The organism is Metabacillus sp. YM-086 (assembly GCF_048059995.1).
In the GTDB taxonomy this organism is placed as follows: Bacteria; Bacillota; Bacilli; order Bacillales; family Bacillaceae; genus Metabacillus; species Metabacillus litoralis_B.
Genome location: NZ_JBLUOI010000021.1, coordinates 28,410 through 68,902 on the forward strand (window position 1 = coordinate 28,410; position 40,493 = coordinate 68,902).

Consider the following 40,493-nt stretch of genomic DNA (forward strand, 5'->3'; position numbering starts at 1 on the left):
TTTGAGCGGTGAACCTCGTTTGTGTCCCGATACTGGGGTTATCGAGACTGATTTTGAGCGGTGAACCTCGTTTGTGTCTCGATACCGGGGTTATCGAGACATATCTTGAGCGATGGACCGGGTTTCTGTCCCGATTCTGGGATTATCGAGACACATCTTGAGCGATGGACCGGGTTTCTGTCCCGATACTGGGATTATCGAGACTGATTTTGAGCGGTGAACCTCGTTTGTGTCTCGATACTGGGGTTATCGAGACATATCTTGAGCGATGGACCGGGTTTCTGTCCCGATTCTGGGATTATCGAGACAATTCTTGAGCAATGGACCAAGTTTCTGTCCCGATTCTGGGGTTATCGAGACACATCTTGAGCGGTGAACCTCGTTTGTGTCTCGATACTGGGATTATCGAGACACATCTTGAGCGATGGACTGAGTTTTTGTCCCGATTCTGGGGTTATCGAGACATATCTTGAGCGATGGACTGAGTTTCTGTCCCGATTCTGGGATTATCGAGACACATCTTAAGCGATGGACCGAGTCTCTGTCCCGATACTGGGGTTATCGAGACACATCTTGAGCGCTACACCGAGTTTTTGTCCCGATACTGGGGTTATCGAGACACATCTTGAGCGCTGGACCGGGTTTCTGTCCCGATTCTGGTATTATCGAAACATATCTTGAGCGCTGGACCGAGTTTTTGTCCCGATACTGGGGTTATCGAGACACATCTTGAGCGCTGGACCAAGTTTCTGTCTCGATACCGGTATTATCGAGACATGACTTGAACATTGGATCACTTTTCTGTCACGATTCGGCTCCTATCGAGACTGATCTTAAGCACTGAACCTCTTTCCTGTCCGAATTCTGCTCTTATCGAGACAGGATTTAGACCATTCATCTCAATCCTGTCTCGATTTCTAAAAGACAATGCATATAATTTTGTTTCATTCCATATTCTTTAAGGATATAGTATGTAAGGAGGGATTTTTAATGGAATTTTCATTTGGATTTATACTTTCTATAGCAATCGCGATTTACTTAGCAATTGATGCACCAAAGCATAACCGCAATCCTTGGCTTTGGGGGATTTTAGGATTTATCTTCGGTCCGATCGTGCTTGGTATTTATTTAATTAAAACCGGACGTAAAGTGGCAGGTTGGATCATTTTAATTATCTCAATTATCTTGATCATTCTCGTGATTCTGTTGTTTGCAGTCGGTATTTTCTTTGTCATGAATGGTTTTAGCGGTTATTAAAAAAGTCCTTCACCCGAAGGACTTTTTTTATTTATACTCCCACACCACTTTCCACTCTTCCTCATGCAAAACGGCATACACATCCTGCTCCACCGTAAACGTCCCGAATTTACTTTTAAACGTTTGACTCACCGTCATCTTGAAAGCAGTCGGAAACGTCTCAGCATCCTTAGCCATTTTAAAATTCTCGACCTCCTCCTCTCCATCTAAATCATATGAAAATGTCGTTACTCCATAATGACTCATATAAATATGCGAACGCTCCGTCACATAGCTGTTTTTCGTAAACCGCGCCTGCATGCTCGGATGAAAAAGCTCCCACGCACTACCAAAGTCACCTTCTTGCTCATACTCATAAAAAGCCTTCACGACATCTTCAGGATCATTCGCTCCAAAGCCTGAGATCAAGCGAACTAGAAAAAATCCACCTACCACTATCACAAGACCGATCAAAATAATCGGCAGCTTACTTGATGAACGTCTTCGCATTTTGGACACCTCTCTGCCTGTCTAATACAGAGTATGATGAGGGGTGGTGAGATATTCTTTATGTCTTTGGGCGGAAAGATAAATATGGATAAATATGGTACCATAGAGAAGTACTGATTTACTTAAGGGGGATTTTCAATGGAGATAATATTAGGTGATTATATAGTCATATTATGTGCCCTGTTTATGTTATATGTTATATACAGTCTTTCAAAAATGAACTACCAATTGAAACTAATTGTAAAACACCTTGGCGCTGATAAAAAAGAAGTCGTTCCCAATGATGAGATTGAAAAAGAATTAGAACGGGAATTAAAAAAATAAGGTACGAGGCTTATTGCAATTTTCATCCGGATCTAACATAGTATAAGACGGATTTGAATTTTTTAAGGAAGTAGTGTGACGGAATGAAGGATGCTATTTTATTTCTCGTTAACATCGTTAATTCCATTCATGACATTTTAATTGTTTTGATTAACGATATGCTCGGACTTCAGATGACCGATAAAGATATGCATTTTTGGATTATGGGCTTTATTGGGATTGGCACGTTTGCCGTTGTTTATCTTTTTACAAAATGGCTGGCAAAGCTTCCATTCGGCCTGCATCTTGTTGCGTTTATTTATACATTAACCTTTATGTTCGTGCTTGTCTTTGCTATTGAAATTCAGCAAGCTATCACAAGCCGTGGGAACATGGAATTTATTGATGCAGTTGTTGGTTTGTGGGGATATATTGCGCTGTTCCTCGTGTACGCTGCCATTGCTGCGGTGTTTTTGATTGTGAAGAGGTTTTTTAGTAAAGATAAAAAGAAACGTGATTTGAAGCTGTGATAATATTATCCATTTCAACAAACAAAAGAGCCTCACTAAGGCTCTTTTGTTTGTGTCTTCATTCTATTCATTAGTGAAGTTCAACTTCCACAATATGCTCTTTAACATTACCAACTCTTTTTACAAAATAATGATCACGATATATCTGATCAATAAGAGTTTTGTTATTTAAGTGCCACCACCAACGATTAGTAGGGATTGACTTGCTACAGTTAAAGTCATATACCTTTGCAATATGAGCACACGTATTTTTTGCATTTCTTAATAGCTTAATATCGTAAAAGTATAAATCTCTTTTTTCACCCTGAGATAACTTCTGGTAGTTTTCAGCCAAAATATCTCGTAAATCTAACATGTTGAGACTTTCATAAGGACTAACTAATAAATTTGTAACAGACAAACCAAAATTATTCACGTCTTGTCTCAGATTTCTCTCTACTTCATACTCGGTCAATTCATTTAAAAAGTCATCAAAATTATTTTTCGATTTCTTCAACATCTGGCAACACCTCCCTAAGTTTCCCAAGATCTACATAACCCCTAGATGGAGATAAGTATTTAACATAATTATCAGGTGGAAAACACGTTTCAACTATACCTGATTCATTTATAATTACAATCCATTTTCCATTACCAACTATATATTTCATTCCATCGTAATGAAGTGTTAAAGTATGTTTAGGTTGATTTAGTAAAAATAAAATAAAATGATTATACTGTTCTATAGTTGCGTGTTCCTTTAAATGACCACGTGCAATTCGTTCATTCAAATGTTTTTGAGCTTCACCCTGAAACCATTCAGGTCCACTTTCCAATATTTTACCCAAAATATTACTGAATAAACTCTTATGCCTTTGGTAATCATTCCACGTAAGAGAACTCACTACAATAACCGCCTCTATATTCTATTCATACTTACATTTGATATGTGAACATATTTTTAGTATAAATAATCCCACTTAGACAAGAAAGCATAATTTTCTATTAATTATAATTTTGTTAAAAATCGCTTTTTCTCCACAAAATAAGCCCACTCTTTAAAGCCAATTTCCTTCAGTCTTTTTTGAACAAGCTCAAATTCATCGCAAATTCGCTCAGGCTTGTGTGCATCAGAGCCGAATGTTACTTTCACATTATAATGTAGTGCTCTTTCTAAAATATCATCAGACGGATACCAGCCACCACAATACTTCGTTTTGCCCGAAGTATTGATTTCGATTGCGACATCTTCTTGACCAATGACTTCTAAAGTTGAATCAATCATATTTGTTTCAATCGCAGAAAACTCAGGATAATAGCCTTTCATCGCGTCAATATGACCTAATACCTGAAAGAAGCCGCTTTTGGCTGAAAGTTGAATGAGTCGGTAATACTCGTCCTTTACCTCAACCTGCTCCTGTGATGTTAACCCTTCCCAGCGACCTTTTTTGAAAATATTCACATCGTGTACATAGTGAACGGAACCGATTATGTAATCAAACGGATATTTGAGAAGCTGCTCACGATAAACATGAAAATGATCCGGGAAAAAATCACTTTCCATGCCTAGTAGCACATGAATTTTATCTTGATATTTTTCTTTTAAAGAAAGAACTTCCTCTACATATTTAGCAAGATCACTTTTTGCCATTGCAATACCTGGATACAGCTGATCCTCTTCACTGTGAAAATACGGAGTATGATCAGAAATCCCAATATACTTTAAGCCATAATCAATCGCCTGCTTCACATAATCCTCAATTGTTCCAAGTGCGTGTCCGCAGCGCTCGTGATGTGTATGTAAATCAAATTTCATGTTTCCAGCCTCCTCTATTTAACGCCTCTTCCGTTATCTTAGCGTATCCTGTTAATTTTATCCATGATGTGTTTATAAGTTTTGAAAAGTGACCAAGATGGAGAAATGGAAGGAGGCTTGATGATGATTGATATGAGAAGGATTACGATTTTTGCATTTATTCTTTTGGTTATTATCTATCTTGGTAGCAAATATGTATTAATTGATGAAAAGGAGTCACCAACGAGTCACACACCTCAAAGGCAAATTGTGAAAGAATTAGACGTTCCTGGCCAGACTGTTTTTAATTCTACAAAAATTGGTCATGTTGAGGTTAGCTCTGTTGAAGAAATTAAGGCACGTTATCAGCAGAAGTTCGAGGATTTGGAAGCGAAAACGAATGAGAAAATTGATGCTTTATTCAATGAAGCAAAAAATGATTACCAAGAGTTTTCAGAAGCTGAGGATGTCTCCCTTAAAGACCTTTATAAAAAATACGCCGATGAAGGTCAAAAGATTGAGGATGAAACAGAAGCTGCGTTTAAGGCTCTTTATGAAGAGATGTCTAAAGAGCTCGTCTCAAATGGATATAACGGAGCCGAAGCTGAAGAGTTCAAAGATAAATACTTGGAGCAGAAAGAGCTGCGGAAGTCAGAGATCTTGGAGAAGGCATTGTCGATTGTGCGGAATTAGGAAAAGCCCTGTGTCTGGTGTTGACACAGGGCTTTTTGTTCGACAAATTTCGGGGAGTGACAGGCACCACAAACCTATCTAAACTTCCTCCACAACCACCTACAGAACATAAATAGGTAACTGCCCGCCAAAAAGAAGATGGTGACCATTAAGTTGTAACTTAAAACAGCTTCACTGAATTCTTCTGTTTGATTTGTTGAAAGTAATGTTCCAATGTTTATAGCCAGAACCACTAAAAATCCATCCAATAACGGTTTATACCATTTACTATTCCCTGCGTTTACAATGAATAATGCTATTAGTGTTAATAACCATGGAAGCATGTCAATTGAACTAAAAAATCCATCTTCAATTGGAAAGTGTGGAAACCACAGACTAACCATTGGTATTTGAACGAGAGCTATAAAAACACTGTAGGAATGTCTCCTTTTCCTGTTATTCTCCAATCTCATTTTAATTTCTTCTGTTAAATACTCATCATCTTTAGCAAAATCACTAATAATATCGCCTATGTTAAACGATAATGTGCCTTCATATTCTTGCTTAGGAATTCCCGCAATGGCCTCTGATGTATTTGGAGTCTTATTTAATGATAATTCAGTATGATAAAGAGGCACCTGATTTTCTCTAAAAACACGAACCCATTCATCAAACATTTCGTTATGACCAATTTTAAACGTTAATACTTCTTCCTTTTCTAAGGTACTGCTTCCTTTAATATATAATTTTGCTTGCGCGACCTTTTTCAATCTTGGTTTAATTCCATCTAAAGTTTGTTCATTCTTCGGCAATAAAATGTAGCTTTTTCCAATAAGAACATAATCGATTTTTTGATAAGGTAATAGGATTTCCTCTGTTTTCGTTGTTTTTTTATTATGAAAACTATAATAATAGCCATCATCACGGAGTTCTACTTTTATTGCATAATCTAGGTATTTTCTTAAATTTTTATATCCAAATAGAGCTAAAAATAAAATAATTAGAGCGGCAAACAATAATAATAGAAAAGAGCCAAGACTGCTTCCCAACGCTACTGTAAACGCAAGGTAGGTAATTCCTAGACCTAAAAGCAGTAAAAATAAAATAAGCGTTACATGAGCACCGACCGCCCAATTTGGGAGTTTATTCGAAAAGAATCGGTGATCCTTAGAAAACATTTCCATTCTTTATTCACCTCACTTGTTCATTTGAGGATACACTCCCCGGAGAGTGTTCACATGTGAAATTACGAGATTTCTATACGATTCTATTCCTGCTTATCTGCTTGTTATGCACCTAAAAAAATAGGGCTTGGTTAGGCCAGCCCTATCTGTTTATAAACAACCTTACATTCCCGCCAGCTTCTTCTTCAAATCCGTCTCCATCATCGCAAGATCCTGCTCTGCCTGCAGTCGCTTCGCACGCCCTTCCGCTTGGATACGGAGTGTTTCTTCTAGAGTAGAGACTAAGTGGTCTTGAACCTTCTTCAATGTATCCACATCTACTAGTCCTCGTTCGTTTTCTTTCGCTGTTTCAATTGTGTTCACTTTCAGCATTTCCGCATTTTTCAGAAGCAAGTCATTCGTTGTTTTAGACACAAGCTTCTGTGCTTCTACCGCATCTTTTTGACGCAGCAGGGTTAAGGCAATGGCCACTTGGTTTTTCCACAACGGAATCGCCGTTGTAATGGATGATTGAATTTTTTCAACCAACGCTTGGTTTGCACTTTGAATTAAGCGAATTTGCGGGGCGCTTTGCATGGTGATTTGTCTGCTTAACACAAGGTCATGTGTGCGTTTTTCTAATCTGTCGGCAAATTGCATGAGGTCGTTTACCTCTTGAAACGCCATTTGGTCTTGTGTGGCTTCTGCTTTTTTCTTCAGTTCTGGGATTAGTTTTGTTTCGAGCTCTTCTATTTTTAATTCGCCCGCTGCGATGTAGACGTTCAGCGCATGAAAGTATTCTTTGTTTTGTTCATAAAGCTGCTCAAGAACCGTGATGTCCTTTAACAAACCCGTTTTTGCATGATCCAGCTTCACACTAATGCGATCGATTTGCACACCTGTTTTTTGGTATTTTGTTAATACTTCCTGGACGGAGTTTGATAGTTTTCCAAACACCTTAGAAATCAGTCCACGTTTTTCAGGCTTTAGAGCATCAGGGCTTACTTGCTCTAATTTTTTCATTAAGTCACCGATAATTTCGCCAATTTCACCGGTGTCTTTTTTCTGAACATGATCCAACATCGAGTGTGAAAAGTTTAATAGCTTTGATTGTGCCTGTGATCCATATAATGAAATCGCTTGTTGGTTTTTTGGATCAATTTGCTCAGCAAGCTGAATTGCCTTTTGGCGGTTTTCTTCAGGTAAAACGTCAATAAGCTTCACCTGCTTTGGTTCTCCTTGCTCTGTTTTTACTTCATTTATTTGTAGCTCTTCTTCGCCAAATGGATTGGCAAGCAGCTGATCTAATTCGCTTTTCATTGGGATGGCCTCCTACTATTTTTTAATTGAAAGTTTTGCAACATCCAGTTCGAAGTTCAATTGAGATATATCTTTAGACAAAACATCGTGTAAATCCTTCTCCAGTTTTTCTGAAAGCTTGGAAATCGTGTCACGCGTTTCATCTAGAGAGTGAGATAATTCACGGTTCTTTTTCGGCTGTGAAGCTAAGAATGCATATTTTTCGCTTAACTCAACGAGCGAGTCTAAGTGAGAATAGTAAAACTGCTCGGCTAGGTAAAAACGCTTCGGCTCTTTTTTTGTAATCGAATAAATACGATTCACAACACGATACAGTTCGATATTTTGTTTAATGGAAGAAACTGATCGGATCGTAAAAAATGTTTTGCGAAGACGTTTTATTTTTTTATCTGCTTCCTTTAAATGATGATGAATATATTTGTACTCTTTTCTTGAAAGTTGGTTTTGTTTTAAAAAGCGTTGAGTTGTTAGTGCTTTTGTTCCGGCAAAGGCAATGGCCCCTCCCCCCAACGCATAGGCACTCGACATAAGGTACGTTTGATCCAGTGGAAAAAAGCTGACCATCCAGATCGCACCCGTTGATACAAACGCAGTGGTGGACTGTATGAAAAAATTGACAAATTGATTCATGTTAATCGTCTCCTATAGTTTATGATTCCTACTATTTAGTACGTATCGCCATTCTTGAAAGTTTCATTGTTCTATTAAAAAGTTTTCAGTTCAAGACACTTGATCCTATCCCATCTTTCCACTAAAATCACACTTGGTATACATACGAACGTCGCAGAAGGTAGATAGAATCACAAATTTGTTATAAGATTGTTACTAGGACATCCACAGAAGATACATTTAGAAAAGAATGATAGGTGATGAAATTGGAATTAAGACGTAACGATCCGTGTTCTTGTGGGAGCGGAAAAAAATATAAAAAGTGCTGCATGAAGAAAGAAAATGTGATTCAGCTTCATGCCGTAAAGGAAGAACGCTTTTATCAGCAAAAGCATGCACTAGTTGTAAAGGTGAAGGACTTTGTTTCTAAGAAGCTTCCTTTAAGTAAACAATACCAATTACATACGGAATTTAAAAGAAGAACGGATCATACTTTGAACGAACAGGCAGAAAAACAGTTCTTCGATTTTTGGCTGATCTTTTTTAACCGTTTTGAAAATGGTCTGCGTGGAATTGAGTTGTTTGTACATGAAAATGGGTCTCGCCTTTCAGAAGATGAGCGCGAAATGGCGAACACTTGGTCATCTCTTAAGCCAAGGCTTATACAGGCGATCGATTCAGGAGAGAAAAGTGTTCTTTTCGAAGATGCTTTCACTCATGAGAGATTCCCTGTTGCCCGTATGCAGGAAAACCTGCCAAGTGTTGCACCATGGTACGGAACGATTGCTTTATTAGAGCCTTTTGATACATTGTTCTATTTTAATGGTGTACGAAAATTCGAAAGCCCACAAAACTTCCACTATGCTGTGAAAAAAGTGGACGAGCTTCGTGAAGAAAAAGAGCTTAATCATGAGCAAATACTTATGGATTACTTCCCTGAGATTTTAGCTGCGATTGCTAAGGGCGAAGAACGTGAATTAGGGACAAAGGAAATTCATCAATACAATTCCTACTATACAATTGAAGATTTCGAAGCTGTTGATTCTTTCTTTCAAAACGAGGGAATTTTCGTAATGGATAAATGGGAGCCAGCGCAAAAGCTTTGCAATTGGGTTGAAAACTGGCACCAATACTCAGATAGCGAAATTTCCGGCCCAATCCGCATGGGTTCGGTATACGGCTCGATCCGAATTGAAGGAAATCAGCTTACATTTGTTACATTAGATGAAGCAAGAGCGGAAGAATTCAAAGGTATGATGGAACGCGTTGGTGCTGTTTCATTTGTGAACGAAGAAACACATACACAAACCGTTCCTTTCCAGGTTGAAATCATCAACACCATTTCTTCGATGAATGAAGATACGCCACAGTACTTTGCTTTCTACGCAAAGCATGATCTGCGTTTTGATTTAGATAAATCTCTTCCATTGTTTGATGGTCAATCGATTAGTGAGTTGATTGCAGCAGGACGCAAGGACGAGGTTGAGGCATACTTGCAGCAAAGAGAATACAGCTTATATGTTCAAGCTCACTATGAGTTTAAGGATATCGCTGTTACACCAGACTTTAATTCAGTACGTAGAGAATTGGGCCTTCCTCTATCACCGTTTGTTACAGGTGGAAAAAGTCGAGCATCTTCAATCGAGAAAATCGATTCACCTTTAGCTAAGAAAAAATCGATCGTAAAAGAAGAAGATATCCCAAACTATGAACTGTTAGGCTTCACACCAGCAACGGTTGATAATTTCTTTGCTGGAGATTTCGTGACATTCTTCAAGGAAAAAACAGAAGGAAAATCAGATCTTACTCTAAGAAAATATCGAAACTGCTTATTTGATCTAAGAGAAATCTTCCTAGAACACCCTGTTTCAAGCTGGGAAGAATGCGACGAAACATTCTGGCACAACGTATTCCTGGCAGATTTCCCGAACCTCTACAAACCACTAACCAAGACTGTTGTTAAAGACTTTGCTAGCACAACAAAAGCACTGGCTAAATGGATTGAGAAGGAAAAGGGTGTTAAAGGGCTTTCTAAGGTTGTTAATCAGATAGCGAAGGATGCGGAAGAGCCGTTGTTGGAGTTGGTATAAGCCCTCTATAAGCAGCTACTAATTATAAAATTAGTAGCTGTTTTTTGTTGGTTGTAACCTACTTTTGGCTTGAGGCAAGCACTGTGAACCCAGAATCTAAACTTAAATGGATATTTCAGCTGAATTTTGTTGAATTTTGTTGAATCGGAGATAAAAGGGGTAATACCTAAAACTAGTCTGTTTATTATCATACGTAATACAGAGGGAAAAACTGTTTAAAAGTTACCTACTTCAAAGTAATACCCTTAAAAAAGCTAAATTTTAAATATGTCACATGAATTTGACGTTATTACAATTAAAAAAGTAGTAATCTTCCCTAATTTGTAAGGTTGATTACTACTTTTTAAGTCTATTTTCTTATAACTCCACCAATTAACGCACCAATAACTGCTGGTACCAACCATCCCAGTCCGATCTCAAAGAGCGGAACGTAGTCTACTAAAAGGCTCATCCCTGGAATCGCGATACTTGCCGCAGTTAACCCGTCAATTATACTGAAAACTGCTGTAGCAATTAAGCTGAAAACATAGACTCTCGATTTGATCCCAACTGCATAGTCTACAAAGGATAATGCAATAAGCACAATCGCTAACGGATATAGCGCAACCAATAATGGAACTGAAACTGAGATTAGCTGTGATAATCCAAAGTTCGCAATGCATGTACTAAAAACAGATAAAACGAAGATAACCTGTTTATATGAGAATCTCGGAAACACTTTTGATAGGTAATTTCCACAAGCAGATACTAGTCCAACACTTGTTGTTAAACATGCAAACGTAATTGCTAGTGCTAAGATTCCCTTCCCCAACGAACCAAACAATGCGCTTGCTGTTGCAGAGAGAATGGCTCCCCCGTTGTCCAGGTAGCCGATTTGAGAAACACTTGTTGCTCCGATAAACGATAGAGAAACATAGACAAAGATTAACCCAACACACGCGATTAACCCCGCCTTGATGCAAACCTTCATCACTTCTACTCGTTCTGAGATCCCTCTTTCTTTTATTGCCGAAACAATAACAATGCCAAAAACAAGTGCACTTAACGTATCCATTGTTAAGTAACCTTCTAGGAATCCTTTGAAAAAGGCTCCTTCTATATACTCATTCTGCGGTGCTTGTAGTGATCCCATTGGAGTTAAAACAGCTTTTGCTGTTAAGATCACCAAAATAATCAAGAGTGCCGGAGTTAGCATTTTACCAATACGATCTACTAATTTACTCGGATTCAACGCCAACCAAAATGTTATCGCAAAAAACAATATCGTATAAATGAAAAGCGGAAATCCTTGTGCTGAAAGATCAACAGGTAGAAATGGAGTTACTCCAATCTCAAAAGCCACTGTTGCTGTTCGTGGGATTCCGAAAAATGGCCCGATTGTTAAATACAAAATAATCGGAAAAATCAGACCGAACTTTGGATGAACTTTATTTCCGATTGTTTGAATGTCACTGCCTGACAAAGCAATGGCTAAAATACCTAAAAAGGGAAGTCCAACACCTGTTATAAGAAACCCTAGAGTTGCTGCCCAAACATGCTCACCAGCCTGCTGTCCCATGGCGGGTGGAAAAATCATATTACCTGCACCTAAAAACAAGGCAAACAGCATTAAGCCGATAACAATTGTTTCCTTACCGGATAATTTTTTTACCATAATATCCTCCTGCATGAATAAGTTATATCAATATATGAATGTTTGTCGAAAAAAAGCACAAAAGATAGTTTAACATAAAATATTGTCGATGTTGTAGGAAAAAAATAAATTTTATAAAAATTTCAAACATGCAATTTTTTCTATCTTAAGATATCTTTCTAATCAGAATATAAACAATAATTTTAAAAGTTGCACTTTTTAGAGTTTACTAGATTTTATGTTCTCTCCTTGTTATAATTCTGCCTATTATCTTTTAAGGAGTCATTATCATATGCTTAAGAAAAAAGAACTTATTCTTATTAGTTTTATGTTATTTTCTATGTTCTTCGGAGCCGGAAACCTGATTTTCCCGGCATTTTTAGGTAGATCGGCAGGAGAGGATGTGTGGCTTTCACTTGCTGGATTTATCTTAACTGCAGTTGGACTTCCGATTCTAGGGGTTTTAGCTGTTGCAAAGGCAGGTAGCCTTGATACATTAGTAAACAGAGTGCATCCTGTTTTCGCGTTTCTTTTTCCGTTTTTAATTTATGTATCAATTGGTCCTGGTCTAGCGATTCCCCGCGCAGGCTCTACTGCCTACGAAATGGGATTAAAGCCGTTCCTACCAGCTGAAGGAGTAAGCCAACCGATGGTTTTATTCTTCTACACAGTCGTCTTTTTTGCGATTACATTATGGCTGAGCTTAAATCCTTCTAAACTAGTGGACCGATTCGGTAAGCTGTTAACGCCACTTTTATTAGTTATGATTGTGATCATTTTTGTAAAAAGCTTACTTACACCTATTGGGGCGTTTTCAGAAGCAACAGGTGCTTATGCGCAGAACGGATTTTTCCAAGGGTTTATGGATGGGTATTTAACAATGGATGCCCTTGCGGCGTTAGTGTTTGGAATTGTTGTAGCAAATACAATACGCACAAAAGGTGTAACAGACTCGAAATCAGTGTCAAAATACATGGGCTATGCTGGGATTATAGCCGGTGTTTTACTAGCTTCAATCTATGGAATTCTTGCGTTCTTCGGGGCTTCTAGCACATCACATGGTGAAGCAGAAAACGGCGCTCAAGTGTTAACAATTGTTATGAATCAATTGTTTGGCGGAGTGGGCATTGTGATGCTTGGGTTGTTGTTCACATTAGCTTGCTTATGCGTATGTATCGGACTTGTTATTTCATGCAGTCAGTATTTCTCTACGATTTTCCCAAAGCTTTCTTATGCAAAGTGGGCGGTTGTTTTAACAGTTATTAGCCTACTATTAGCGAACATGGGATTAACTCAAATTCTATCAATCTCCGTTCCAATTTTAGGAGCTATCTACCCTGTAGCGGTTGTATTGATCGTTTTAGGTTTATGTCAGGATTGGATTAATAATCAAGTATACTTGGTTGCAACACTTTTCACAGCTGCATTTAGTGTGCTCGAAACAATTAATAGCACGTTCCTAGGCAGAGCATTAGATTCTACATTGAGCTATGTTCCTCTTTACGACAAAGGTGTGGGCTGGATCTTGCCTGCAGTTATTGGCGTGATCATTGGACTGTTGATTAGCGGGCGAGCTGGAGGGTCCGGTGCACGCGAGGAATCAGGTGCTGGGGTTTCTAACGCCTCCCCTGGGCTTGCGGAATAATTATTATATACAGTAAAAACCCCGAGTGTGTCACTCGGGGTTTTATCTATTTATTTAACCATAACTAGAATGCTCGCTGAAACAAACTTATAAGTCTATCTAATTTCTCACTAGATATTAGCACTATTTCATGGTTCATTCCAAACTCATTAACAGCTTTGATTAGTTCTTGTCGTGCTGCTTCTATATCTTCCAACAGGTTTTCTCTCGTCATTGTTTGGGTTTTCATCTTCTACCCCTCAAAGATTGACTTAATATGTGTAAATAGCTTCTTTTTTAAGCTTTCTGTATCTTTTCTCTACACTTATTGATGTTCTATTCAAAATTGCGGCAATCTCTTTATACCTTTTCCCGCTCTCACGTAAGGAGATAAGTCGGAAGTCTTCCTTTGTTGTCCAATGTCTATATGTTCGTAACATGTCATCTTCCCCCTATCAAAAGATCTATGTTTTATATCATTCTACCTATTATGGTTTGATTCTATCATTGTTAAGAAATCAAATGTATAGGAATATAGTGCTACACGCTCTGCCATATTCGTGTACATATATCTTTTGTAAGGTTTATTTCATTTACTTTATTCCTTAATATCCACATTTTTTTTAAATAACAAGGATAGGAATGCAGTACTATATACATTCATCCTTCATAAAAATTACCAGATGAATTGTTTCTATTTCATTAACTCTGTTACTCCCTTAACATCCAACGGCTTACTTAACAGATACCCTTGCCCAAGCTCACAGAAGTTGTTTAATAGAAAAGCAAGCTGTACTTCTTCCTCTATCCCTTCCGCTATAACAGAAAAGTTCATCGTATGACTCATTTCTATAATAGCCTTAGCAATTGAACCGTTAAGTGTAGAGTCTAAAATATCATCAACAAAGGATTTATCAATTTTAATTTTATCAATCGGGAGGTACTTTAAGTAGCTTAGTGAAGAATAGCCTTTCCCAAAGTCATCAATTGCGATTTTCACTCCAAGCTCCTTCAGCTTATTTAACACAATTCTAGAGAATTCGATATTTTGCATGATGCTCTCGGTGATTTCAAGTTCCAGGTCTGCAGGATCTAGTTTAAAATCCCTCAGTGCCTGTTTAACATCATCAACAAATCCCAAGTCCTGTATTTGTCTAACCGAAACGTTAACTGCAACCGGCACAGCTCCCAACCCAGCGTCCTTCCAGAGCTTATGCTGTTCACAAACTTTGCGAAGCACCCACCTTCCAATTGGGACAATGAGCCCTGTTTCTTCAGCTAGTGGAATGAAGTCTGCTGGTGAAATCATTCCGAGTTTTGGATGTTTCCATCGTAGTAAGGCTTCAACTCCGCAAACCTCTCGAGTATCCAGCCTGTATTGCGGCTGGTAGAATACTTCGAAATGTTCATTAGCTAACGCCTTCCGTAGGCCAACCTCAAGTTCCATTTTTCTTGTTGATACATTTTGAAGAGTAGAATTATAATATTGATAATTATTTTTCCCACGTTCTTTTGCAAGGTACATTGCAGTGTCAGCATTTTTAATCAACGTTTCCTGATCCTCTCCGTCCACTGGATAAAGACTAATCCCCACACTAGGTGTAACAAAGAATTCATCGCCATTTAAATCGAACGGCTGAGAAAAAGCTTGGATAATCCCCTGAGCAACTTCTTCAATCTCCTCATATGAAGTTGACTCTAGTAAAATAATAAACTCGTCACCGCCTTGCCTTGAAACCATTCCTTGATTACCAACAGCCTCTAACAATCGTTTCGCAGCTTTCTGCAGGAGAAGATCGCCAGTGGAATGTCCTTTTGTATCATTAATAATTTTAAAACGATCTAAATCTAGAAATAAAACCGCGAGCATATTGTCATTTACTTGACTTAAGTGTTCATTTAAATGATCTTTAAACATGTTTCGGTTTGGCAGCCCTGTTAACGAATCATAGTAAGCCATTTGATGAATCATCTCATCAGCTTTTTTACGTTCGGTAATATCTCGTCCGACAATCAGCCTTGCTTTTCGCCCTTCATATAGGACGTTCATCACTGAAATTTCAATATAAACCGTTCGACCATCTTGACGGACTATTTCAGTTTCGAATCGTTTTTTTTCAAGTTCGTGGGCTTTCATTTCAGATAAGGTCTCTTTAATGACCATCACACTCTTAGTTGGCATGTAACGAAGAATTGATTTCCCAACTAACTCACTAGGGTTTCCTTCTCCTAATAATTTACTGCCTGCCTCATTAATAAAATCAAATTGCCATTTACGAATCACAGCAATAAGATCAGGAGACATCTCAACTAATCCACGATATCGTTCTTCCCGTTCCTTGTTATCTGTTACATCAAATAATACACTTGTGAAGTCAACATAGTTCCCTTTTTCGTCAAACACTGGTATTCCACGATCACGGATCCACCTTACTTCACCATCAGGCCTTAAAATCCGATAAAAATTAGTTATTGGTTTACCTTGCTTCAGCACTTCCTGCCTATCCTCAATAATCTGTAGATCATCAGGATAAACAACCTTTTTCCATAAAAGCTGATCTTTGTAAAACTCATGAAGCGAATATCCATACAGCTTTTCAATTCCAGGGGTAATCATAATATTATCCTCTTTAAAATCATGAGACCAAATCGCAACATCTAATGAATCAAAAATACTATTAAGCTTTTGATTACTCTTCTGCAAATCCTTTGTTGTCTTGTTTACAGTTGCAAGTAGATAGATAAGTAAGGCAATCATTGAAAAATTCAATACTATAAAAATAATATGATAAAATAAACTTTCATGATGAAAAAAGAAGTATATAGATCCCACTAAGATATTACAAATAATAATTAAAGAAACATATAACATCCATTTGTGCTTAAAAATATTCATTGAAAACTCCCCTAGTGTCCAACCTGATACTTCTATTTTACCTAGTGATGATAGCATCTGTATAGGTCAAAAGTTAGATATTTTGACCATTTTAGACAAAAGACGACAAAAGCACCCGAAAAGACAGGTGCTTATTTACATTCTACTCTTTAAATTTTTCAGGGTCGATTTTATACAACTCCGTTCCTTCTTCCACAGAGGACTGACGTAATCCTTCTGTTATTCGTTCATACCTTAAATCATATGTACTAACAAGTCGGGCGGCAATTCCAAGCTTTGAATGTAATGTTCTTTTCGTTAACTCGACCTTTGCTTTCTTATAATTTGTGAAAAGAATCAACGCCTGACCATCATCATCCATAATATCTAATACGTGCTGATAAGCAACCCACACACATTTTGGTTTATAAGGAGAGCATACAGGAATCATACACAGCTTATATTTTTCACTAACCATTACAGGCATCATTTTTTTACCTGCAAAAATGGCATGAGCTGAAGCCTTTCTTCCATCCATATCACTTCCGTAAAAAATGCAACTGTCATTCATGATTTTGATCGGACTTAACGCAGCTTTCACAACTCTATATTGTTCAAGAACGATGCTGTAAAGTTCACCATTATCTGAGTAATATGGCAAAATACCCATTGTGTACTCGTGGATAATGTAATCATCTAAAATTTGAATGTGTTCCATATTATCACCCTCCAAAAAATTTAGTCCTTTAAATTTCTAAAAGAGTTGGATATAATACGGATATAGTTGGAATATATCCAGCTCCTATCAGGCCTTAAGCACTCGCTGCTCAAAGTTTGTGCTTAGGGTTTTTTATCATTTCCCTCATATTTACCCCCTTCCATTTTCCTACAAAATTTACTATATCCTCCAATATTATAAGTTAATTTTCTAGAATAGTATGTTATATTATTGTAAATCTTGTAAACTTTTGATGTAATTTGTTGCAGATTGTAGCAAACTGTTATATGGATTCACTCATTCATCCATGCTAAGCTCATTGATCTTCTTGGAACATTTATCAATCTTGTCTAACAGCTTTCCCTTCATTTCTTCATCAAGGCTGCTACAAAGCAACAACTTAAGATAATTCATCCTTATCTTATACCACTTGATTATCACTAAACGTCTCATAGTATCCTGCCCTTTTCTATCGTCTACTTTCTATATCGTATGTTTCTCATAAAGCTTTAATTAAATCTCATCTCACCTTCAATAAAATCATACAAGCCAACCCTGGCTCTGTATTCTTTCCTGGATTCATCCACAAACAACTGATAAAGAACGGTATAAAAATATCCTTCAAAACTCTTATGTATTTTTCCTAGCTTTTGTGCAAATAGAGTTTGCTTAAAGGCTTCAATAACATGATCTACAAGAAACTCAATTTCTTGATGAAAATTCATTTTATTGTAAGCAACCATCACGGAATTCCATAGCTTATAAATTTCAATTGCATTAAAGTAAGGCTTTACAACTTGGACAAATTCTTTAGGAATTGAGTTTGGTAGAACGTTAATCTCATCTTGGGATGATGTTTGTTGTTGTATTATGTTTTTATTATTTTTTTTATTCTCACAGAGTGAACTTAATTTATTCTCTGTTTTATTAGGGGTGACAGGTGCCGTGACATCCTGGGGTGACACTGGTGCCTGCATTGACTCAACAGAAGCAAAGGATTGTATGATAAGAAGGTTAACACCCTGTGATCCATTCATTCGTTTTGTCGCGACTTTCTTCACAATCCCCTTTTCCTCTAATGTATTCACCGCGCGAATCACCGTCCGACGACTAACTCCAACCCTCTCAGCAATATAGTCATACTTTGCAAATGACACCCCAATCACCTTAACCGAATGCCTCCATATCACACGAAGAACCTCCAGTGTTCCCTCTGATAGTTCACTTTTATGCTTATATAAAAAACCTCGCACAGCCTGGTCCATCTCCTCGATCGTTTGAAACGATTGGTACTTCCTAATTGTCTCATAATTTAACTTTTCCACAGCTTGTCACTCCTTATTTAATAGATAAAAAGTAATCTTCACTGCTTATATAGGGATTTTTCATGATTGGGTAGCGTCCTATTTAAAAAATTTTTAAAAAAAATATAAAATCAGACGCTACCCAATGACAATTTTTCTATATATAGAGGGCGAAAGGAGGTGATCAGCATGGCAGATCAAGTGATTTTAGATTCGAACCTAAGCCTGATTTACGACATGGGGATGGACATCAACGGCAAACCTATCGAAAAGCGTAAAAGCTACAACAATGTAAAAACAGCTGCAACACCTGACCAGCTACTTCAAGTAGCACAAGCAATCGCTAGCTTACAAACTGAAACATTAACACTCGTTGAGCGAAGCGACACACATCAGCTTACAGTCTAAGCTGAGCTAAATTACTCAGAAAGGAGGTGACAAACATGGCGAAAACTTTAGAACTGCAATTTTTAAACACAGAAGGAAAAACGGTTAAAATCAACATCGATTCTCCAATTGAACCTGTTGATACTGCCGCTTTAAACACAGTCATGGATACAATTGTTTCAGCAAACATTTTCTTCTCAACTGGTGGGGACTTTGTGTCAAAAAAGGGAGCCAGAATCGTAGAGCGTAACGTAGAGGATGTTGTGCTTTCGTAATAAGGTATTGGGCTGACAATGCGTTTCTGTCAGCCCAACTTAATAAAAAGTAACCAGAAAGTGAGGTGCAAACCATGGAGCAATGGATATCATTCATCAGCGAGGTCGGCTTTCCTATTATCGTCACGTTGTATCTGCTTAATAGGATTGAGAGCAAGCTTGATGCATTGAATCAGTCAATCCAGATGCTGCCTTCGCAGTTGGGGAAGGTTGATTAAATTGGGCTATTAAAAAGGTTACGCAAAAGAATTAATTTTGGTTCTAGGGGAGAAAACAGAAAATTAGACACTATTTAGGAGTACAAATCGTATAGTGTTTAGTACTCCTATTCTTTTTGATATAACTATGTTTCCTAATTTTCAACCAGAATTAACATTAAAAACTTAATGTTTTTAATATGTGTACAAATAGTTATGAATCGCTTATAGATTTAAAGTGATAAAATGAAAGTTAACTGCTATGTTATTTTAAGTGCAATTAGTTATTTTTAACAATTGATTTTCAGAGCTATGGTTAGTTTTATAGAAAAATATTTATATAATTTGTTATTAAAGGAACAAGTATTTTACTGTGACTTATTCTAAGAAAAAAATGAGGTTTTTTTAATGAATATAACTTTCGCAACGAAGGAAGATGCACAAGGAATAATCGAATTAGATAAGAAAATTTTCCCTAATGAGTGGATAGTAGAAGAGTCTTTTATTAAAACAATAATAGATAAAAACCCTTATTGTTATAGAATTATAAAAGAATTTGGAACGATAATAGGATTTTGTTGTTTTATACCATTAAAAAAAGAAAATTATGATCAATTACTAATTGGAGAAATTAAAGAAAAAGATTTACCTAACTATGTTGAGAAATACGATAAGCAAACAAATTTTTATATTTACTTTGCTACAATCAACATCGACCAAAGTAATACAAAAAAATCAAAATATACTAGATATTTATTTATCGATGTTAAAAATCAAATAACCAACTACATTAACGATGGAATTAAAGTAAAGGAAGTAGCAGCCATAACAATTACAAAGGAAGGAGAAAGGTTAGTTAAAAATAAAGGGTTTGATTATTCTCATAAACTTGATGGTGATAGTGTATATAGATACAACAAATTTTGAATGGCTACTTTAACTATAGGATGATATGTTTAAGGAAAAAATTAAACATAATGAAAAAAAACGTTCAGCATTTCTGCTCGCTGCTTAACTGCTAAAATAACTTGAAACTTATGGATATTTTATTATTTGTATTGTTAATTAAATTCATCTCTTAAAACTGAACCTATTAAGAATAGACTACTTCCTCTATTTATCCAAAACCTACTATTCAAAAGGCACCTTCGTTTCATAACCACTTTCAGCAATCACTACATTCCCTATTTTCTCAGATGCCTCTTTATCAACTTGAATGACAAATGTTCTAGGTGTTGCGTCAGAAGTACAAAGCCCCTCTGGTTCAGATAAAGGCACTGTGATAGTTTTGTTGTCAGAGCTTAATTCAACATTTTGAATCTTATAGGGACAACTGCCGGATTCAGTAACCCCAATGAAAAAAACATCTTTTTCTTTAAAGTTAACGATTGGTAGTTCATTCTCAAACCCATACAGATCCCATGTTTGTTCAAATTCTGATGAATTAACAGATTTATTCACCATGTATTCAAACATTGGTCCAGTTTCTCTCACAAAGGCAATCTCATTAAAATCAGCTGGTAATGTCTTTTCACTTGCTATCATACCTTTGTAATTTTGAATACTATCGGTATCAAACTCATCATTGCTACAGCCGAATAATAACGACATAAATAAAGCAAGGGCAAGTAATGTTTTGTGGATTTTCATTTTATCTTTCTCCCCTTTCTCTATTTGATTAGACGAATATTTTATGTGGAAGTTTCACATTCTGGGGGTAATTTGATTAGACGTAAACAATCTAAACGTTACAAAAGAGAGTGATACATAGACTCCACTCTCTTCTACTTCCGCTTTCTCTTTTTTGTTAAACTCGCTCGAATAGACGCATACTCTATTAACCTCTCAATAAAATCAGAGCAGTCATCACTCGTAATGGATCGCCCTCTAGGAATTGAGCCTAAATAGACTCGTCCACCTAAAATCAAATCGGGCACATGCTTTTCGACACGAGCAATCACTTCACTGTTTTTAAATCCATTTCTTCTGCCGTTATGGAAAACATCATAATCATTCTGACGTTTGTGGAAAAACTGATCAACATTAAGCTGCAGAATATTTGATGAGTCACCAGATCTATCTCTTGCAACAGTTAGATAAGTATTTCCTGCGCGATTACCATAGACAAGGTCGTTCTCGAAAGCTGGTGTTCCAAAGACGGCAATTCTATAGATTTCATGATTCCCGTCAAAATTTTTAACAATAAAGCTACGATAATATCCCGGAAAAGTTCCTCCACTTGCATTGCCAAATGAAAAATAACCGTAAGATAGGTCTTCCTCTATTTTTGACTGATATTTCCCACTAATCGTAATATCTCCACATAAAATATAATTTTGCAACTCCGAGAGAAATGGGTGCATATCAGCCGGCGTCCCCTCACCAATATACCCCGCATCAAGCAAAAACTGAACATATCGATCGTATGTAGTCAAATCATATGTTAGACGCCGCAAAGGTCGAAATGAAGTATATTCTACTTTTCCTTTGATGAGCTCAGAATATGTATAAAGCTCCTTCGTTAAAGGAATTGTTTTTTCTCCCTGTATTTCATATAGTTCTATAGTTTGACCGTTTGCAACGCCAATATATTTAGCCTTAAGGACTTTATTATAGGCTTTTACTTGTTCTAGCGTATGATCAGTTAATTCTATATGTTTTGCCTTCAACTCTAAGACTAATAAGGCATGCTCTTTACCTTCTCTATCTTTATGCCAAACTACGATATCCGCTCTTTGCTTAGATGTGTGATCTATTTGTTTGAGAGCAAATTCAGTACTTATTGAATCTCTAGGAATCTCCATTTCTTCGATCAAAACCTGTAGTAACTGCTGTCTTACTTCTTCTTCAGGGGTATACTGCAGGAAAACCTGTCTACAAGGATCATATAACAGCTTTTGTCGTCCACTTTTATAGGTTTTCATTCCGCACCTATCCTTTTGTACAACTTCACCGGGTAGCGATCAACCATACCCACATCAATAAATTCTATGTACCCTTTTGAGAGAAAAAAGATCTCGGTTGTAATGGTCGTATGTGTTTGTCTCGAAATATCGTAAAGTATGACTCTATTATCAAATTCAGCTGAATGCACCACTAGAAAGGTTGTGAACATGTCTTCTTCAGATTGTTCATGACTTTCGTTTACAACTGCAAAAATATCGTATGGATTAGATAGAAGTAATTGTTTTATTTGTGATTGAGATAAGCTTGTGTCTATTAGATGATAATCTTGATCTCGTTGCGTAATGACTGAAGGGAACATGAATCAGTACTCCTTTTTATGGAAATTTACTATATTATAAAAAAATTTTAAATCACACGCTACCCAAGTCTCCTTTTTCTATATATAGAAGGTGAAAGGAGGTGATCAGGATGGCAAATCAAGTAATCTTAGATTCTAACTTAAGCCTAATTTACGACATGGGGATGGACATCAATGGCAAACCACTCACTAAACGTAAAAGCTACAACAACGTGAAAACATCAGCAACACCAGATCAATTACTTCAAGTTGCACAAGCAATCGCTAGCTTACAAACCGAAACATTAACACTTGTTGAGCGCAGCGACACACATCAGCTTACAGTTTAAGCTCCGGTAGATTACTAGGAAAGGAGGTGACATACTATGGCAAAAACGTTAGAACTGCAATTTTTAAATACAGAAGGAAAAGCAGTTAAAATCAACATCGACTCACCGATTGAGCCTGTTGATACGGCTGCATTAAACACAGTCATGGATACGATCGTTTCCGCGAACATTTTCTTCTCGACTGGAGGAGACTTTGTTTCTAAGAAAGGAGCTAGGATCGTGGAACGTAATGTTGCTGATGTTGTGCTTTCGTAATCGGAGTTGGGGCTGACAGGATTTCTGTTAGCCTCTTTTTTTGAATAATAGAGAAATTGAGGGGCAATGAGGGCTGTGGGAACATAGAAACTTAGTGATTTACAGGCAAATACAAACCGCTTTAACATGTTCTTTTGGCTTTATCTTCGATTCTGAAGGTTTTATCTTCGATTTTACCGATTTATCTGCAATTCTACAAAAATCGACAAAACCCTCGCAATCTCACAACCTTATAAGTCACACCATCTTGGAACTTCGCCTCCGTTTCTGTATAATACTTCTATAATAATTCCGTCTAACGGACAACTTTCAGTCATAACTCTCGAACGAGCATCATACATCTTTTCAAGGTAGTTTTTCTAGCTTTCGAATACAGGAGGTTACATATGAATCTAATTGAAGTACAGCCCGTTAAATTTAGTTTTTTTGAAAAACCGCCCGCTTCGTCTATGAATCAAGCATTTGTTTATGAAAATGCTGAGCATAACTATGAGGTTGTTAAGAACGGAGATCGTCTTTCTCGAAGTGATTTACGCGCAGGTAAATATACAAAAGTTTATATTGTCGATATGAGTGTCCAGAACTTTAAAGATATTAGTGAGTATCCGTCACTTGACCGCGGCCGTAGCTTTCAGATTGATTTATCTATAGATTACAAGGTTGTTGATCCTATTTCTCTTGTGCAGCAAGGAGCCGGAGAAATTGTTGCGTTTATTAAGAAAAAGCTCCCATATTGGCTTGAAGAAATCACAGTTGATTATTCAATTGAAGACATTAAACGTGTGAAAAAGCATATTGAGGACCTTCACGAGCACTCATCAATGGTGACAGGCCTTAAGCAGGTTGGCATTGTTGTTTCTGATATCAATGTTCTTGTGAAGCAAAGCAGTAGTGATCAAGAGCACGATAAAATGTTCCGTGAAGTGGACAAAAATCGTGAGCTTAAACGATATTTGCAAGAATATGAGCTTGAGGATGCCCGTTTTATCGCCTCACAAATTCAAGAAGAAATTAAATCTGGTAATCTTTTTAATGCCCTGCTTATTGCTGAGAAAAACGAAGCAGCTGCTGAAATTATAAAAAATCGGATTGCGAATGAAGAAAGATTTCGGATGGAAGTTCAGGAGCAGGTTAGAACCATGCTGTTGGATCCTACTGTAGATGAGGTTGAAGCAAGAAGACAGCTGACAAAAATGAACCTATATTTTCCTCTTGAGAGGTAGAGATTCACAAAAGGAGAGTCATACAAGTGGAATCGATTATTAATCAAGTATTCTGGCTATGGGTCCCTCTAGCCCTACTGCCCATATGGCTGCGAATTGGTCTTACTGTTTTTCTAGTCATACTTGTAGCACGGCCAATCATCATTCGACTAACACCGAAACTCATTCAATGGACGGCAATTCTTTTAACAAAGGGAGTCGAGCTGCTTTCCTATCCGGTGATGGTAGGATTTCATAGATATTTAGCAAAACAAAGAGAGAACGGAACCTACTATATTCCAGTTTGGATAGAAGCAACTGAAGAGGTTTTTGCCCTGCTCATAAAGGCACTAACAAAGATACAAGATCTCTCAAGAAAACGTAAGAGAAATAGCATTCTAGCAAATCGAATTGTGCGAACCTTTGCGATCATGGCAGCCATTTTACTGCCTCTTGCGGTTGTTAACAATCCAACTGCGTCGTATTCAGAAACATGGCATCGCTTTGACAATTGGGTCACAACGGAAAAGGTAGAAAAAGAGCTCGGATTTCAATTAAGTGATACACAAAATAAGATTCTTGGTGGGGTAAATCAAGCGACTGCTAAAATAAATCCAATCGAATTTGTATTAACAAAGGACTTTAAAGAAGGTGGAAACATCCGCTCAACTCCATCTCTAAAGGGAAAAATTGTTGGAAATTTCTCGTCCGGAGAGGTTGTCACATACCTCGGTGAGGAAGAGTATGATGATACTGGGATACGATGGTTGAAGGTGGAAACACCGTCAGGTAAGATTGGTTGGGTTTCTTCGAGGATTGTGGTAAAAAAGTAGGTGGCGCCTTTAAAATGGCACCACCTACTTTTTTTGCACCTTTTATTGTCTTTTTTCCAAATAAACCTCCACCCACGGCCGAATTGAAATATAAAGTCCCGCTATGATTAACCAACCAAAGGCAAGATACGTCCAGCCTTTGAAAAACTGCAGCGTATAATTGTAGCCCGTCAAAAACATGGTACCTGGGAAAGCAAAGATCAGAATAAACGTTAACCCTAGCGCCCAGCGCGTGCACATCTTGGCATCTTTCATCAATTGCTTATCTTCCATGGTTAAATAACCTCTCTTTCTGTTGCTAGTTGAAGTTCCTTCTCTTCTTCATCAAAGCTTTTGAATTGATCCTTCATTGCGTCAAAATCAAATTCTTGTTTAGAAATTAAGGCATGACCTATTGAAATCACTCCACTCACAACAAACACCGTTACATTTCCGTACAACATTGCATGTAGTTGACCTAGTGATTCGACTGTAATTTCTCCGGATAGCATATTAGCAGAAAGTAACCAAACGGTAATACCAGACACCATTCCAGCTAAAGCCCCATAAAAACAGCCATTGTTCGTTGCACGTTTCCAAAGAAGACCAATTGTTAACGGAATAACCGCACCACTTACAAAGATCCCCATCGCCATATACACAAAGCCTAGACCGATTCCAATATTAAACAGTAAAACCGATAAAATACCCATTGCAAGTCCGAAGCTTAATGTAACAATACGTGACACCTTTAATGTTTTTTCACTACTAGCTGTTGGATTAATCGATTTACGATAAATATCTGTGACAATAATATTTGTAATAGCTGTTAGCTCTGCTGCCCCTGTCGACATAACGGCCATGAACAACATCACTAAAAACAAAATCGAACCTACGCTACCTAGTAATTCCGCTGCCATCAACGGTGCAGATGCATCCGGATCCGTGATATTTAACCCAAGTCCGGCTGCCGTTACCCCTAAGAATGTTGCAATCGCAAACGGAATCGAAAACCATGCAATCCCTCCGTAAATATATGCTTTCGATGCTGCACTATCTTTACTCGCGATCGCACGTTGCCAATACGATTGATCAACAAACACAGTACCAAAGTTACCAATAATATTTATCATTCCAAACAGAAGTCCCGGTACTGACGCCATCGTTAGCATTTGCTGTGATTCTGGTAAAGCGCGTAACCCTTCATAAATTGTTGTTGTACCAAACTTCATATACACAACTGTTGCAAAGATCGTTAAAATAACAAAAATCATGACCGTATTTAAATAATCTGCAATAAATGATGCTTTTAAGCCGCCAATCATCGTATAGATTGTAAATGTAAGTGGAATGAGAAGTGCAGCCACATAAACATTCATTCCTGTTAATGAATTTAAAGCAATTGCGCCGCCTAAAATAACCATCGCTGTTACAATAATATTTGTCATAAGAGCAAAAAACATCATTAGTTTATGATTTTTCTGATCAAATCGCTTTCCGATAAACTCTAAAAACGTATGTGCCTTTGGCGCCTTTCGTTTTAAATGAATCGCAACAATGGCAAACAACAATACTTGAATACAAGCTCCTGCCGCATACCAATAAGGACCGCTAATACCATATTGAAATCCTGTTGATGAAGACATCATCAGCGTTGCTGCCCATGTCCAAGCTGCAATAATGGATGCACTAGCTAGCCCAATTCCCACACTTCGCCCAGCCGTACTAAATTCCTCTGCTGTCATCTTTGTCTTCGAACGACGCTGCATAATAATTGTCAAACCAGTAAAAAACACACCGAAAATAAGTAATATCATATATCCCGTTGTTGACGTTAACATGAACCTACCTCCTATTTTTAAAACTAACAAACCTAGATACTACCGTATAAAATAAATGTGATTAAATCTAACATGACTAAGTATAGTGAATTTTCTAACTATTAATCAAATGGCTTGTTAGGTTTTCTGACATTGTAATTTTATGGGTGGTTTCTTTCTTTAGAGTTTAAAAATAGAGGCATAACAAGTTGTTTTAACAAGGGAACCTTTTACTTTCATGATTAAGTGCTGAAATTTCATATGAATCAAAATCCAGAATTACAATTTTTTATTTTTTTGTAAAACACACGCTACTATTTCTCCATTTTTCTATATATAGTCTATGAAAATAATAGTTGAGAAGAAGGGAAAGTGGTTAAAATGAAAACAGGACAAATGTTAAATACTGATTTTTGGAAGAATACATCTTTAGTGAACAGAGAGGATAAGCTTTTTTACTTATATCTTCTGACGAATTCAAGTACAAATCATATTGGAATCTATCAGATTACAAAAAAGCAAATTGCCTTTGAATTAGATTACTCGCTTGATACTGTTACTCTGTTAATGAACAGATTCACCGAGCAGTACAATTTGATTCGTTATAATTCTACAACTCTAGAGCTCGCTATCAAAAAGTGGGGGCTACTCATTGAGCCTATTAAAGGAAAAAGAAAAATGGACTATTTATTTTCAGAACTGAATAATGTCGAGGATCCATCTCTCATTTCATATGTCTCAGCATCGATTGCTCAACCAGAAATCCGGAACCTCTATGAGTCTTTTTTCGAGACTGGAAGATTGTCTTCCAGCTTAGAGGAGTAATTAATAGAACTAAAGACTTTCTTGATGATCATGGGATTTTATTAGGACCGCTACCTGAAAAGAGTTAAGGAAGCAACCTCTGCTATTAGATTGGTTGTTGCCCATATATTGATAATGTCGAAGACCACTCTTAAAAGCAAAGGGTGGTCTTCTTGTTATCTAACATGCGGCAAATTTTCAGATAGGTCATAAAATCTAAAAAAGGATCATATTTGTAAAACCCCCTTCCAATACCTCTTCAACATGATCTATATACCCTAGGCAATGTACGCCATAACAGAGCAAAATCTCCCCTTATCTGCTTCATATGCCAATTACCCACTAGAGTCATAGCTTGATATTCTCAACTTACCGCGGAATACAAATAAGAATGCATTCTTAAGAAGGATTCTTACATGTGCAGTGAATTGGAATATGAGGAAGTGCATCAGCAATTCGAGCCAATGATTTATCATGCTATGAAAAGATTGTCCATTTACAATAATAAAGAAGATTATTATCAAATAGGAAGTATTGCATTATGGGAGGCCTTCCTTCGATTTAATAAAGAAAAAGGGGAATTTAAGTCTTATGCTTATTCTTATATTCTTGGTCATATGAAAATGGCTCTTTCCAAGGATAAAAGACAGTTTGAAAGAGACAATCAAGTTAAGGCGTTCTGGGATATAGATGAAGTTAGTAATGATCGAGCTTCAGATGTTTACTGGGAGACTGTAATAGAGAAGCTATCCTCCCACCTTACAGAAAATCAAATGAAATGGGTGAATGGTTACTGTCTTTATGGGTATACACCAACTGAAATTGCTGAGGAAGAAGGAGTTTCAATTTCAGCCGTGAAGGCTTGGCGAAGGAATGCGCTAGATAACCTAAAAAAGCATTTTTCAAAGGAAATTTATTAATATAAATTGATCTTGTTCTCAACAAAAAACTAGGGACAAATGAAAGACGTCCCTAGTTTTTATTAAAGTTCTTTTAGCATTTAGTTTTATACGCTCTACACCTTTACTATCTCTTTATATATTCGTAAATCTACCTACTTCCATAAACAACCTTCTTCAACACTGAACTCTCTCCACCAACCAACATAATATCCTCCCCTTTGTCCCGATCATAAGCCGTAAAACTGACTACTTTTTCTCCCGAATTAATAAATAGTTCAATAGAATGTAAGTCGGTATAGATAGATAGTGTGAGATCTTCATTGCTGTTTGACGATAGTTCCTCCAGATTGATGTTGTTACCTTCATCACCATAATCTGATGATAGGAGCAAAACATTCTTTTCAACATCTATTTTGATATTTGTTGACTTTTCTTCGGCCTTATTGAGCTTAATTATGAGTTCTCCACTTGTTTTAGGCACAACGACTTCCAAAAAGCCTGTTGTTTTCCCTTCGATGAGTATTTCTTCTTCTCCCAAATGCACATTCTCACCAATAACAGAAGGAGAAAAGTAGTTCTGTGTATCAATAAAAGGCTGTTGAACAAGCTGTCCGTTGATCACGTTTAATTTCCTAGGTAATGACATCATCCCATTAAATCCATATTCTTTTGGTGGATTCTCTTGGTTCCAGCGATGCATCCATCCGATTAACAATCGTTCTCCATCCTTCCCCTCTGCTGATTGGGGTGCATAAAAGGTTTGCCCATAGTCTAGTAAGCCCTTGTGTTCTGGGGTGAAAATCCCTTTCTCAAAATCCATCTCCCCAATCACATAAGCGGTTGTATTTTGTACATCCTTTGCATACTCTGAATCACAAGGCATTTCAGAGAATAAAAGAACATCCTTCCCATCAACACTAAACAAATCTGGACATTCTAATAATTTGTTTTCTTCGAAGCTAGATTGAAAGATTGATGAATGAAAGGTCCATTGAACTAAATCTAGCGACTTAAACATAATGATCTCGCCGCGCCTTTGCGCATTTCGAACAGATAATACACAATAATAAACACCATTCACTTCAATAATCTTTGGATCTCTAAAGTCACATATTAAATACCCTTCCGGTAACTGCTTTTCACCGATCACAGGGTTTAGCTTATGTTTTTCAAAAGAGATGCCATCTTCAGATATCGCAATACACTGGCGTTCTGAAATCTCTGATTCTACTTTGTCAAAGCCTAGATTCGGATCAACATGACCCGTGTACATAACGTATAGCTTTCCATCCTTTTCAATTGCACTTCCTGAGAAACAGCCATTCGCATCATAGGCTTTGTCATTTGCCATCGCCACAGGGAGGTATTCCCAGACAATGAAGTTCTCTGTTACAGCATGCCCCCAATGCATATCACTCCAGACGATATCGTAAGGGTTATACTGGTAAAACAAATGGTATTTTCCTTGATAAAAAGTAAAGCCATTCGGGTCGTTCATCCATCCAATTTCAGGTGAAAAATGATAAATTGGACGGTTATTTACGTTGTTTTTGTTTTGTTGGATATAGTCATTTGCTTTTTGTAATTTATTCATTTTGCACCTCGCTTATTTAATTCCACTCTGCATCGAGCCTTCTACAATATACTTTTGGAAAATAATATATAAAACAACAATCGGGATCGTCACGATCGTTAACGCAGCCATGATATGACTTGTGTAAATATTGTACGTATCACTGAAAATTGCATTTAACGCCACTTGAATTGGCATTAAGTCTGCATTTGATAGAGCCATAACCGGCCATAAGAAATCATTCCAAGATGCTAAGAAAGTTAAGATTCCTACGGTGATATACATGTTTAAGCTTGAAGGGATCACAATTCGGAAAAAGCAGCCAATCTCACTTAATCCATCTATTTTTCCAGATTCAATTAACTCACCTGGGAAAGATAGAAAGTGCTGTCTAAATAGGAAAATATTCATCACATTCACGATAAATGGCAATAAATAGCCTGGAACAGTGTTGATTAATCCCATTTCATTAACAACTAAAAACAAAGGAAGAATGGTGGCCTCAATCGGAACGATCATCAACGCAATAATAAAAATCAAAATCCAATCTTTAAACGGAAATACAAATCGTGCTAAAGCATATCCAGCTAAGGAATTAATCGTTAATCCAAACACGACTGTTAAGGATGCATAAATCAAGCTATTTCCAACATTTTTAAAGATATTATAAAATCCTAGTAATTCTGTATAAGATTTTAACGATAGATCAGAAAACCTTGGCAAAATTGCATAAATGGACCCAATATCTCTGTAAATAACTTCGTCAATTTTAAAAGAAGATAGCACCATCCATAGCAGAGGAATTAAAAATTGCAGGGCAATTAAGGTTGCTAGGATATAAAATAATAGTTTTTTGATGATCTTCATGCTGCCCGCTCCTCTCTAAATAATTTTTTAATCACCATCGAAACAAACACTAGGAAAATTGTAAACACAAGAGTCACAGCACTGGCATATCCGATGTTTCGATGTCTAAATCCATATTCATAGATATATTGAAGAATGGTCATTGTTGAATAATCTGGTCCACCACCGGTCATGACCATCGGTTGGACAATTAGCTTAAATGCTTGAATCGTTGTTGTGATCACTAAAAACAGTAATATGGGTTTTAATGAAGGAATGGTAATATATAAAAACTTCTGAAACGCATTTGCCCCATCAATGTCAGCTGCTTCATATAAGCTTCCATCAATATTTTTTAATCCTGCCAAGAAGATCATCATTTGATATCCACAGCCTGACCATGCGGAGATCACTACAATGGTATACATCGCTTGGTCTGCACTTGATAAAAAGGGCTGCTTTGGAATTCCTATATTCACCAATATTTCATTGATTAATCCAGAGGTTGGGTTTAACATGACCGTCCAAAGAATGGAAATAACAACGAGGGACAACACAGCTGGTGAAAAGTACGCTGTTCGAAAAAAGCCTACGCCCTTCACTTTTCTATTAATGATTAATGCTAGGCCAAGCGCCATAGCAAGCTGAAGTGGAACAACAAACACCACAAATTTAATCGTGTTTAAAAAGCTTTGAATTAACACTTCATCTGTTAGCATTCGTTTAAAGTTTTCCAAGCCAATAAATTGCTTATCATTAGGTTTTAATAAATAGTAATCTGTAAATCCATACGTAAAAGCTAGAATGATAGGTAAAACAATAAATAAAATGGCAAGTACCATTGCAGGAGTCAGAAAACCAAATGCTGAAACTACTTCACCTTTTTTGTAATGTTCACTATTTCGATAGTGCTCTGTTGTATTTCTTATCTTCACGAAATTTTTTACTGTTTTCATCACATCACACCCTTTTTCGCTTGGTCCTTTACCAAGGTCTTTATGGTATGGAAGAGGCGAGGTCAGCACCTCACCTCATTTCCAGCTAGTTATTTTTTATATTTCTCAAACTCTATATCAATCTTTTTCACTGCTTCATCTAAGTATTCTTTAATTGTCGCTGGATCTGTTGTTTTATTTTGGCCGATTTTTAAAATCACATCTTTCGCAAATGTTTCAGATAAGTATGGATATCCTGGTGAAACAGGACGAGATTTATTTGTATTTTCAACTTGATATTTCAACACCGACCAAGCTTCATTATGATAAGGATTGTCAGTATTCGTATCAATGACATCAATAGAATTTACACGAGTAGGGATCGATCCATTCGCGTGATAATATTCCTCTGATGCTTCATCATTGTTTAGCCATTCCATCACTTCAACAACCTGCTTAATACGTTCTTCATCTTCCTCTTGCCCGTTTCTCACAAATGCCCAGCTTCCTGATGGAGTGTATAAGCCATTATAGTCTTCATTCATCTTAGGATAACGAACTGTTTTGAATTTTAGATTAGGATAGTTACTTGTTAATTCACTAACATACCAGAAACCACTTACAGATAAAGCCGTTTTCCCAGAATGAAAGGCTTTTTCTGATTCAGATGCACTCGCAAGCTGTGGTTCCTCAAATAACTTGGCAAATTTCGTTAAAGCTTCTACACTTTTCTCACTATTTAATACACCATCTACTGTTACTCCATCTTCATCCACAATGTTTGTATCATTGCCCCAAAGCACTGGTGTAAAGTAATACGTTCCTGTTTCATATGCACCTGCTGTAATATCTGGCAATAGCAAACTTACTGCACTTTCATAATCTTTAAAGGCAGGATCATCTGAACTTTTTGCAAAATCATCTACCTTTCTAGCAAGTTCCGTGAATTGATCCCATGTCCAATCCTCATCAGCTGCAGGTACTAATTCTTTTATATCTTCAGGCAATGCATTCATCATATCTTCGTTATACATAATCGCTACCCCTGAATCTGAATAACCCATTCCGTAAAACTTTCCGTCAACTGTACCTTGAGCAATGATAGATTCAGTAAATCCTTCTTTAAACCCATCGCTCATATAATCGTCTAATTCACCAAGAAGTCCAGAATCTACGTACGCAGCAATATCAGGACCATCTAATGTAAAAATATCAGGCATATCATTCGCTGTAATGGCTGCATTCAGCTTATCAATATAACCAGATCCTGCTCCTGCACGTGTAATGTTTTGAATTTCAACTTGAGGCTTGTCAGGATGCTCCTCGTTATACTGTTTTACTCGTTCAGCAAACATTTTTCCCTCAGGATGATCAGCAGCAGCCTGTGTCCAAATCACAATATTCTCATCACTACCACCTGTTTCACTTGAACTACACGCAACTAACGAGAAAGATAAAACCAACATAGAAACATACAAAAATAGCTTTTTCATACTTTCATAGACCCCCCAGTCTGAATAATTGGTGAAAACGTATTCACGTTTCCTGGTTTTCATGTTACGCTAGGTGTATATAAAAGTCAATACGTAATTTAAAGCGTTTTCAGTGATCTTTATGTTATAACCTGATTTTTCTAATACTTGATTTTTATATGGTATAATAACAATATATTATACTCAAAAAGCAAATGAATGACTTCATTCTATTCATATATAAGAATACGTATTCACAACGGAGGAGCACAATGAATAAATTAACAATGAAAGAAATCGCTAAACTTGCAAACGTTTCCCAATCAACTGTATCAAGAGTGATAAACGGTAATACAGGAGTAAATGAAGAGGCCATGAAACGGGTGCTTCAAGTCATCGAAGAAGTAGGATATGTGCCAAACAAAGCTGCACAAACACTAAAAAAGAGTCAATCAAATATTATCGGAGTATGTTTAACAGAAACCTATAATCCATATTTCGTCGAGTTAGTTGATGCACTCGAATCAGAAGCCAGAAAAATTGGTTACAGTATTTTACTGCATAATTCCAAGCATAATCCCATCACAGAATGGGAAAGCATTCAAAACTTTATTGCCCGTCAGGTTGACGGAATAATTCTTGTTCCAACTGGTGAATATAACATCCAGCGAATTAGTAAGCTCGCCATTCCGACAATCGTCATGACACAAAACCGCAAGCCACTTGATAGCGTGGGACTTGATCACATGAAAGCAGGTAAAATTGTAGGTGAAAAATTCATCCACGCCGGTCATAAAACCTTTGGATATGTTGGAACCAACCCTGATGATGATAAATTTCTCGGCTATAAAAGTGCCCTATATGAAAACGGCTTCAGCTTCGACCAAAAGAATTACATTCAGCTCGAAGAAACATCAAAAAACAATTTCTTAATGAGACGTGACATCGAAGATTACTTAAACAAGGTGAAATCCCTCGACTTCACCTGTCTATTTACAAACAATGACATTATGGCACTAGAATTTATGAAAGCCGCTAGAGAGAGGAACATAAAGGTCCCTGAGGATATTAGTGTGATCGGATTTGACGATACGTATCTTGCTAAAATAATGGGCATTTCCAGTATTCATCAGCCGATTGAAGAGATGGTGAAAACAACCATTGATATCCTGGTAGACAGGATGGAGAATGAGGTTTCGTCAGAGTCTGTACAGATTAAGCTGGATCCGACGTTGATTGAGAGAATGAGTAGTTGATGGGTTGTCGTTCTAAACAATTAGGAGCGTCGCTGAGTTGTATAAATAGAATTGAATGATCTGAGATACTTAAATTTTGGACCAAACTGATCTTTCAATCAAGGAAATTCCGCACGAAGAAGCCAAGGGACCTGTCCCCTTGGCTTTTTTAACCTTTGATCTCCTATTCCCGCTCCCCATTCACCCACATACCTGAATAAGTAGATCCATCTGGATATTTCATAGCCCCTTCACCATGCGGCTTTCCATCTACCAATGTTCCTTCATAGATCGCTCCATTAGCGAACACTAGCTTACCACGCCCGGTTAACTGACCATTTAGAAATTCTCCTATATAAGTATCGCCATTCACCCATTCTAAGGTTCCTTTACCATGAGGCTGGTCATTTTTAAATTCACCTGTATATTTAGATCCGTCTGGCCATTCGTATGTACTGATTTGTTTTAATGTTGAAGTTGTGCTTTCAAAGGTAGCTTTTTCTTTTGCACTTTGTAGTAGGTTACTTAGGTTCGTATCGTTCTTATTTAAAATATAGATAGCTATAAGGACGATCCCGATCATAATGATGATACCCTTTGGGAACATGATAGTTCTTTTTCTACTTAGTGTACTAGTAGGAACTCTCTTCGTTTCATATTCTGTGCTAAATAGAATGCGCGAACACTTTTTACAAGTATTGCGAAGTGGCTCATTTGCGGTATGGCAAAAAGGACAGATATAATAATTTTTTATCTTTTTGGGATCTTTTTTATTTTTAGACGATGGTCTAGGGGATGTGTTTCGTAATTGTGGCAGCTTGGTTGATTGACTACTAACAGATTCATAACAAATGCCACATACAACCAATCTTTTGAAGCTTGCCTTCTTATCTTCCGGATGAAGAACCTTAAATGCCGTTAACTGACCTTCTGTGAAGAAGTTATTATTTTTATCTACATACATGTATTTCGCCATACTATCAAAACCGTTACAACAGCTACACTTCATAATTAACTATCCTCTTCTTATCTATCTTTTAGTCTCGTAACAATATTTTACAATTATCGATAAAATTTTACTAGGTATTTGTTATGCTTTTTTACCTAGCAATAATAATGATAAGCGCTAAAATTGAGTGTATCTGTTTTTATCTCTAACCTCGAAAAATGATAGATTTTGACTAATCCTTCCTATAAAATTAACTTTGGAAAACATTTCTATCATATCGATAAAAATATCCTTTATTAGGAGGTTACTTATGAAATCACCAACAAAAAAACTAAGAAGTTCCCTATTAAAAGCTTCAACCTTATTACTAGTTACATCCTCAATTCTCATAACACCAACTATCAGTGAAGCAACAAATTCTAAGCAACCACAGCTTGCAAATATTGAAATGACCAAATACCCAGCAGACATAATAAAAGGGATTAGTCTAACACTCAGAATAGAGAATCACGGAAGATTAACACCTGCTGAAATAACAGAACAGATTGAGAATATGTCGAAAGTAAATGCAATGGATACATATATAAGAAGCTTTCCAAAGGATTTAACAGGTTCAAGGGTAAGAGAAATGGTTCATCAAATTTATAAAATTGACCTTGATGCGATTTCTGACTTAGGAGCTGGAACGAAACAGAGTGTTTATCCTGATCAGATAACAAAAGCCATAAAACAAATAGTAGATGTGGAAGATATAGATTCCTATATTCACAACCTTTCTAAATCTGAAGTTATGGATTTGTACCTGGAATCTTATCATTACGAGTTAGCTCCGAGTGATATAAGAGTTGCCATTAATTTTATATTTGGCACGAATTTAGATGGTATTTCTACATTAGAGAATTCTGGAATAGGACTATTTTCGAAGGGGCAATGGATTAATCAGTCGAGTGAAGATTTGTTCGTGGTTCATACAAGTGACGATGATGTTGATGTGAAGATTTATCCAACAGACTATTTTAAGAATCGTACTGGATTGGATGAGCTTCCAAGTGAATTGCAAGAATCATTAATAGAGCTAGGTTATTATTACAATGAAGAGATAGGTGCTTATTATTACGCTGATCCTGATGGTCAATCGGTGCCTGATTTCTTTAAAGGGCAGACATTAGGACTTCTAACTAAATACATTTCTTCTAGCTACCCAGATTTATAAGTGTACAACTTATTCTTAAAATTTTACCATCTTTATAAAATTAGAAAATGAAAGATTGATTAGTGATGTATCATCAAGTTTTTTTGTGTTTATTGGAGGAAGCACAAAATAGTCCGTGAAGCCTCTCTCTTCTCTAATGGAATAATTTTTTGTATAATAGACATATAATAAAAGGAGAAGTGCGCTAACACTTCTCCCTGCAACTTCTACCGTCAGGGTAGTGGTTGTCAAAATAATTGTTTATTTTTGAGGACCACCCTTTTGCTTGTGACGGCGCGGGGTGGTTTTCTTATTTTCTAATACGTTTTTCCGAAAGAAATAAGCACTTACCTCCCGCACAATTCCCTTCAGAACTTCCCGTAAGAATTCAAGAAATGTTTCCATGATTATCACCCCCTTTCCGTTAAGGAAAGAAGACTGACAACCAACCACCCTCACAATATTTAGTTGCAATCTTATCTTAACACAACCCTTCTATTCAAAAATCTATCAACCTTCGACAATTCCAACTAGTGGCATTCTTTATTTTTTATATATGCTCAACAAAGAGATATGCACTAGGTTTGATAAACCCTTTTACACCCCCATTGATTTTAGATTTATTTTTTACTCTACAACAGGATGCAACTCGCAGAGCTGCATAAAATTCTATAAAAGAAATTAACAAACAGGCCAGGATCTCTCCCCCTGACCTTCGTGATTATCCATTCAAATTGTTAACCATCGCATCCTGATTTCTTCCTGAGTTTGCCCCCGGGCTCATCTCATGAATTTTAATAGCTAGTTGCAGGAGTAACATATGATCTCCATCATTTATATTTAGATTTAGAATGTCGAAAACTCTCTCAATCCGATAAATAATCGTGTTGTAATGTGTAAACAGTTCTTCTGACACTTTTTTATAATTTTTGTTATGTTTGAAATAAACTTGTAGTGTGTCTATTAGGATTGTTTTATTTTTCTTATCATAATTGACTATAGGGTAAATATATCTTTCTCGGAAGCCTTCTAACTCTTCACATTCAGGCAGTAAGTAGAGCAATTGAAAAACTCCTAATTGATCAAACCTAACTATTACATCTTCAAGCCTGCACACATGGCAAATATGTGATATTTTTTTCGCCTCGATATAACTTAAGTTTACATTGTCCGCATCTTTTACCGTTTTACCAATACACAATTGACTGTCTGCTCCCAATTGTTTTTGGATGAGATGAAGAATTCTATCTACTTCTGTTTGGCTATTATGGGAAAATAAAAAGACAAGTTCACCCTCTAGCAAGGTAAGGTGAATCCCTTCTATTAATAATGTTTGTCGATGTTGACTGATCATCTTTTGTAATTGAAACGTATTTTTCCTTTCTTGTCTCCAACGGATAATTCCCACTATAAAAGGTGAGTAATTGTCAAACGGGTAACCACACGCTTCTGCTCGCATCTGCAGATCTACTAAGTTAGCAATTTTTCCTGTTAGCCAATCTTGTAAAAATTGATCAATGTATTTGAATTCCACTTCTTTTCGTGCGTGGATATTCATCATTTCAAGTCCTACCAATATACTAACCCTGTCAATTGTAAGTTGATCAACGATCGTATATTCTTTACTCCATTCAAATAACATCAAGAGTGAGTTGTTCCCCCGTTTTGTATTAACTCTTACGATATAGACTCGAATCCTTCGATTGTTAATATGAATAAAGGAAACACCATCTTTACTATCTTCCCTTATTTTATTAAGCCACACAGAATCACTTAACATTCCATTTAACTCAATAGCTTGGGGTGACAAGATCATTTGATTCGCCTCATCAACAATCATAACTGGATTTTCTAGCATGCCGTCTAGAGTATGCAGAAACTCTTCTAACCCTTCGCCATTTAGTAATTTATTAGACATCATTTGTACACGACTTTGTAAAATTGATAGATTTCTTGCTTCTTGAACAAGCACCCGTTCCATAATCTCTCTCACGACATCTGAAAAGGATGTTGAGGGAGGAAGTTCGAATATCGGAAAACCTAATTGATTTGCTAATTCAAGGGCACGTTCTGGAATTCTATCAATGTATCGTCTTGATTTAATACCAAATGCAGATACACCCTTATCAACCAACTGAGGAATGAGGTCGGTGATCATTTCTGGATGATCCTGAAATGGGAAACCACTTGTAATTAAGAATTCGCCAGGGCGTACCCAATCTACAACATCCGGCACTTCCATTACATTGACACGAGTAATGTTATTTTGCATCCCCTTTGCACCAGCCAGCACAATAGATTCACTAAAATGCGGAATTAATAGTACATCAGCGCATGTAAATCCTGTATTGTTATTGTCCATGTGTCATCACAACTTTCACATTTTAGGATATTGATCCTCATCTACAATGACAGTGTCAAAAAAGGAGTTTGACTTAAGCTCTTGTTGAACTGGAATAAATATGCTAATTTGCTCGGTTGCTTCACTATCATCATTTGCAACAGAATGAAGAGCACCAGCAGGAACTTGGATTGTGTCACCTGCCTTATGAGACTTCCATTCACCGTTACATAGTACCTTTACCTTTCCTTTTGTAATATGAATCACTTCTACTACATCATGATAATGAGGAAGTACTTGGCCACCAACATCAATTTTTTCCCAAAGTATTGAACTTGCACTAATTTCCATAGAATCCGCTTCTTTTGCCGACAAAATTTCACGGTGATATAGATTAATATGATTCGGCATTAGTTCCCAGTTTAATTTATCTCCTACAATTACCTTTGTTGCATTCGCTTTCATCATTCTTTTGTCCTCCTAATTTTCGGTTAAATCATTCACTCGATGAGAAAATAATAGCTACTGGTCCTCCGCCCGAAGGCCCTTGATGTTCCGCACCACCAGATACATAAATCATTGGGTCTCCACATATAGAAGCAAGCACACCCCCAACAACAGCACGTGCATGTCTAGTATGATTAATATCTGAGTCATTCAACATTGTGTGACGTCGATTTCTGGTGTATCCACTTGGGTCAGCTTCGGCTTTCGCTAACAACTGAATAATTCTGTCCTTCGGATACTTATCAATCATTCCTTTTACAACCGCACCATCTATTGCATCCTTCATCACAACATGGTCGATAAATAGCGGTCCCTCAGCTTGAGCTGAATTCCCGAAGACAATCACTTCACAATAATCTAATTCGCTCCCTGCAGATGTAGAAGCGACTTCACTATACTTTTCCCATACATGACAAATATCTGATTCTAGTAATTCCTCTCGACTTATTTCACGAAGAGCGACTGCAACACCCAAGGCTGATGCTCCGCGAGAATACCCCATTGATTTATACGTATCATCTGTCACGATCACTTTTCCGTCTTTTTTCGCTTCTTCTATTTTGGAGGAGGTTAAAAGAGGGCATTTCACTTGAACAAAATGAATATCTGACAATTCATGAATGTTTGCATCTCTCATCGCCTCTTCTACTGCTTGTGCAACTGCCATCACTTGATTCTTGCTTCCAAGATCTTCAGCTTGTATAATAGGTGTCTTTGCAATCCCTATAGAAAGGGCTTTTTTATTAGACGTTACTTCATATTTTTCTGTATCTCTGCTCACTATTGTAAAATGCGGGCTTAAAATCCCTTCTGTCCCACCTGACATAACAAAAG

At 37.0% G+C, this 40,493-nt stretch carries 45 protein-coding genes; 18 read left to right on the plus strand and 27 right to left on the minus strand.

What is annotated here, in order from left to right; translation table 11 throughout:
• Positions 1-990 precede the first annotated feature (990 nt).
• Complete coding sequence (locus ACEWK1_RS11200; protein ID WP_416636263.1) at positions 991-1,257, plus strand: hypothetical protein; 267 nt, start codon at positions 991-993, stop codon at positions 1,255-1,257.
• A 27-nt stretch (positions 1,258-1,284) separates the two neighbouring features.
• Here ACEWK1_RS11200 and ACEWK1_RS11205 read toward each other — a convergent pair whose 3' ends face one another.
• Positions 1,285-1,746, minus strand: coding sequence for a hypothetical protein (locus tag ACEWK1_RS11205; RefSeq protein ID WP_416636264.1), 462 nt, complete (start codon positions 1,744-1,746; stop codon positions 1,285-1,287).
• A 138-nt stretch (positions 1,747-1,884) separates the two neighbouring features.
• Between ACEWK1_RS11205 and ACEWK1_RS11210 the strand changes: the two genes are divergently transcribed.
• Both ACEWK1_RS11210 and ACEWK1_RS11215 read left to right on the plus strand, forming a co-directional pair.
• Positions 1,885-2,070 (plus strand): hypothetical protein, encoded by a 186-nt coding sequence (locus tag ACEWK1_RS11210; protein WP_416636265.1) that lies wholly within the window; start codon positions 1,885-1,887, stop codon positions 2,068-2,070.
• 83 nt (positions 2,071-2,153) lie between these two features.
• The gene (locus ACEWK1_RS11215) at positions 2,154-2,579 is read left to right on the plus strand and encodes a hypothetical protein (protein WP_416636266.1); all 426 of its coding nucleotides are present in this window, start codon (positions 2,154-2,156) and stop codon (positions 2,577-2,579) included.
• 70 nt (positions 2,580-2,649) lie between these two features.
• Here ACEWK1_RS11215 and ACEWK1_RS11220 read toward each other — a convergent pair whose 3' ends face one another.
• The 3 genes from ACEWK1_RS11220 to ACEWK1_RS11230 form a co-directional block, all read right to left on the minus strand.
• On the minus strand, positions 2,650-3,078 hold the full coding sequence (locus ACEWK1_RS11220; RefSeq protein ID WP_416636267.1) for a hypothetical protein: 429 nt from the start codon (positions 3,076-3,078) through the stop codon (positions 2,650-2,652).
• Positions 3,056-3,463 (minus strand): hypothetical protein, encoded by a 408-nt coding sequence (locus ACEWK1_RS11225; protein ID WP_416636268.1) that lies wholly within the window; start codon positions 3,461-3,463, stop codon positions 3,056-3,058. The genes ACEWK1_RS11220 and ACEWK1_RS11225 overlap by 23 nt, the downstream gene beginning before the upstream one ends.
• A gap of 104 nt (positions 3,464-3,567) precedes the next feature.
• Positions 3,568-4,374, minus strand: a complete 807-nt coding sequence (locus ACEWK1_RS11230) for a histidinol-phosphatase (RefSeq protein WP_416636269.1) — start codon at positions 4,372-4,374, stop codon at positions 3,568-3,570.
• A 123-nt stretch (positions 4,375-4,497) separates the two neighbouring features.
• On the opposite strand from ACEWK1_RS11230, the gene ACEWK1_RS11235 reads away from it, so the two are divergent.
• Positions 4,498-5,046 (plus strand): hypothetical protein, encoded by a 549-nt coding sequence (locus tag ACEWK1_RS11235; protein ID WP_416636270.1) that lies wholly within the window; start codon positions 4,498-4,500, stop codon positions 5,044-5,046.
• A gap of 74 nt (positions 5,047-5,120) precedes the next feature.
• On the opposite strand, the gene ACEWK1_RS11240 is transcribed toward ACEWK1_RS11235, so the two are convergent.
• From ACEWK1_RS11240 to ACEWK1_RS11250, 3 genes are all read right to left on the minus strand, one after another.
• Positions 5,121-6,209, minus strand: a complete 1,089-nt coding sequence (locus tag ACEWK1_RS11240; protein ID WP_416636271.1) for a hypothetical protein — start codon at positions 6,207-6,209, stop codon at positions 5,121-5,123.
• Positions 6,210-6,371: 162 nt separating this feature from the next.
• Positions 6,372-7,508 (minus strand): toxic anion resistance protein, encoded by a 1,137-nt coding sequence (locus ACEWK1_RS11245; RefSeq protein WP_098795618.1) that lies wholly within the window; start codon positions 7,506-7,508, stop codon positions 6,372-6,374.
• A 15-nt stretch (positions 7,509-7,523) separates the two neighbouring features.
• Positions 7,524-8,138 (minus strand): 5-bromo-4-chloroindolyl phosphate hydrolysis family protein, encoded by a 615-nt coding sequence (locus tag ACEWK1_RS11250; protein ID WP_416636272.1) that lies wholly within the window; start codon positions 8,136-8,138, stop codon positions 7,524-7,526.
• 239 nt (positions 8,139-8,377) lie between these two features.
• On the opposite strand from ACEWK1_RS11250, the gene ACEWK1_RS11255 reads away from it, so the two are divergent.
• Positions 8,378-10,207, plus strand: a complete 1,830-nt coding sequence (locus ACEWK1_RS11255; RefSeq protein WP_416636273.1) for an SEC-C metal-binding domain-containing protein — start codon at positions 8,378-8,380, stop codon at positions 10,205-10,207.
• Positions 10,208-10,556: 349 nt separating this feature from the next.
• Here the strand turns inward: ACEWK1_RS11255 and brnQ (ACEWK1_RS11260) are convergent, their stop codons facing one another.
• Positions 10,557-11,861, minus strand: coding sequence for a branched-chain amino acid transport system II carrier protein (gene brnQ, locus ACEWK1_RS11260; RefSeq protein ID WP_416636274.1), 1,305 nt, complete (start codon positions 11,859-11,861; stop codon positions 10,557-10,559).
• Between the two features lie 271 nt (positions 11,862-12,132).
• Between brnQ (ACEWK1_RS11260) and brnQ (ACEWK1_RS11265) the strand changes: the two genes are divergently transcribed.
• Positions 12,133-13,485, plus strand: a complete 1,353-nt coding sequence (gene brnQ / locus ACEWK1_RS11265; protein ID WP_416636275.1) for a branched-chain amino acid transport system II carrier protein — start codon at positions 12,133-12,135, stop codon at positions 13,483-13,485.
• Between the two features lie 64 nt (positions 13,486-13,549).
• Here brnQ (ACEWK1_RS11265) and ACEWK1_RS11270 read toward each other — a convergent pair whose 3' ends face one another.
• The 5 genes from ACEWK1_RS11270 to ACEWK1_RS11290 all read right to left on the minus strand — a co-directional run bounded on the left by ACEWK1_RS11270 (position 13,550) and on the right by ACEWK1_RS11290 (position 18,382).
• Positions 13,550-13,714: a Spo0E family sporulation regulatory protein-aspartic acid phosphatase gene (locus ACEWK1_RS11270; protein ID WP_416636276.1), complete on the minus strand. Its 165-nt coding sequence runs from the start codon at positions 13,712-13,714 to the stop codon at positions 13,550-13,552.
• Positions 13,715-13,736: 22 nt separating this feature from the next.
• Entirely contained in the window at positions 13,737-13,904 is a 168-nt protein-coding gene (locus ACEWK1_RS11275) for a Myb-like DNA-binding domain-containing protein (RefSeq protein ID WP_247346575.1), read from the minus strand.
• Between the two features lie 254 nt (positions 13,905-14,158).
• Positions 14,159-16,360 carry an EAL and GGDEF domain-containing protein gene (locus ACEWK1_RS11280; protein WP_416636277.1) on the minus strand — a complete coding sequence of 734 codons (2,202 nt, stop codon included), beginning with the start codon at positions 16,358-16,360 and terminating at the stop codon, positions 14,159-14,161.
• A gap of 142 nt (positions 16,361-16,502) precedes the next feature.
• Positions 16,503-17,057 (minus strand): competence protein ComK, encoded by a 555-nt coding sequence (locus tag ACEWK1_RS11285; RefSeq protein ID WP_416636278.1) that lies wholly within the window; start codon positions 17,055-17,057, stop codon positions 16,503-16,505.
• 509 nt (positions 17,058-17,566) lie between these two features.
• Complete coding sequence (locus tag ACEWK1_RS11290) at positions 17,567-18,382, minus strand: helix-turn-helix domain-containing protein (RefSeq protein WP_416636279.1); 816 nt, start codon at positions 18,380-18,382, stop codon at positions 17,567-17,569.
• Positions 18,383-18,550: 168 nt separating this feature from the next.
• Here ACEWK1_RS11290 and ACEWK1_RS11295 point away from each other — a divergent pair, with 168 nt between their 5' ends.
• From ACEWK1_RS11295 to ACEWK1_RS11310, 4 genes are all read left to right on the plus strand, one after another.
• Entirely contained in the window at positions 18,551-18,769 is a 219-nt protein-coding gene (locus tag ACEWK1_RS11295) for a DUF1659 domain-containing protein (protein ID WP_247346579.1), read from the plus strand.
• A gap of 35 nt (positions 18,770-18,804) precedes the next feature.
• On the plus strand, positions 18,805-19,023 hold the full coding sequence (locus tag ACEWK1_RS11300) for a DUF2922 domain-containing protein (RefSeq protein ID WP_121663805.1): 219 nt from the start codon (positions 18,805-18,807) through the stop codon (positions 19,021-19,023).
• A gap of 74 nt (positions 19,024-19,097) precedes the next feature.
• Positions 19,098-19,241 (plus strand): YvrJ family protein, encoded by a 144-nt coding sequence (locus ACEWK1_RS11305; protein WP_416636280.1) that lies wholly within the window; start codon positions 19,098-19,100, stop codon positions 19,239-19,241.
• A gap of 387 nt (positions 19,242-19,628) precedes the next feature.
• Positions 19,629-20,147 carry a hypothetical protein gene (locus tag ACEWK1_RS11310; protein WP_416636281.1) on the plus strand — a complete coding sequence of 173 codons (519 nt, stop codon included), beginning with the start codon at positions 19,629-19,631 and terminating at the stop codon, positions 20,145-20,147.
• A 204-nt stretch (positions 20,148-20,351) separates the two neighbouring features.
• Here ACEWK1_RS11310 and ACEWK1_RS11315 read toward each other — a convergent pair whose 3' ends face one another.
• From ACEWK1_RS11315 to ACEWK1_RS11325, 3 genes are all read right to left on the minus strand, one after another.
• Complete coding sequence (locus tag ACEWK1_RS11315) at positions 20,352-20,870, minus strand: hypothetical protein (protein ID WP_416636282.1); 519 nt, start codon at positions 20,868-20,870, stop codon at positions 20,352-20,354.
• 134 nt (positions 20,871-21,004) lie between these two features.
• The gene (locus ACEWK1_RS11320) at positions 21,005-22,144 is read right to left on the minus strand and encodes a type I restriction enzyme HsdR N-terminal domain-containing protein (RefSeq protein WP_416636283.1); all 1,140 of its coding nucleotides are present in this window, start codon (positions 22,142-22,144) and stop codon (positions 21,005-21,007) included.
• Positions 22,141-22,485: a hypothetical protein gene (locus ACEWK1_RS11325; RefSeq protein WP_416636284.1), complete on the minus strand. Its 345-nt coding sequence runs from the start codon at positions 22,483-22,485 to the stop codon at positions 22,141-22,143. The genes ACEWK1_RS11320 and ACEWK1_RS11325 overlap by 4 nt, the downstream gene beginning before the upstream one ends.
• 110 nt (positions 22,486-22,595) lie before the next feature.
• On the opposite strand from ACEWK1_RS11325, the gene ACEWK1_RS11330 reads away from it, so the two are divergent.
• From ACEWK1_RS11330 to ACEWK1_RS11345, 4 genes are all read left to right on the plus strand, one after another.
• Positions 22,596-22,814 carry a DUF1659 domain-containing protein gene (locus ACEWK1_RS11330; RefSeq protein ID WP_416636285.1) on the plus strand — a complete coding sequence of 73 codons (219 nt, stop codon included), beginning with the start codon at positions 22,596-22,598 and terminating at the stop codon, positions 22,812-22,814.
• A gap of 36 nt (positions 22,815-22,850) precedes the next feature.
• Positions 22,851-23,069 (plus strand): DUF2922 domain-containing protein, encoded by a 219-nt coding sequence (locus ACEWK1_RS11335; protein ID WP_416636286.1) that lies wholly within the window; start codon positions 22,851-22,853, stop codon positions 23,067-23,069.
• 386 nt (positions 23,070-23,455) lie between these two features.
• On the plus strand, positions 23,456-24,292 hold the full coding sequence (locus ACEWK1_RS11340) for a hypothetical protein (RefSeq protein ID WP_416636287.1): 837 nt from the start codon (positions 23,456-23,458) through the stop codon (positions 24,290-24,292).
• Positions 24,293-24,318: 26 nt separating this feature from the next.
• Complete coding sequence (locus ACEWK1_RS11345; protein WP_416636288.1) at positions 24,319-25,104, plus strand: SH3 domain-containing protein; 786 nt, start codon at positions 24,319-24,321, stop codon at positions 25,102-25,104.
• A 42-nt stretch (positions 25,105-25,146) separates the two neighbouring features.
• Here ACEWK1_RS11345 and ACEWK1_RS11350 read toward each other — a convergent pair whose 3' ends face one another.
• The gene (locus ACEWK1_RS11350; RefSeq protein ID WP_416636289.1) at positions 25,147-25,377 is read right to left on the minus strand and encodes a hypothetical protein; all 231 of its coding nucleotides are present in this window, start codon (positions 25,375-25,377) and stop codon (positions 25,147-25,149) included.
• A 2-nt stretch (positions 25,378-25,379) separates the two neighbouring features.
• A complete protein-coding gene (locus ACEWK1_RS11355; RefSeq protein ID WP_416636290.1) occupies positions 25,380-26,924 on the minus strand; it encodes a sodium:solute symporter family protein in 1,545 nt (514 codons plus the stop codon).
• 360 nt (positions 26,925-27,284) lie between these two features.
• Here ACEWK1_RS11355 and ACEWK1_RS11360 point away from each other — a divergent pair, with 360 nt between their 5' ends.
• A complete protein-coding gene (locus tag ACEWK1_RS11360; protein ID WP_416636291.1) occupies positions 27,285-27,728 on the plus strand; it encodes a hypothetical protein in 444 nt (147 codons plus the stop codon).
• Between the two features lie 395 nt (positions 27,729-28,123).
• On the plus strand, positions 28,124-28,627 hold the full coding sequence (locus tag ACEWK1_RS11365; protein ID WP_416636292.1) for a sigma-70 family RNA polymerase sigma factor: 504 nt from the start codon (positions 28,124-28,126) through the stop codon (positions 28,625-28,627).
• Positions 28,628-28,757: 130 nt separating this feature from the next.
• On the opposite strand, the gene ACEWK1_RS11370 is transcribed toward ACEWK1_RS11365, so the two are convergent.
• The 4 genes from ACEWK1_RS11370 to ACEWK1_RS11385 all read right to left on the minus strand — a co-directional run bounded on the left by ACEWK1_RS11370 (position 28,758) and on the right by ACEWK1_RS11385 (position 33,456).
• Positions 28,758-30,203, minus strand: a complete 1,446-nt coding sequence (locus ACEWK1_RS11370) for a glycoside hydrolase family 32 protein (protein WP_416636293.1) — start codon at positions 30,201-30,203, stop codon at positions 28,758-28,760.
• 12 nt (positions 30,204-30,215) lie between these two features.
• Positions 30,216-31,049: a carbohydrate ABC transporter permease gene (locus ACEWK1_RS11375; RefSeq protein ID WP_416636294.1), complete on the minus strand. Its 834-nt coding sequence runs from the start codon at positions 31,047-31,049 to the stop codon at positions 30,216-30,218.
• The gene (locus tag ACEWK1_RS11380) at positions 31,046-31,984 is read right to left on the minus strand and encodes a carbohydrate ABC transporter permease (RefSeq protein WP_416636295.1); all 939 of its coding nucleotides are present in this window, start codon (positions 31,982-31,984) and stop codon (positions 31,046-31,048) included. The genes ACEWK1_RS11375 and ACEWK1_RS11380 overlap by 4 nt, the downstream gene beginning before the upstream one ends.
• Before the next feature lie 89 nt (positions 31,985-32,073).
• Positions 32,074-33,456 (minus strand): ABC transporter substrate-binding protein, encoded by a 1,383-nt coding sequence (locus ACEWK1_RS11385; protein ID WP_416636296.1) that lies wholly within the window; start codon positions 33,454-33,456, stop codon positions 32,074-32,076.
• A gap of 251 nt (positions 33,457-33,707) precedes the next feature.
• On the opposite strand from ACEWK1_RS11385, the gene ACEWK1_RS11390 reads away from it, so the two are divergent.
• A complete protein-coding gene (locus ACEWK1_RS11390) occupies positions 33,708-34,691 on the plus strand; it encodes a LacI family DNA-binding transcriptional regulator (protein WP_416636297.1) in 984 nt (327 codons plus the stop codon).
• Positions 34,692-34,854: 163 nt separating this feature from the next.
• On the opposite strand, the gene ACEWK1_RS11395 is transcribed toward ACEWK1_RS11390, so the two are convergent.
• Positions 34,855-35,679 carry an MORN repeat-containing protein gene (locus ACEWK1_RS11395; RefSeq protein WP_416636298.1) on the minus strand — a complete coding sequence of 275 codons (825 nt, stop codon included), beginning with the start codon at positions 35,677-35,679 and terminating at the stop codon, positions 34,855-34,857.
• 250 nt (positions 35,680-35,929) lie between these two features.
• On the opposite strand from ACEWK1_RS11395, the gene ACEWK1_RS11400 reads away from it, so the two are divergent.
• Complete coding sequence (locus tag ACEWK1_RS11400) at positions 35,930-36,832, plus strand: hypothetical protein (protein ID WP_416636299.1); 903 nt, start codon at positions 35,930-35,932, stop codon at positions 36,830-36,832.
• Between the two features lie 240 nt (positions 36,833-37,072).
• Here the strand turns inward: ACEWK1_RS11400 and ACEWK1_RS11405 are convergent, their stop codons facing one another.
• The 4 genes from ACEWK1_RS11405 to ACEWK1_RS11420 form a co-directional block, all read right to left on the minus strand.
• Positions 37,073-37,216 carry a hypothetical protein gene (locus ACEWK1_RS11405; protein ID WP_416636300.1) on the minus strand — a complete coding sequence of 48 codons (144 nt, stop codon included), beginning with the start codon at positions 37,214-37,216 and terminating at the stop codon, positions 37,073-37,075.
• A gap of 316 nt (positions 37,217-37,532) precedes the next feature.
• A complete protein-coding gene (locus tag ACEWK1_RS11410; protein WP_416636301.1) occupies positions 37,533-39,173 on the minus strand; it encodes a PucR family transcriptional regulator in 1,641 nt (546 codons plus the stop codon).
• A gap of 15 nt (positions 39,174-39,188) precedes the next feature.
• Entirely contained in the window at positions 39,189-39,620 is a 432-nt protein-coding gene (locus ACEWK1_RS11415) for a cupin domain-containing protein (RefSeq protein ID WP_416636302.1), read from the minus strand.
• 28 nt (positions 39,621-39,648) lie between these two features.
• Positions 39,649-40,493, minus strand: an 845-nt coding sequence (locus ACEWK1_RS11420) for a ring-opening amidohydrolase (protein ID WP_416636303.1), incomplete at its 5' end; no start/stop codon positions are given.

Coding starts and splice junctions, on each gene's coding strand:
- ACEWK1_RS11200 (WP_416636263.1), top strand. CDS start 991: ATGGAATTTTCATTTGGATTTATACTTTCTATAGCAATCGCGATTTAC.
- ACEWK1_RS11205 (WP_416636264.1), bottom strand. CDS start 1,746: ATGCGAAGACGTTCATCAAGTAAGCTGCCGATTATTTTGATCGGTCTT.
- ACEWK1_RS11210 (WP_416636265.1), top strand. CDS start 1,885: ATGGAGATAATATTAGGTGATTATATAGTCATATTATGTGCCCTGTTT.
- ACEWK1_RS11215 (WP_416636266.1), top strand. CDS start 2,154: ATGAAGGATGCTATTTTATTTCTCGTTAACATCGTTAATTCCATTCAT.
- ACEWK1_RS11220 (WP_416636267.1), bottom strand. CDS start 3,078: ATGTTGAAGAAATCGAAAAATAATTTTGATGACTTTTTAAATGAATTG.
- ACEWK1_RS11230 (WP_416636269.1), bottom strand. CDS start 4,374: ATGAAATTTGATTTACATACACATCACGAGCGCTGCGGACACGCACTT.
- ACEWK1_RS11235 (WP_416636270.1), top strand. CDS start 4,498: ATGATTGATATGAGAAGGATTACGATTTTTGCATTTATTCTTTTGGTT.
- ACEWK1_RS11240 (WP_416636271.1), bottom strand. CDS start 6,209: ATGGAAATGTTTTCTAAGGATCACCGATTCTTTTCGAATAAACTCCCA.
- ACEWK1_RS11245 (WP_098795618.1), bottom strand. CDS start 7,508: ATGAAAAGCGAATTAGATCAGCTGCTTGCCAATCCATTTGGCGAAGAA.
- ACEWK1_RS11250 (WP_416636272.1), bottom strand. CDS start 8,138: ATGAATCAATTTGTCAATTTTTTCATACAGTCCACCACTGCGTTTGTA.
- ACEWK1_RS11255 (WP_416636273.1), top strand. CDS start 8,378: ATGAAATTGGAATTAAGACGTAACGATCCGTGTTCTTGTGGGAGCGGA.
- brnQ (WP_416636274.1), bottom strand. CDS start 11,861: ATGGTAAAAAAATTATCCGGTAAGGAAACAATTGTTATCGGCTTAATG.
- brnQ (WP_416636275.1), top strand. CDS start 12,133: ATGCTTAAGAAAAAAGAACTTATTCTTATTAGTTTTATGTTATTTTCT.
- ACEWK1_RS11270 (WP_416636276.1), bottom strand. CDS start 13,714: ATGAAAACCCAAACAATGACGAGAGAAAACCTGTTGGAAGATATAGAA.
- ACEWK1_RS11275 (WP_247346575.1), bottom strand. CDS start 13,904: ATGTTACGAACATATAGACATTGGACAACAAAGGAAGACTTCCGACTT.
- ACEWK1_RS11280 (WP_416636277.1), bottom strand. CDS start 16,360: ATGAATATTTTTAAGCACAAATGGATGTTATATGTTTCTTTAATTATT.
- ACEWK1_RS11285 (WP_416636278.1), bottom strand. CDS start 17,057: ATGGAACACATTCAAATTTTAGATGATTACATTATCCACGAGTACACA.
- ACEWK1_RS11295 (WP_247346579.1), top strand. CDS start 18,551: ATGGCAGATCAAGTGATTTTAGATTCGAACCTAAGCCTGATTTACGAC.
- ACEWK1_RS11300 (WP_121663805.1), top strand. CDS start 18,805: ATGGCGAAAACTTTAGAACTGCAATTTTTAAACACAGAAGGAAAAACG.
- ACEWK1_RS11305 (WP_416636280.1), top strand. CDS start 19,098: ATGGAGCAATGGATATCATTCATCAGCGAGGTCGGCTTTCCTATTATC.
- ACEWK1_RS11310 (WP_416636281.1), top strand. CDS start 19,629: ATGAATATAACTTTCGCAACGAAGGAAGATGCACAAGGAATAATCGAA.
- ACEWK1_RS11315 (WP_416636282.1), bottom strand. CDS start 20,870: ATGAAAATCCACAAAACATTACTTGCCCTTGCTTTATTTATGTCGTTA.
- ACEWK1_RS11320 (WP_416636283.1), bottom strand. CDS start 22,144: ATGAAAACCTATAAAAGTGGACGACAAAAGCTGTTATATGATCCTTGT.
- ACEWK1_RS11325 (WP_416636284.1), bottom strand. CDS start 22,485: ATGTTCCCTTCAGTCATTACGCAACGAGATCAAGATTATCATCTAATA.
- ACEWK1_RS11330 (WP_416636285.1), top strand. CDS start 22,596: ATGGCAAATCAAGTAATCTTAGATTCTAACTTAAGCCTAATTTACGAC.
- ACEWK1_RS11335 (WP_416636286.1), top strand. CDS start 22,851: ATGGCAAAAACGTTAGAACTGCAATTTTTAAATACAGAAGGAAAAGCA.
- ACEWK1_RS11340 (WP_416636287.1), top strand. CDS start 23,456: ATGAATCTAATTGAAGTACAGCCCGTTAAATTTAGTTTTTTTGAAAAA.
- ACEWK1_RS11350 (WP_416636289.1), bottom strand. CDS start 25,377: ATGGAAGATAAGCAATTGATGAAAGATGCCAAGATGTGCACGCGCTGG.
- ACEWK1_RS11355 (WP_416636290.1), bottom strand. CDS start 26,924: ATGTTAACGTCAACAACGGGATATATGATATTACTTATTTTCGGTGTG.
- ACEWK1_RS11360 (WP_416636291.1), top strand. CDS start 27,285: ATGAAAACAGGACAAATGTTAAATACTGATTTTTGGAAGAATACATCT.
- ACEWK1_RS11365 (WP_416636292.1), top strand. CDS start 28,124: ATGTGCAGTGAATTGGAATATGAGGAAGTGCATCAGCAATTCGAGCCA.
- ACEWK1_RS11370 (WP_416636293.1), bottom strand. CDS start 30,203: ATGAATAAATTACAAAAAGCAAATGACTATATCCAACAAAACAAAAAC.
- ACEWK1_RS11375 (WP_416636294.1), bottom strand. CDS start 31,049: ATGAAGATCATCAAAAAACTATTATTTTATATCCTAGCAACCTTAATT.
- ACEWK1_RS11380 (WP_416636295.1), bottom strand. CDS start 31,984: ATGAAAACAGTAAAAAATTTCGTGAAGATAAGAAATACAACAGAGCAC.
- ACEWK1_RS11385 (WP_416636296.1), bottom strand. CDS start 33,456: ATGAAAAAGCTATTTTTGTATGTTTCTATGTTGGTTTTATCTTTCTCG.
- ACEWK1_RS11390 (WP_416636297.1), top strand. CDS start 33,708: ATGAATAAATTAACAATGAAAGAAATCGCTAAACTTGCAAACGTTTCC.
- ACEWK1_RS11395 (WP_416636298.1), bottom strand. CDS start 35,679: ATGAAGTGTAGCTGTTGTAACGGTTTTGATAGTATGGCGAAATACATG.
- ACEWK1_RS11400 (WP_416636299.1), top strand. CDS start 35,930: ATGAAATCACCAACAAAAAAACTAAGAAGTTCCCTATTAAAAGCTTCA.
- ACEWK1_RS11405 (WP_416636300.1), bottom strand. CDS start 37,216: ATGGAAACATTTCTTGAATTCTTACGGGAAGTTCTGAAGGGAATTGTG.
- ACEWK1_RS11410 (WP_416636301.1), bottom strand. CDS start 39,173: ATGGACAATAACAATACAGGATTTACATGCGCTGATGTACTATTAATT.
- ACEWK1_RS11415 (WP_416636302.1), bottom strand. CDS start 39,620: ATGATGAAAGCGAATGCAACAAAGGTAATTGTAGGAGATAAATTAAAC.